The 56,139-nt window shown below is 68.0% G+C and carries 54 protein-coding genes, 2 tRNA genes and 1 other RNA gene (1 of these 57 only partly in view); 36 read left to right on the top strand and 21 right to left on the bottom strand.

From position 1 onward, the window contains the following. The 5 genes from infC to GO986_RS07805 form a co-directional block, all read left to right on the top strand. A protein-coding gene (gene infC / locus GO986_RS07825; RefSeq protein ID WP_224574653.1) for a translation initiation factor IF-3 crosses the window boundary here: on the top strand, positions 1-540 show its 3' portion. The gene continues 69 nt to the left of window position 1, outside the view; 540 of the gene's 609 nt are visible here — the last part of the coding sequence; its start codon lies off the left edge, out of view; its stop codon occupies positions 538-540. 134 nt (positions 541-674) lie between these two features. After that, positions 675-920, top strand: coding sequence for a glutaredoxin domain-containing protein (locus tag GO986_RS07820; RefSeq protein ID WP_157458729.1), 246 nt, complete (start codon positions 675-677; stop codon positions 918-920). A 319-nt stretch (positions 921-1,239) separates the two neighbouring features. Further along, entirely contained in the window at positions 1,240-1,707 is a 468-nt protein-coding gene (locus GO986_RS07815) for a DUF805 domain-containing protein (protein WP_157458728.1), read from the top strand. A 300-nt stretch (positions 1,708-2,007) separates the two neighbouring features. Then, complete coding sequence (locus tag GO986_RS07810) at positions 2,008-2,499, top strand: GNAT family N-acetyltransferase (protein WP_198170519.1); 492 nt, start codon at positions 2,008-2,010, stop codon at positions 2,497-2,499. After that, complete coding sequence (locus GO986_RS07805) at positions 2,496-3,047, top strand: GNAT family N-acetyltransferase (RefSeq protein WP_157458727.1); 552 nt, start codon at positions 2,496-2,498, stop codon at positions 3,045-3,047. The genes GO986_RS07810 and GO986_RS07805 overlap by 4 nt, the downstream gene beginning before the upstream one ends. Here GO986_RS07805 and GO986_RS07800 read toward each other — a convergent pair whose 3' ends face one another. Continuing rightward, positions 3,048-3,899, bottom strand: a complete 852-nt coding sequence (locus tag GO986_RS07800; protein ID WP_198170517.1) for a PH domain-containing protein — start codon at positions 3,897-3,899, stop codon at positions 3,048-3,050. It abuts the gene before it with no gap. Positions 3,900-4,148: 249 nt separating this feature from the next. Here GO986_RS07800 and thrS point away from each other — a divergent pair, with 249 nt between their 5' ends. Beyond that, the gene (gene thrS, locus GO986_RS07795) at positions 4,149-6,098 is read left to right on the top strand and encodes a threonine--tRNA ligase (RefSeq protein WP_157458726.1); all 1,950 of its coding nucleotides are present in this window, start codon (positions 4,149-4,151) and stop codon (positions 6,096-6,098) included. Positions 6,099-6,154: 56 nt separating this feature from the next. Here thrS and GO986_RS07790 read toward each other — a convergent pair whose 3' ends face one another. Both GO986_RS07790 and GO986_RS07785 read right to left on the bottom strand, forming a co-directional pair. Next, complete coding sequence (locus tag GO986_RS07790; protein WP_369409238.1) at positions 6,155-7,174, bottom strand: DsbA family protein; 1,020 nt, start codon at positions 7,172-7,174, stop codon at positions 6,155-6,157. Between the two features lie 168 nt (positions 7,175-7,342). Further along, entirely contained in the window at positions 7,343-8,212 is an 870-nt protein-coding gene (locus GO986_RS07785; protein ID WP_157458725.1) for a glycerophosphodiester phosphodiesterase family protein, read from the bottom strand. A gap of 144 nt (positions 8,213-8,356) precedes the next feature. On the opposite strand from GO986_RS07785, the gene GO986_RS07780 reads away from it, so the two are divergent. The 4 genes from GO986_RS07780 to rnpB all read left to right on the top strand — a co-directional run bounded on the left by GO986_RS07780 (position 8,357) and on the right by rnpB (position 9,960). After that, positions 8,357-8,430: transfer RNA gene (locus GO986_RS07780), tRNA-Cys, on the top strand. Between the two features lie 18 nt (positions 8,431-8,448). Further along, positions 8,449-8,523, top strand: a tRNA-Val gene (locus GO986_RS07775). A 317-nt stretch (positions 8,524-8,840) separates the two neighbouring features. Then, positions 8,841-8,966, top strand: a complete 126-nt coding sequence (locus GO986_RS23205) for a hypothetical protein (protein WP_255449270.1) — start codon at positions 8,841-8,843, stop codon at positions 8,964-8,966. 557 nt (positions 8,967-9,523) lie between these two features. Further along, an RNA gene (gene rnpB / locus GO986_RS07770) (RNase P RNA component class A) lies at positions 9,524-9,960 on the top strand. 67 nt (positions 9,961-10,027) lie between these two features. On the opposite strand, the gene GO986_RS07765 is transcribed toward rnpB, so the two are convergent. Further along, the gene (locus GO986_RS07765; RefSeq protein WP_157458724.1) at positions 10,028-10,384 is read right to left on the bottom strand and encodes a DUF423 domain-containing protein; all 357 of its coding nucleotides are present in this window, start codon (positions 10,382-10,384) and stop codon (positions 10,028-10,030) included. Between the two features lie 239 nt (positions 10,385-10,623). Between GO986_RS07765 and mraZ the strand changes: the two genes are divergently transcribed. The 7 genes from mraZ to GO986_RS07730 all read left to right on the top strand — a co-directional run bounded on the left by mraZ (position 10,624) and on the right by GO986_RS07730 (position 17,222). Beyond that, entirely contained in the window at positions 10,624-11,052 is a 429-nt protein-coding gene (gene mraZ / locus GO986_RS07760; protein ID WP_224574634.1) for a division/cell wall cluster transcriptional repressor MraZ, read from the top strand. A 2-nt stretch (positions 11,053-11,054) separates the two neighbouring features. Then, complete coding sequence (gene rsmH / locus GO986_RS07755; protein ID WP_157458722.1) at positions 11,055-11,987, top strand: 16S rRNA (cytosine(1402)-N(4))-methyltransferase RsmH; 933 nt, start codon at positions 11,055-11,057, stop codon at positions 11,985-11,987. Further along, positions 11,984-12,391: a hypothetical protein gene (locus tag GO986_RS07750; RefSeq protein WP_369409237.1), complete on the top strand. Its 408-nt coding sequence runs from the start codon at positions 11,984-11,986 to the stop codon at positions 12,389-12,391. Before rsmH ends, GO986_RS07750 begins: the two co-directional genes overlap by 4 nt. Continuing rightward, a complete protein-coding gene (locus tag GO986_RS07745) occupies positions 12,382-13,722 on the top strand; it encodes a peptidoglycan D,D-transpeptidase FtsI family protein (RefSeq protein ID WP_157458721.1) in 1,341 nt (446 codons plus the stop codon). Before GO986_RS07750 ends, GO986_RS07745 begins: the two co-directional genes overlap by 10 nt. 436 nt (positions 13,723-14,158) lie before the next feature. Next, on the top strand, positions 14,159-14,722 hold the full coding sequence (locus GO986_RS07740) for a 3D domain-containing protein (protein ID WP_157458720.1): 564 nt from the start codon (positions 14,159-14,161) through the stop codon (positions 14,720-14,722). A 68-nt stretch (positions 14,723-14,790) separates the two neighbouring features. Then, positions 14,791-15,963: an ABC transporter permease gene (locus GO986_RS07735; protein ID WP_157458719.1), complete on the top strand. Its 1,173-nt coding sequence runs from the start codon at positions 14,791-14,793 to the stop codon at positions 15,961-15,963. A 236-nt stretch (positions 15,964-16,199) separates the two neighbouring features. Beyond that, positions 16,200-17,222: a DUF4384 domain-containing protein gene (locus GO986_RS07730; protein ID WP_157458718.1), complete on the top strand. Its 1,023-nt coding sequence runs from the start codon at positions 16,200-16,202 to the stop codon at positions 17,220-17,222. Between the two features lie 43 nt (positions 17,223-17,265). On the opposite strand, the gene GO986_RS07725 is transcribed toward GO986_RS07730, so the two are convergent. Then, positions 17,266-17,853 (bottom strand): NUDIX hydrolase, encoded by a 588-nt coding sequence (locus tag GO986_RS07725; protein WP_369409236.1) that lies wholly within the window; start codon positions 17,851-17,853, stop codon positions 17,266-17,268. Continuing rightward, positions 17,850-18,488 carry a MazG family protein gene (locus GO986_RS07720; protein ID WP_157458717.1) on the bottom strand — a complete coding sequence of 213 codons (639 nt, stop codon included), beginning with the start codon at positions 18,486-18,488 and terminating at the stop codon, positions 17,850-17,852. Before GO986_RS07720 ends, GO986_RS07725 begins: the two co-directional genes overlap by 4 nt. Positions 18,489-18,616: 128 nt before the next feature. Between GO986_RS07720 and GO986_RS07715 the strand changes: the two genes are divergently transcribed. The 7 genes from GO986_RS07715 (at position 18,617) to GO986_RS07685 (ending at position 26,292) form a co-directional block, all read left to right on the top strand. Then, positions 18,617-19,072, top strand: a complete 456-nt coding sequence (locus GO986_RS07715; RefSeq protein ID WP_157458716.1) for a hypothetical protein — start codon at positions 18,617-18,619, stop codon at positions 19,070-19,072. 299 nt (positions 19,073-19,371) lie between these two features. Then, positions 19,372-20,088: an SDR family oxidoreductase gene (locus GO986_RS07710; RefSeq protein ID WP_157458715.1), complete on the top strand. Its 717-nt coding sequence runs from the start codon at positions 19,372-19,374 to the stop codon at positions 20,086-20,088. A 143-nt stretch (positions 20,089-20,231) separates the two neighbouring features. Next, positions 20,232-20,663 (top strand): SsrA-binding protein SmpB, encoded by a 432-nt coding sequence (gene smpB, locus GO986_RS07705; RefSeq protein ID WP_157458714.1) that lies wholly within the window; start codon positions 20,232-20,234, stop codon positions 20,661-20,663. Positions 20,664-20,698: 35 nt separating this feature from the next. Next, positions 20,699-22,051 carry an N-acetylmuramoyl-L-alanine amidase gene (locus GO986_RS07700; protein ID WP_157458813.1) on the top strand — a complete coding sequence of 451 codons (1,353 nt, stop codon included), beginning with the start codon at positions 20,699-20,701 and terminating at the stop codon, positions 22,049-22,051. Next, complete coding sequence (locus GO986_RS07695; protein WP_232337549.1) at positions 22,048-22,599, top strand: GerMN domain-containing protein; 552 nt, start codon at positions 22,048-22,050, stop codon at positions 22,597-22,599. Before GO986_RS07700 ends, GO986_RS07695 begins: the two co-directional genes overlap by 4 nt. A 76-nt stretch (positions 22,600-22,675) precedes the next feature. Next, on the top strand, positions 22,676-25,978 hold the full coding sequence (locus tag GO986_RS07690) for an SMC hinge domain-related protein (protein WP_157458713.1): 3,303 nt from the start codon (positions 22,676-22,678) through the stop codon (positions 25,976-25,978). Beyond that, positions 25,975-26,292, top strand: coding sequence for a hypothetical protein (locus tag GO986_RS07685; RefSeq protein ID WP_157458712.1), 318 nt, complete (start codon positions 25,975-25,977; stop codon positions 26,290-26,292). Before GO986_RS07690 ends, GO986_RS07685 begins: the two co-directional genes overlap by 4 nt. A 150-nt stretch (positions 26,293-26,442) precedes the next feature. Here the strand turns inward: GO986_RS07685 and GO986_RS07680 are convergent, their stop codons facing one another. Both GO986_RS07680 and GO986_RS07675 read right to left on the bottom strand, forming a co-directional pair. Beyond that, a complete protein-coding gene (locus GO986_RS07680; RefSeq protein ID WP_157458711.1) occupies positions 26,443-27,249 on the bottom strand; it encodes a class I SAM-dependent methyltransferase in 807 nt (268 codons plus the stop codon). A 158-nt stretch (positions 27,250-27,407) separates the two neighbouring features. Next, complete coding sequence (locus GO986_RS07675; RefSeq protein ID WP_157458710.1) at positions 27,408-28,169, bottom strand: DeoR/GlpR family DNA-binding transcription regulator; 762 nt, start codon at positions 28,167-28,169, stop codon at positions 27,408-27,410. Positions 28,170-28,305: 136 nt separating this feature from the next. Here GO986_RS07675 and GO986_RS07670 point away from each other — a divergent pair, with 136 nt between their 5' ends. From GO986_RS07670 to GO986_RS07660, 3 genes are all read left to right on the top strand, one after another. After that, entirely contained in the window at positions 28,306-29,283 is a 978-nt protein-coding gene (locus GO986_RS07670; RefSeq protein WP_157458709.1) for a phosphotransferase, read from the top strand. A 6-nt stretch (positions 29,284-29,289) separates the two neighbouring features. Continuing rightward, positions 29,290-30,615 carry an MATE family efflux transporter gene (locus GO986_RS07665; RefSeq protein ID WP_198170515.1) on the top strand — a complete coding sequence of 442 codons (1,326 nt, stop codon included), beginning with the start codon at positions 29,290-29,292 and terminating at the stop codon, positions 30,613-30,615. A 264-nt stretch (positions 30,616-30,879) separates the two neighbouring features. Beyond that, positions 30,880-31,269 (top strand): hypothetical protein, encoded by a 390-nt coding sequence (locus GO986_RS07660; RefSeq protein ID WP_157458708.1) that lies wholly within the window; start codon positions 30,880-30,882, stop codon positions 31,267-31,269. Between the two features lie 93 nt (positions 31,270-31,362). Here the strand turns inward: GO986_RS07660 and GO986_RS07655 are convergent, their stop codons facing one another. The 6 genes from GO986_RS07655 to GO986_RS07630 form a co-directional block, all read right to left on the bottom strand. After that, positions 31,363-32,661 carry a serine hydrolase domain-containing protein gene (locus GO986_RS07655; RefSeq protein WP_157458707.1) on the bottom strand — a complete coding sequence of 433 codons (1,299 nt, stop codon included), beginning with the start codon at positions 32,659-32,661 and terminating at the stop codon, positions 31,363-31,365. 74 nt (positions 32,662-32,735) lie between these two features. Further along, entirely contained in the window at positions 32,736-34,190 is a 1,455-nt protein-coding gene (locus GO986_RS07650) for an alpha-amylase family glycosyl hydrolase (protein WP_157458706.1), read from the bottom strand. A 248-nt stretch (positions 34,191-34,438) separates the two neighbouring features. After that, complete coding sequence (locus GO986_RS07645) at positions 34,439-34,591, bottom strand: hypothetical protein (RefSeq protein WP_157458705.1); 153 nt, start codon at positions 34,589-34,591, stop codon at positions 34,439-34,441. A 52-nt stretch (positions 34,592-34,643) separates the two neighbouring features. After that, positions 34,644-34,796: a hypothetical protein gene (locus GO986_RS07640; RefSeq protein WP_157458704.1), complete on the bottom strand. Its 153-nt coding sequence runs from the start codon at positions 34,794-34,796 to the stop codon at positions 34,644-34,646. Between the two features lie 19 nt (positions 34,797-34,815). Continuing rightward, entirely contained in the window at positions 34,816-35,043 is a 228-nt protein-coding gene (locus GO986_RS07635) for a hypothetical protein (protein ID WP_157458703.1), read from the bottom strand. Positions 35,044-35,609: 566 nt separating this feature from the next. Continuing rightward, the gene (locus GO986_RS07630; protein WP_157458702.1) at positions 35,610-35,750 is read right to left on the bottom strand and encodes a hypothetical protein; all 141 of its coding nucleotides are present in this window, start codon (positions 35,748-35,750) and stop codon (positions 35,610-35,612) included. Between the two features lie 355 nt (positions 35,751-36,105). On the opposite strand from GO986_RS07630, the gene GO986_RS07625 reads away from it, so the two are divergent. From GO986_RS07625 to GO986_RS07585, 9 genes are all read left to right on the top strand, one after another. Beyond that, on the top strand, positions 36,106-37,044 hold the full coding sequence (locus GO986_RS07625; protein WP_157458701.1) for an ABC transporter ATP-binding protein: 939 nt from the start codon (positions 36,106-36,108) through the stop codon (positions 37,042-37,044). Then, complete coding sequence (locus GO986_RS07620; protein ID WP_157458700.1) at positions 37,041-37,853, top strand: ABC transporter permease; 813 nt, start codon at positions 37,041-37,043, stop codon at positions 37,851-37,853. The genes GO986_RS07625 and GO986_RS07620 overlap by 4 nt, the downstream gene beginning before the upstream one ends. 197 nt (positions 37,854-38,050) lie before the next feature. Beyond that, positions 38,051-38,245, top strand: coding sequence for a thiazolylpeptide-type bacteriocin (locus tag GO986_RS07615; RefSeq protein ID WP_157458699.1), 195 nt, complete (start codon positions 38,051-38,053; stop codon positions 38,243-38,245). A gap of 159 nt (positions 38,246-38,404) precedes the next feature. Beyond that, positions 38,405-41,029, top strand: coding sequence for a lantibiotic dehydratase (locus GO986_RS07610; RefSeq protein WP_157458698.1), 2,625 nt, complete (start codon positions 38,405-38,407; stop codon positions 41,027-41,029). Positions 41,030-41,159: 130 nt separating this feature from the next. Further along, a complete protein-coding gene (locus GO986_RS07605) occupies positions 41,160-42,278 on the top strand; it encodes a lantibiotic dehydratase C-terminal domain-containing protein (protein WP_157458697.1) in 1,119 nt (372 codons plus the stop codon). After that, the gene (locus GO986_RS07600) at positions 42,275-43,909 is read left to right on the top strand and encodes a hypothetical protein (protein ID WP_157458696.1); all 1,635 of its coding nucleotides are present in this window, start codon (positions 42,275-42,277) and stop codon (positions 43,907-43,909) included. The genes GO986_RS07605 and GO986_RS07600 overlap by 4 nt, the downstream gene beginning before the upstream one ends. Before the next feature lie 25 nt (positions 43,910-43,934). Further along, a complete protein-coding gene (locus tag GO986_RS07595; protein ID WP_198170513.1) occupies positions 43,935-45,821 on the top strand; it encodes a TOMM precursor leader peptide-binding protein in 1,887 nt (628 codons plus the stop codon). A gap of 97 nt (positions 45,822-45,918) precedes the next feature. Then, positions 45,919-47,073: a hypothetical protein gene (locus GO986_RS07590; RefSeq protein ID WP_157458694.1), complete on the top strand. Its 1,155-nt coding sequence runs from the start codon at positions 45,919-45,921 to the stop codon at positions 47,071-47,073. Further along, the gene (locus GO986_RS07585) at positions 47,070-48,809 is read left to right on the top strand and encodes a thiopeptide-type bacteriocin biosynthesis protein (RefSeq protein ID WP_157458693.1); all 1,740 of its coding nucleotides are present in this window, start codon (positions 47,070-47,072) and stop codon (positions 48,807-48,809) included. The genes GO986_RS07590 and GO986_RS07585 overlap by 4 nt, the downstream gene beginning before the upstream one ends. 22 nt (positions 48,810-48,831) lie before the next feature. Here the strand turns inward: GO986_RS07585 and GO986_RS07580 are convergent, their stop codons facing one another. The 7 genes from GO986_RS07580 to GO986_RS07550 all read right to left on the bottom strand — a co-directional run bounded on the left by GO986_RS07580 (position 48,832) and on the right by GO986_RS07550 (position 55,906). Further along, positions 48,832-49,281, bottom strand: a complete 450-nt coding sequence (locus tag GO986_RS07580) for a hypothetical protein (protein WP_157458692.1) — start codon at positions 49,279-49,281, stop codon at positions 48,832-48,834. Positions 49,282-49,607: 326 nt separating this feature from the next. Further along, the gene (locus GO986_RS07575; protein ID WP_157458691.1) at positions 49,608-50,045 is read right to left on the bottom strand and encodes a response regulator; all 438 of its coding nucleotides are present in this window, start codon (positions 50,043-50,045) and stop codon (positions 49,608-49,610) included. Continuing rightward, positions 50,042-52,333, bottom strand: a complete 2,292-nt coding sequence (locus GO986_RS07570) for an ATP-binding protein (protein WP_369409233.1) — start codon at positions 52,331-52,333, stop codon at positions 50,042-50,044. The genes GO986_RS07575 and GO986_RS07570 overlap by 4 nt, the downstream gene beginning before the upstream one ends. Then, positions 52,330-52,875, bottom strand: a complete 546-nt coding sequence (locus GO986_RS07565) for a biliverdin-producing heme oxygenase (RefSeq protein ID WP_157458690.1) — start codon at positions 52,873-52,875, stop codon at positions 52,330-52,332. The genes GO986_RS07570 and GO986_RS07565 overlap by 4 nt, the downstream gene beginning before the upstream one ends. 294 nt (positions 52,876-53,169) lie before the next feature. Then, positions 53,170-54,420 (bottom strand): S41 family peptidase, encoded by a 1,251-nt coding sequence (locus GO986_RS07560; protein ID WP_369409232.1) that lies wholly within the window; start codon positions 54,418-54,420, stop codon positions 53,170-53,172. Between the two features lie 236 nt (positions 54,421-54,656). Continuing rightward, positions 54,657-55,193 (bottom strand): hypothetical protein, encoded by a 537-nt coding sequence (locus GO986_RS07555; protein WP_157458689.1) that lies wholly within the window; start codon positions 55,191-55,193, stop codon positions 54,657-54,659. Further along, positions 55,190-55,906, bottom strand: a complete 717-nt coding sequence (locus GO986_RS07550; RefSeq protein ID WP_157458688.1) for an SDR family oxidoreductase — start codon at positions 55,904-55,906, stop codon at positions 55,190-55,192. The genes GO986_RS07555 and GO986_RS07550 overlap by 4 nt, the downstream gene beginning before the upstream one ends. Positions 55,907-56,139 lie beyond the last annotated feature (233 nt).

Here is a 56,139-nt window from a genome sequence, read left to right as displayed (position 1 = left end):
GCGGAAGGCGAGCAGGTGGGCATTATTGACACGCGCGACGCCATGCAGATGGCCCGCGAGGCGGGTATGGACCTCGTAATGGTCAGCCCCCAGGCCGTGCCCCCTGTCTGCCGCCTGCTCGACTATGGCCGGTTCCGCTACGAGCAGCAGCAGAACGAGAAAGAAAACCGCAAGCGTGCCCGCGCGCAGGAAGTCAAGGCCATCAAATTCCGCGTGAAGATTGATGACCACGACTTCAACACCAAGACCGGGCACGTGCGCCGCTTTCTGGAAGAAGGCCACAAGGTCAAGGTCACCATCATGTTCCGTGGCCGTGAACGCACCCACCCCGAACTGGGCGAGCGCATTCTGGTGCGCGTGGCCGAGACCCTGGCCGATATCGGCGCCCCGGAAAGCAACCCCAGCATGATGGGCATGGACATGAACATGATCATGACCCCCAAGGCGGCGCCTGCGCCCAGAAAAGAGCGCCCAGCGTCTGAAGAAGCCGGCGCCGCTCCCGAAGCAGAAGCGGCCCCCGCGCCTGCTGCCAGCGCCTGAAGCGGCGTTCCGTTACAGCTCACCCCCGCCGTGGGGTGGGCTGTTCCCATGACGCGGACAGCTGAAGGCATCTTCATGCTTTATTTTATAAACTAGGTGTACCGGCAGAATGTCATCTGTCCAGGAGGTTCCCCATGATCAAGATGTACACAACCAGCTGGTGCCCCGACTGTCACGCCGCCAAGCGCGCCCTGAGCAGCAAGGGCTTGGCTTTCGAGGAAATCAACATTGAGCAGGACGAGAGTGCCGCGCAGTATGTCATGAGCGTTAACGGCGGCAAGCGCAGCGTGCCCACGCTGGTTCACGGCGACGTGGCGGCTAGCCTCAGCGGCTTCCGGCCTCAGAAACTGGACGCCTTCCTGGCGCAGGCTGGACTGTAACAGCAGGAAGGTAGTGCTTGGTGCGCGGAGGGAGTAAAAGCCCTTCGCGCACTTTTTTGGTGTGTGGCTGAGTTAATCCTCTAGCGGGTGCCTGGTGGCCCATCGGTAGAGGCTCCAATGGTTTCTGACGTAAATTTCTCCTGTAAGTAGTGGTCTGAATAGCCTCCAGGCCGCACCTTTGGGCGTTGTGCCGAAGCTGTGGCATTTGTACAGCGTGCTTTGGATTGCTCCTGCGCCAGCTGCTGACTGCACATTCAGTTACATCTGTCCCATTCGCAGCTTAGACTGTCCTCACGTAACGCGCACAGGGGGAAACCACATGAACGAGTATCTGAATGTCATTCGTAACAACTACGCCAACTTTACGGGCCGTGCCCGCCGCCGTGAATACTGGATGTTCACGCTGATTAACGGCATCATCCTGATTCTGCTGCAAATTCCAGTGCAGGGTGCAGCGCTGGCTATGGTGGCCCAGATGCAGGCGCAGACCAATGCTGGGGTGGAAGCCACCCCCAACCTGGGGTTCACCGGCATCACCCTGATTTTTGCCCTGCTGCTGTTCATCTACTCGCTGGCCGTCCTGGTGCCGAGCCTGGCGGTGACGGTGCGCCGCTTGCACGACACGGGCAAAAGTGGCTGGCTGATTCTGCTGAACCTGATTCCCTTCATTGGCGGCCTGATTCTGCTGGTGTTTCTGGTCACGGACAGCGAAGCCGGCGCCAACAAATGGGGTCCGAACCCCAAAGGGCTGGGCCAGAACGCGGCCGCCCCCGCCAACAACTGGTAAGAGCGTCCAGCAGAGAAGCCCGGTCAAACCTGACCGGGTTTTTTCTTTAATACTCCATGCCCAGCAGTTAGGCGAGCAGAGTGGCCACAGCATTGGGAACGTAACGGGGCAGGGTGGTTTGAGTGGCCAGGACGGAGCGACACGCTCGTCCGGCATGCTGAAAATCCACGTTCAAGCCTCGGCGCGCTGCCGGGCCATCTGGGCAGGTCAGGACAGCAAAGGGCATAGGCACGGCCTCTCCATCCCCATGCGCCAATTGGCCGAGGCTGCCCTGCACCGCCACGCCGCAGACTTGGCCCTATGCCTGTCACCGTGCGGCCTCTGGACCCAACCGACTTTGCTCAGCTACGCCCCATGCTGCTGGACATGGGCTTCGTCGAAGATGAAGCGGCGCTAGCGGCACGCTTTCCGGCCTTCTGTGCAACTCCAGCCTGGGTAGTCCTGGGAGCGTTTGAAGACGGCACCCTGCTGGGCTACGCCGCTGCTCAGGACGCCGGAGCAGACCTCCGCTCGGGAAACTCGCACCGCACGGCTAAACTGCACGACCTCTATACGTTGCCCCAGGCGCGGCGTCAGGGAGTGGGCCGCGCACTGATGAAAGCCGTGGAAACCTGGGCATGTGAGAGTGGCCTGCGTTATCTGTACTGGTATGCCAATCTGCACGAAGCCAGCCCTGCCTATGTGGGGATGGGCTACGTACCCGGTGCAGAGGTGCAAGAGGGATATCATTTCTTCGAGCTGAACTTTAGAGCAGCGAACACCCGCCGGCCCCACCCGGAGCGCGGCCAGTGAGTCTGGAGGTGCAGCTCACGCCGCGCGCCGAGGTCACGCCACTGCTGGAAGGCCACCTGCGCGCCCTGCTCCAAGCGGCCTATCCCCAGTGGGCCGATTTCTGGGCGGGCACATCGTTCTGGGGCAGCGAGCCGGAATGGCATCTGTGGCTGGCCGGGCCGGGAGGGCAGCCGGTGGCGCAACTGGGCTTCGGGCGGCGCACGGTGAACCTGGGCGGGCAAGCCGTCTGTATAGCAGGGGTGGGCGGGGTCGCCACCCACCCGGCCTGGCAGGGGCAGGGAGTCGGGCGCCAGCTGCTGCGTGCCTTGGGGCAGACGCTGAAGGCACGGTCAGACGTGGACTACGCCTTCTTGCAGTGCCGGGAAGAGGTGGCGCCGTTTTACGAGAGCGGCAGTTTTGTGCGGGTGACGAACCCCGCGCATTTTCTTGACCCTGACGAGGGGCAGTGGGTGACGAACGCTGGGCCCACTCTGATTTTGCCGGTGTGCCGGGCGCTGGATGACTGGCCACTAGAGGAGACGGTGGAGCTGCGGGGGCTGCCGTGGTAACTACGCAGGCCCCTCAAACCAGGCGGCCAGGGCGGCGGGGTCTTGGGGTGTGAGGTAGAAGGTGCGGCCTCTGTGGGTCAGCAGCAGGGCCTGGGCCGGGCGGCTGGACCCAGCGGCAGCCTGCACGTGGCCGCCCGACGCGCCAGCTGAACTGAAAGTGCCGCTGTAGTACCCCGGAATGGCCGTGCCAAAGAGGCGCAGGCCCAGCGGTGCCGCCGTCAGCGTGGCTGTCGTCCCAGTACGGGGAAAGCGGGTGCTGCTGGCCCAGGTGCGCACCACCAGGGCGTCGCCGTCCTGGGCGTAGCGCACGCGGGGTTTGGACAGGAAAAAAGCCAGCAGGGGCACGAGCGGGAGCAGCACCAGGAGCTCGGGCCAGCTCAGCTGTGCGGGCCGGGCTGGGCGAAAGTCCCCCGACCCGCCGCTGCGCCAGACCCGCAGCAGGGCGTCCGGGTCGGCGGGGGTCAGGACGGTTGGGGGCTGGGTGGCGAAGACCAGGGCGCCTTTGCCCTGCGAGCCGTCGCTGTAGACCGCTGCGCGGCTCTGGTCCACCCAAAAGGTGCCTACCGTGTACCCCGGCAGGTCCGAGCCGATCAGCTTGCCGCGCAGCGTCACCGGCCGGCGCTGGACAGGCGTCCCCGCCGGAATGCTGGTACGCGAGGCCAGGGAGCGGGCGGTGATCTGCCCGCCCTGCACCGTGTACACCGGCAGCCTGAGGGCCTGAGGAGCGAAGAGGAGGACCGGGACCACCAGTAGAGGCAGCAAAAGTAGCGGCAGCAGAAACAGGGCGCGGGCCCAAGGCCACCAGCGCGGTGTCTGTTCGGTGTTCACAGGCAGGGCAGCGGTGGGGGGCATACCCAGGCATACGCTGAGAAGGCGCGCCCGGTTGCCCCCACCCCCCTCACCCCGCTATCCTGCCTCTATGAAGCCCTCGCCCCATCACTCCGGTCTGGTGATGCGCGGCGCGTGGCGGCAGCGAATGCCTGCTCGGCCCGGTCTGGTCACGCGAACTCTGAGCGCCTGAGAACCCTGACGCGGTTTTCAGGCGCTCTCTGCTGGACACGCGGCCAGACCGGGCTCCTTTTTTGCTTAACGAGGTTTGACATGCACGTAATTCTTCCCGATGGAAAACAGCTGGATTTGCAAGCTGGGGCGACCGCCCTGGACGCCGCAAACGCGATTGGCCCGCGCCTGGCCAGTGACGCCCTGGCCGCCACCGCCAACGGCGAACTGGTGGACCTGCACACGCCGCTGCCTGACGGCGCCCAGATCACGCTGATTACGAAAAAGAATCCGGGTGACGCCGCGCCGCTGTTCCGCCACTCGCTGGGCCACGTCATGAGCCAGGCGGTCGGCGAGTTCTATCAGGCCAAGGGCTACGCCCCGGACGCCATCAAGCGTGGGGTTGGGCCCAGCATCGAGAACGGCTGGTACCAGGATTTTGACCTGCCCGAGCCTCTGCGAGAGGAGGACCTGCCGGAAATCGAGCGCCTGATGCGCGAGATCATTGGCCGGAATCTGCCCTTTTCCCGCCGTGAGATCAGCAAGGCCGAGGGGCTGGCGCAGTTTCCCCACGACCCGTACAAGCAGGAGCTGATTGCCGGGCTGCCCGACGACGAGCCCATCACCTTTTATCAGCAGGGCGACTACGTGGACCTTTGCCGGGGGCCGCATTTCCCCAATACGGGCCGCCTGCCGGGCAGCTTCAAGCTGATGAGCACCAGCGGCGCCTACTGGCGCGGCAACGAGAACAACCCCATTTTGCAGCGCGTCTACGGGGTGGCTTTCGCCACGCAAAAGGAACTGGACGACCACCTGCATGCCCTGGAAGAAGCCAAGCGGCGCGACCACCGCAAGCTGGGCAAGGAACTGGAACTGTTTACGATTGACCCGCTGGTGGGCCGGGGCTTGCCGCTGTGGCTGCCCAACGGCACGGTGCTGCGCGAGGAACTGGCCGCCTTCCTGAAAGCGCAGCAGTTCCAGCGCGGCTACCAGGGCGTGATTACGCCGAACATCGGCAATCTGGACCTGTACAAGACGAGTGGGCACTACCAGAACTACAGCGACTCCAACTTCTCGCCCATCACGGTGGACGACGAAGAGTACATGCTCAAGCCCATGAACTGCCCGCATCATATGCGGATTTACGCCAGCAAACCGCGTTCCTACCGCGACCTGCCGGTGCGCCTGGCCGAATTCGGCACGGTGTACCGCTACGAGCAGTCCGGCGAACTGAACGGCCTGACGCGGGTGCGCGGCTTTACGCAGGACGACGCCCATATCTTCTGCCGCCCCGATCAGCTAAAGAGCGAGTTCCTGAATGTGCTGGACCTGACGGTGCTGGTGCTACGGACCTTCGGCATGGAAGACGTGCGCTTCCGCGTGGGCACCCGCGACCCCGAGAGCGCCAAGTATGTGGGCGAGGACAGCTACTGGGAGATGGCCGAGGGCCAGATTATTGAAGCGGTGGAGGAGGTGGGCCTGCCGTACTCCATCGAGCCCGGTGACGCCGCCTTCTACGGTCCCAAACTGGACTTCGTGGTCAAGGATGTGCTGGGCCGCGAGTGGCAGCTGGGCACCATTCAGGTGGATCCCAACCTTCCCGAGCGGTTTGACCTGACCTACGTGGGTGAGGACGGCCAGGACCACCGCCCTATCGTGATCCACCGCGCCCCCTTCGGAAGCCTGGAACGCTTCGTGGGCATCCTGATTGAGCACTATGCCGGGGACTTTCCGCTGTGGCTGGCGCCCCGGCAGGTGATGATTATTCCGATTGCCGACCGTCACAACGACTATGCCGAGCAGCTGCGCGGTGAACTGCACGCCGCCGGCCTGCGCGCCGAAGTGGATGACAGCTCCAACCGCATGCAGGCCAAGGTCCGCCAGGCCGAGCTGAGCAAGATTCCGGTCATGCTGATCGTGGGTGACAAGGAAGCCGAGGCCCGGCAAGTCAGCACCCGCGAGCGCTGGCCCGACGGCCACAAGGAGCGCAAGGGCTTGCCTTTCGACGACCTGAAGGCTGAACTGCTGGAGCGGTACAAGCTGCGGGCATAAAGCAAAAAGAAAAGGGGCCGCCGGGCTGTGCTGGCGGCCCCTTTTCGCTTCCGTTTTTAGCGCAGGGTCTTCAGGCGCGCGTCGATCACGCTCTGGGCCGAAGGCGTCGCGGTTGTGATGGCGCGCACCAGCGCCAGTTCAGCCGCGTCGCTGTAATCCAGCAACTTAACGCCGTTCAGAAAGACGGTCGGCGTGCCCCTCACCCCCAGGGCCACCCCCGCTTTGATCTGCGCTTCGACGCTGGCCTTGAACGTGTGCTGGCCCAGGCAGGTTTTGAAGGCGGCTGTGTTCAGGTCCGCTGTCCCCGCGTAGGCGCTGAATTTGCCCGGTGCGTCGGCTGTGTCCAGGCGAGTCCAGGTGCTGAACTGAGCAAACAGGGTGTCGGCGTAGGGCCAGAACTTGCCCTGCGCGCCCGCACATTCGCTGGCCTCGGCCGCGCCGTAAGCGTTTTTGTGAAAGTCCAGCGGGAACTGATAGTGCGCCGTGCGGTACAGAGTAGGCTGCCGTTCCCAGGTCTGGAGGGCCGTGTCCCACAGCTGTTTGCAGTAGGGGCATTGAAAGTCGCTGAAGATACTCAGGGTGTTGGGCGCTGTGGCCGCGCCGCTGACATTCTTGGTGGCCGGGAAGGCGCTGGCCGGCCACACCTGCACCGCCTGATAGGCGCGGTAGCGCGTCTGAGCGCCCTCGCCAGTGACCTTGATGACCAGGAAGTCCGTGGCGTTGTCGTCGCTGAAATCCTGGTAGCCCTCGCGCGCACTCTCCAGAAATTGTGGGGCTGCCAGATTGTTGGTCAGTCCCGCAAGGTCGGCCTCTTTCATGCCCCAGCCTGCGGCAATGCCGCGCGCCAGGTCAGGCACATTGTCGGTTTCGGTCAGCAGTCCCACCACAGCGCCGCCGGCCAGGTCCAGCGTCAGGGTGGTGGCGCCCCGGCGCAGGGTCGCAGGGCCATCTGGCGTAAAGCCCCTAAGAATCGCCTGCCCAGTCGTCTGCTGCGGCGTGGAGAACAGTTGCGCCTGGGCGGCGCTGCCCAGGGTCAGGGCGGCAAAGGTCAGAAGCCGGGCAAGAGGAAGATTCACCCGCACAGTGTAGAGGTCGGGCGGTCTGGCCGACGGCTGGTCTGAATGCCAAGAGCTCTGGAGGCAACCGTCGTTCACTGCGACCAGTGGGGGATACGGGGCCGCGCGAATAGGCCTTCCAGCAGTCTCGCCTGGCCCAGTTGGCCGATGATTCAGACAGCTGACCTCTTAGCGGGCCTCGGCCAGCACCTCTTTCAGCAGGTCAGGCCGGTCAGTGATGATGCCGTCCACGCCCAGTGCCACTAGCCGCCGCATCTCGGCCGGGTCGTTGATGGTCCAGACCTGCACGGCCACGCCACGCGCGTGCATGGCGCGTACGAAGGCCGGGGTCACCACTTCAATCCCCCCAGAGCGCACCGGCACCTGGGCCACGCGCCCGGCGGCCGGGGCCAGGCCCGCCAGCCCCACCTTGCTCAGCAGCACCAGGGGCCGCAGTTCGCGTTCGGTCATGCTCGTCAGGACTTCGGGGCAGGCGGCGCGAAACTCATTCAGGGCCGCGTCGCTGAAACTGGCCACGACCACCCGGCTGGCCGCGCCCGCTTCCCGCAGGGTCTTGCAGAAGGGCGCGGCCACGCTGGGCTGCGCCTGCTTGATCTCGATAATCAGTGGCGTGTTTGGAAAGGTGGCGAGCACCTCAGACAACTGCGCCACCTGCACGCCCTGCGCCCGGAAAGGATAGGTCGTGCCTCCGTCCAGCGACAGGGTGTAGCCGGCGTCGGCCGTCAGGACCTCGGCTAATGTCAGGTCGGCGATACGGCCCTGGGTGTTCGTCAGGCGGTCCAGTGTGCCGTCGTGCGACAGCACCAGCCCCCCGTCGCGCGTGGCGTGCATATCCATTTCCAGCATGTCCACACCCAGCGCCGCGGCGTTCCGGTAGGCCAGCATGGTGTTGCTGGGCCAGAGCCCTTCGCCCCCCTGATGGGCAATGTTCAGCGTCTGTCCCGTGATCAGTGCATTGGCCGGTGCTCCTTGCCGCTGACAGGCCACCAGACCCGCCGCCAGCCCCAGCCCCCATACCCAGCTCCAGCGTTGTCGCATGGGTGTCAGGGTACTGTGCCGGTGTCTGCGCCGCCTGATCTCTGTGCGGCCCGGTTTACAGTCTGCCGGGGCCGTGCTAACATTCCTTCCGCTGGAAGAGGAAAGACCTGCCAGCCGCCCGCAAGGGACAGCTGAAGCCCCAGTGGCGCTGTAGCCAAGTGGTAAGGCAGAGGTCTGCAAAACCTCCACCACCGGTTCGAGTCCGGTCAGCGCCTCCAAATACCCCCCATCAGGACAGAACCGTAGCTCAGGGGTAGAGCACTACCTTGACACGGTAGGGGTCAGGGGTTCAAATCCCCTCGGTTCTACCAGCAGATGCCCTCTCAGAGGGCATTTTTCCTTTTCTGATTTCGCCACTTTTCGCCGGGTAGCAACGCTGGCAGCGGCCCGCTTTTTATGGGAGCCCGGTGGGCCACTGTTCCGGTTCAACCTTGAGGTTATGGTGCTCAGGCTCAACGCAGCCTGCGCCCGCCGCTTTTGAAACACATCCCCGTAGCTGTCCAGGCTGATGCTGGTCCGGCTGCGTTCTATTCTGGTGGCCAACACCTTCGGGCCCAGGCCCTGAGAGATCGTCAAGGAAGCGGAGGTGTGGCGAATGTCGAGAAGGCGGTGCTACAGTGGCGCCCCTGTGCCGAGAAAGCGCCGCCGTAACCGTTCTTTTCCACGCCCAAATCCCTGGGTGACGCGTCTGAGTACCCTGCTGCTGTGGGTGGACCTGGGCCTGCTGCTCATCTTTCTGAAGCAGGCAGGCTAAGCGCGTAAGCTGCGCGGATGCTGTATCTCAACGCTCTGCTTTCGGCGGCCTTTGTGGCTTTCTTTTCCTGGGAAGAAACACAGTGGCTGCCCGTCAATGAACCCTGGCACATCCTCGCGGCTGGCCTGGGTGGTCTTGGGGCGCTTTTGCTGCTCCTGAATACCCTACGCCCGCTCTTTATCAGGTCAGGGCGATAAAGGCCTAGCTGAGAGTGGTGCTGGCTCTTGGGTGCAGCGCCTAGGGTGGCTACGCGGAGAGAGGAGAGGCCGCACTGCTAGCGATCTTACTGGGTTGGCGTTGGGTTCCAGGTGCGTCCCACCCAGGGAAATAGGCTCTGCTGAGTTCCACCTGGGTGAAGCTGGACAGATTCAATGAGATTGACACGGGAGGGGACAGCGGTTCGGCTTTCCTCGGCTCGACCAGAAGACCATCACGCAGGCGGAGTTTTTCTTTCTCTCCTCTCGGTACTGGACTGTCAGTGACAGCAGCGCTTGCCCGTGGTCCACAAGATTGCCAGCCCAGAAAGTCCTTGCCCCCGTCTGCTATGCTCCTCTCTTGCGGGGGAATGCTTCGGCCGCGCCTGTGAACGCAGGTGAGGAAAGTCCGGGCACCGCAGGGCCAAAGATGCCAGCTAACGGCTGGTCGGCGAGTCAAGTGCCCAGTGCCTGCGTCCGGGGCCTGGGTGGCGGCGAAGCCGAAGGACAGTGCCACAGAAACGAGACCGCCACGCACTGGCGTGCAGAACGTAAAGCCCCGGCGTGGGCGGGCGCGTGGTCAGGGTGAAACGGTGCGGTAAGAGCGCACCAGGCCCTCAGGAGACTGGGGGCGTCTGGTTAACCCCATCTGGTGCAAGACCCGACAGTGCGGTAGGGCTGGCCCGCCCGATGACCGCCAGGATGGTTGCTTGAGGCGCGCAGCGATGCGCGTCCCAGAGAGATGGCCGAACAGTCGCGCAAGCGATGGACAGAACCCGGCTTACAGTTCCCCCGTACAGGGCAGGCCGCCTCAATCTGAGGCGGCCTGCTTCTGAATGGGCAAAGGGGCTGAGATAGACTGACCCTTTACCGTCCCTTCCCGGCGTCTATCGCTGCCACCACAAACCCCACGATCAGCAGGAGGCCGCCTACCGGCGCCACCGCGCCCAGTACGCTGATGCCGCTCAGCGCCAGGGTATACAGGCTCCCACTGAAAATGACGCTCCCGGCCAGCAGCACTATAGGAGCGCGGCGTTGTCCTGACTGGGTGCCCAGGGCCAGGAGCGCCAGGGCAGCGTACATCTGGTAGCGGGCCGCCGTTTCAAAGGTGGCCAGATGTTCGGGGGTCAGGCGGCCATCCAGGCCGTGCGCCGCAAAAGCCCCCAGCGCCACCGCCAGCGCTGCCAACACAGCGCCCACTTGCAGAGTCTGAACAGAACGCATCTCCCTCAGGCTAGGCCGGTGCGGGGTGCCACGTGTCCCGCCAGAAGGCCCGGCGTGGGGAGAGGGGGGATGCGGTGGGGGAAAAGTGGAGGCCAGGTGGGAATCGGTGGTAATTCGTGGAAACGGCTGTTACACTCCCCCCATCAACCAAAAGGCGTTGAGCGCGTGTTCATGGTTGAGGTGGGCTGCCCAGTGCCTCCACCGCTCAGGTGGGACGGGGTGGGAAAGAGGAGACGTGTGTGCCGTTTGGCGAATACCCATACACCATTGATGACAAGGGCCGCGTGGTCATGCCCCCCGCGTTCCGTGAATTCGTGGAGGACGGGATGATTCTGACGCGCGGTATGGAAGGCTGCCTGTACGTGTTTCCCCTGGCCAGCTGGAAGCGCGTTGAAGAGCAGCTGGAGGGCCTGCCCCTCACCGACGCCGAGTCGCGCGCCTTTGTGCGCTTCTTCTATTCCGGGGCCAATAAGGCCCGGCTGGACAACCAGAGCCGCGTCTCGGTGCCGCAGACCCTCAGGGGCTTTGCCGCCCTGGAGAGCGAGGTCATCGTGGCGGGCGCGCCAGGCCGCCTGGAACTGTGGAGTCCGCCGCGCTGGGACGCGGCCATTGGCGCCGTCCAGAACAACCCACCCAAACCTGACCTTCTGGCAAATTTTGTGGCCTAACCATGACTGACAAGCTGTCTCCTGATCCTGATTCCACCCAGAGCCCGGCTCTGTCTGAACTCGCCTCCCCGCCGCCTCTCTCTCATGTGCCCGTGCTCGCTGCCGAGGTTCTGGAAGCGCTCCAACCAGCCCCTGGGAAGATCTTTGTAGATGGCACCCTGGGCGGCGCTGGTCATACGGGCCTGCTGCTGGCCGCAGGCGCCTCTGTATATGGCATCGACCAGGACCCCTATGCGCTGGAACGTGCCCGCGCCGCCCAGCCAGAGCGCCTGCGCGTCTTGCAGGGCAACTACCGCGACATGACGGCGCTGCTGGCCGCGCAGGGCGTGACCCAGGTAGACGGCATCTTGCTGGACATCGGCGTCAGCAGTTTTCAGCTGGATGACGCTGGGCGCGGCTTTTCCTACCACACCGAGGCGCCGCTGGACATGCGCATGAGTCAGGCTGGCGAGAGCGCCGCCGATGTAGTGAATACCTACGAGGAAGAAGACCTCGCCGCCATCATCTACGAGTACGGCGAAGACCGCCTCTCGCGCCGGATTGCGCGCGGCATCGTCTGGGCGCGCGAGCAGGCGCCTATCGAGACCACCGTGCAGCTGGCCGACATCGTGAAGCGGGCCTACCCCGGCTTTTCCAAGGGCATCCACCCGGCGCGGCGCACCTTCCAGGCCCTGCGCATTCACGTCAACGACGAACTGGGCGCGCTGCGGGACGGTCTGGAGGCTGCCCAGACCCTGCTGGCCCCCAATGGGCGTCTGGCCGTGATCAGCTTTCATTCGCTGGAAGACCGAATCGTCAAACGCTTCTTGCTGGGCAGCACCAGCCTGCACCCCCTCACCAAACGGCCGGTGGTGGCTGCCGAGAGCGAGCAGGCCACGAATCCCCGCGCCCGCAGCGCTAAACTGCGCGCCGCCGAGAAGGTGGAGGCCGCGTGACGCGCCTGAAGGGCAGCAGCTGGTCGCTGGCGTGGTATATCCCCCGCTGGTCGGCGCTGGACACCAGCTTGCCCACCTGGCGGGCGCGGGCCGTGCGCTACGTCCTGATTTATCTGGCGCTGGTGACCGCCCTGGTCAGCGTGCGCGCCCTGACGCGCGACGTGCGCCCAGCCCTGAAAGCGGCGCAGGCCAGAGAAGCGGCGCTGACGACCCAGAGTGCAGACCTGTCAGTGCAGCTTCAGACCCTGGAAAGTCGGCGGCGCCTGCTGGACTGGGCTGCCCAGAACGGCATGCGCCGCCTGACCGACGTGCCCAGAGAAACCGCGACCTTTCAGCCTGTTCCGGCGGCGCCCGTTGCGGCGCCCCCCGCCCGCACCGTGGAGGTGAAGACGCTTTGGAAGTAAAGATTCGTAACCGCTCCTATTTCATGCGCTTCATGGCGCTGCTGATGTTCCTGACCCTGGTGTGGGCGTATGCCCAGCTGGAGTGGGGCGTGCCGCAGGCCGCAAGGCAAACCGCCGTGCAGGCGCGCGGCCCGGTGCTGTCGGCCGACGGGCGGGTGCTGGCCACCAGTGTCAAAGGCAAGCGCGTCTACCCGCAGGGCAGCCTGGCCGGCCAGCTGATCGGCATGATGGGCGCCACCGAGGGCTTGGAAGGTCTGGAACACGCTTACGACGGTCTACTGACGGCGGGGCAGCCCCTGAAACTGACCATTGACACCGGGGTGCAGGCCTCGGCTGAGGCGGCGCTGGCCCGCGCCGTGCCCGAGCATCAGGGGGAATACGGCGCGGTGGTGGTCCTGGAAACGCGCACCGGGCGCGTGCTGGCCGCCGCCAGCTATCCGCCCTTTGACCCCAATACCTGGCGCAGCCACAGTGAGGGCGCGCGGCGCAACCGGGCCTTTCTGGACCGGTTCGAGCCAGGGTCCACGGTCAAGGCCCTGGTGGTCGCCGCCGCCATGAACGAGAGGCTGACCACGCCCAGCACGGTCTACGATACCCCCATGAGCCGCTTTGTAGGCGGGCGCTGGGGCAGCCGCATTGGCGACAGCGTGGCGCACCCCAAGAGCCTCTCGACCGTGGGTGTGCTGCAGTACAGCAGCAACGTGGGCATGACCCATATCGTCGAGCACTTTCCCAAAGAGCAGATGCGCGGTTACCTCCAGCAGTACGGTTTTGGGCAGGAGGTCGCGCTGCCAACCGTGCCGGCCGCCAGTGGACAGCTGCAACCCCTGAGCCGCTGGAGCGACCTTGTGCGCGCCACCAACGCCTTTGGTCAGGGCATGAGCAGCACCACCTTGCAACTGGCCGCCGCCTTCAACGTGCTGGCCAATGACGGCCGCTATATCTCGCCGCGTCTGGTCGAGGGCGAGGCTGGCATGGAAAAGCGCGATGTCCTGCGCCCCGAGGTGGCCCGCGAGACCCGGCACATGCTCAAGAGCGTCATCGAGCGCATCGAGACCAACACGATTAAAGGCTACGACCTGGCCGGCAAGACTGGTACAGCGCAGGTGGTCATTGACGGCCGCTACTCCAGCACGGTGTATGACAGCGTGTTTGCGGGTTTCTTTCCCGTCGAGTCTCCGCGGATCACGATTGCCGTGATGGTACGGGGCGCCAAACGTGAGTATCACGGCTCACAACTGGCCGCCCCCCTGTTCCGCGCCATTTCGGCAGACACACTCTCGCGCTGGGGCGCGGTGCCGGTACCCGATCAGAAAGACGATCAACCGTAGTCAATTCTGAATGAGTAAAAAATGAGACGGCCTGAGAAGTTGAGCCCCCGGTCAGCAGAAGCTTGGCGACTCTCTCAGGCCGTCTCACGTCTGAAGTGTCAGCCTGCACCCTATTACTGCCTATGGGTTGGCTGGGCGAGCGTGAAATAAGCCACTTGGCCGACCCAGAACTCAGTTTCCGATGAGAAACTAAATGAGACGATTAGAACATGTCTCATTTTAGAGACCGTCTCTCTGCCGAGATTTCTCCGTCAATTTGAACTGATCTACAGATAATTTTAAAATTAAAATGAGAGGTAAATTGCCTAATTCTTAGAAAACTGCCATCTCGTCCCATTACGCTCATGCACGAAGAGACCTGAGCTTCATCTGCTCCCAACCCAACTTCTGACGACAACCGGGCGCGTGCCTTGACGCTGCGCTCGTTGGAGTGTGCATGTCTTACACCATTTTTCAATCCATCTGCGCCGCCGCCCTGCTGGCGGGCAGTGCCTGCGCCACCCCCGCGCTGCCCGACAGTAGCGTGGCCGCCGCCGCCGTCCGTGACGCCCTGACGGTTCGCCCTGCTGTGCCGGCCGCCCCCAGTGCCGCGCAGCAGGCGGCCCAGAACCGCGCCGCAGCTATTGCCAGCACCCAGGCGGTGCGCGAGCCCGTGGCCCTGACGCCTATCCGGGGCAAGACGGCCATTGCGCGCTCCACGGCCTACAACAGCGTGCCGGGACAGACCGACGCCACCCCATTCATCACAGCCACCGGAACCCGCACCCGCCCCGGCGTGGTGGCCCTGTCCCGCGACCTGCTGCGCGTCTTTCCCTACGGCACCCGCGTCACGATTGAAGACCTGAGTGGGCGCTACAACTCCATGCTCAGGGGGCGCGTCTTTATGGTGGAAGACACGATGGCAGCCCGCAAAACCAACAGCGTGGACATCTGGATGCCCACCCGTACCGAGGCCCTGAACTGGGGCGCGCGCCAGATTCGTATTACGGCCGTTCGCTGACCCCCAGAGACCGCCCCCACCCGAGCCAGGCTGCCGGGTGGGGGCGGTCTGTTATCCTCGGCCCCGACATGCCTGCCCCCGACCGCGCCCTGCCCTGGCGACTGGCGCGCGCCCACCTGCGCCGCCGCCGCATGCAGAACACCCTGACGATTCTGGGCATCGCGGTCGGCGTCATGGCCCTGATTGCGGCCCTGAGCCTGACCAATGGCTTTACCCGCGCCCTGGTAGACGCCACGCTGCGCGCCAGCCCCCACCTGAGCGTGACCGCCTACACCTCGCAGGCCCGTGACCGCGAATTGGAACGCGCCATGCAGGCCGACTCCCGCGTGCAGGCGTTTACCCCCTTCCTGGCGGATAAGGGGCTGCTCACCCGGCCCGCCTCGGCGGGGCGGGGGGCGGGGGTGGATTTCACTACGCTGTTTGGGGTCACTGGCGACGCCCGGCGCGTGTTGCAACTGTCCCCTGAGGAAGGCGCGGCCCTGGGCAGCCTGAAAGACGGCGAGGTGCTGCTGGGCGCCGCCCTGGCCCGCAGTGTGGGGGCCTTTACGGGCGACACCGTGCGCCTGCTCAACAGCACCCAGCGCCGCACTAGTTTGCGGGTGCGCGGCGTCTTTTCCACGGGCAACTACCTGATTGACTCGGCATACGCCTTTACCAATCTGGGAACGCTCCAGGCCCTGCAGCAGACCAGCAGCGTCACGGGCTATCAGCTGCGGCTGCGTGACCCGGACCAGGCCCCAGCGGTGGGGAGCGACCTGACGCGCACGCGGGCCTACTCGCCGCTGCCGTGGCAAAGCTTGTACGGCACGCTGCTGGACCAGCTCGCGCTGCAAAAAAAGGTCATCGCTTTCGTGGTGCTGCTGATCGTGGTGGTGGCGGCCTTCGGCATTGCCAATGTGCTGACCCTGGCCGTCTTCGAGAAAACCCAGGAAATTGCCATTCTGCGCGCCATTGGGGCCACCCGTTCCCTGATTACCCGCGTCTTTCTGATAGAAGGGCTGGCGCTGGGACTGGGCGGACTTCTGCTGGGCAACCTGCTGGGCCTGGGCATCAGCGCGTATTTCACGGTGCGGCCGTTCTCGTTGCCCGGCGACCTGTATTTCATCACGACCCTGCCGGTTGAGGTGCGCTGGACGGACGTGCTGGGCGTCAACGCCATTGGGTTGGTGACGACCCTGCTGGCCGCCCTGATTCCGGCCCGCCGGGCGGCTGGGGTCGAGCCGGCGCGGGTGATTCGCTAAGGGACGCTGGGGCCTGCTCCGGGCCTGGCCAGCCTCATCCATGCTGGCGCCAGACCAATGTCAAAGCAAAGCTCTTTCGTACTGTCTTCTTTTGTGCGCCCAGCTCGCCTGTTTTCGGCGTCCATCAGGCAGGCGTCACCTCTCTGACGGTGACCTGAAGCACCATTAACAAAGCACCCTATCTGGCTCACGGTGCGTCATGTTGTCCCCCGTAGGCTGCTTCTCGGAGGTACGACATGAAGAAGTTCCTGTTTATTCCTGCGGCCCTGCTGCTGAGCACGGCCGCTGCGGCACCCAAGATTAGCGCCCAGAGCATCATCGTGAACCCCACCCAGCCGGACCTGCAGGTCAGCGTGCGCGTGGACAAGGACGCCAGCGGCGCCCAGAACCCTGCCTACCGCGTGGGCGACAAGATCTCTATCAGCGCCAGCGCCAACCGGGACGCTTACGTCTACCTGTTTAACGTGAACCCCGACGGCAGCGTGGACCAGATCCTGCCCAACCGCCTGTCCGAGAGCAACTTCGTGAAGGCCGGCACCACCAAGACCTTCCCTTCGGCCGATGACAACTTCAATTACACCGTGGCTGGCCCCATTGGCCAGAACAAGGTGCTGGCCCTGGCCAGCCTGACGGAACTGAATCTCGACCAGATCAGCTCCTTTAAGACCACGCAGGATCAGTTTGCCACCGTGAACGCCAAGAACCAGGCAGGGCTGGCGCAGGCCCTGAGCATCGTGGTCAACCCCCTGCCCCAGAACAGCTGGGTCAGCGACACCGCCTTCTACACTGTGGCGGCCCGTAACCCCGTGGCCACTGGCAGCCTGTTTGTGGGCACCAACGTGAACAACGCCACCGTGATCCTCAATGGACAGCGACTGGGCGGCGCCAACGTCACCTACAGCAACCTGCGCGCCGGCACCTACCCCGTGCGTGTCCAGGCCCCTGGTTACCGTGACTACACGACCACCCTGGCCATCCGCGCCGGCAGCACGACCAACCTGAACGTGGAGTTCGCCCAGGCCGTGACGCCTGCCCCGGCCCCCGCGCCCACCCAGTACACCATCACCATCCGCAGCAGCGTGGCGGGCCGCGTGTTCGTGGACGGCGATGAAGTCGGCACCATCCGCAACGGCGTCCTGAACGTGCGCGTGTCGCGTGGCAGCCACGAGATCATCATGGTGGCGCCGGGCTACCGCACCTTCAGCAGCACGTACAACGTGACGCAGAACGGCCAGATCACGATTACGCCTACCCGCTAATCCCAGCTTTCACCCGCACCCCTGCCACCTGGTAGGGGTGTTTTTAGAGTTGTGGGCCGTGGGTGAGCAGGTCGTGCAGCACGCGCGCCGTCATGCCCCAGATGTCGTGCCCCTGCCAGGGATAGCGGTAGAGGGGGACCAGGGTGCCGTCCGGGAGGCGGCGACTTTCACGGAGAACCGGCAGCGCGCGCAGGTCGGCCAGGGAGGGCAGCAGGATCTGCGCCACCTCGCCCGAGAGGGTCAGCGTGGGCTCGGCTGGAAGACGCGCCAGCACCGGAGTGACGTGGAAGCCCACAGGCGTGAACACATCGTCCAGGGTGCCCAGCACCTGCACCTGCGCCGCGTCCAGGCCCACCTCTTCCTCGGCCTCTCGCTGGGCGCCCGCCACCACATCCTCGCCCGCTTCCAGGCTGCCTCCGGGAAAACTGATCTGCCCCTTGTGGGTGGGCAGTTCGGCCGAGCGGACCGTGAGCAGCACGCGCGGGTTGGGTTCTAGCGTCAGGCCTACCAGCACCGCCGCTCGGCGGTAATCCGGCAGATGCAGGGTGCGGCGCTCGCGGCCCCCCACCCAGGCGGCCCAGGGGTCGGCCAGGGCGGTGTCCAGAGGGTCGGGCGCAGGGAAGCCGGTCACGCGCTACCGTCCAGCGCACGCAGGGTGGCGGCGGTGTGGTCGCGCAGGGCCAGTTCGGGGTCCACGCCCGCCGCACGGGCCCACGTGACCACGGCGGCCAGGGCGGCGGCCACGCCTTCGGGGGTGGCCGCCGCCTGGGTCAGGTCGGTGATGGCCGTCGCCTGCGCGTCAGCGGCCCCGGTGCCCGCCAGCTGCTGCGCCTGCGCCTCACGGGCCAGGGCGCCCAGCCCGGCGGGCACCCGCTGCGAGGGCCGGCGGGGCTGGCCCTGTGTTGCTCCGCCCTCAGCCGCCTTGATGGCCTGCCAGTTGCGCACGACCTCGGCACTGTCGGTGACTGCTACGTCCCCAAAGACGTGGGGGTGACGCCGCACCAGCTTGTCCACGATGGCGCGCTCGACGTCGGGATAGGCGAAGGTGCCTTCTTCCTCGGCAATCACGCTGTGAAAGGCCACCTGCAGGAGCACGTCACCCAGTTCGTCGGCCAGTTCTGTGCGGTCTGCGCTGGCCACAGCGTCGGCGGCCTCAGCCGCTTCTTCCAGCAGGTAGGGCCGCAGGGACTCGTGGGTCTGCTCCTGATCCCAGGGGCAGCCGCCGGGGCCACGCAGGCGCCGCATGACGCTCAGTAGGTCTTGCATGGCCCCACTGTAGTGGGCCGCTGGTCCCCGGCGCCGACGCAGAAAACACCTTTCGGGGCAGCCGGCCGCTCGGTGACCCTCACGGGGACTTCACGCGGCGTCAGGTGGCGTGTGTTGCACTGGTCCCCATGAAGACGCTTTTGCCCCTCACCGCCGCTCTGGGCCTGACGGCTGCCTCTGCCCAGGCGGCGCCGTCTAACTGGACAGGTGCCCGCCTGGCCGCCGCCACCTACGTGATTCTCGACCCGGTCATTGAAGGCAACCAGAACCTTGTGAGTGCCGAGCAGCGCGCCAGCATCCTGGCGGCCATGAAACGCGACAGCGGCGGCGCCATCAAGCGCCGTTATCCCAGGGCGACCATCACCGACAACGCGGCGGCGCCAGGAGCCATTCAGGTGCGCCCCGTGTTTGTGGCCCCGCGCTCGCTGGTGCCCTGGAACAAGCTGGGCGCGCGGCTGGAGTTCCGGGTGCCGGAAGGGCAGAACGTGGTCTTGAACGAATCGTTTGGTATCTCGGTGCTGCTGCGTTACCGCGCGGAATTCGTGAACTACATGTATGACCAGCTGGCCCAGCGCCTGCCGTAAGGGGCGGGAGGTGGGGTGTGGGGAAGTCCAGCAGCGGCGCTTTTCACGGCTTCTCCGACAGCGGCTGCCAGTTCTATTGAGGGGCCAACCACGCCCCTCCACTTTCGCCGCTGTCTCTTACAGAGACTTACTGTGTTTGCCTCAGCGTGGCTGAGGATCATACCCCTCAACCACGCTGAGTTCCGCTGTGAGTACGGAACCGCAACGCCTCTCGGCTTTTTCAGATTTCAGACTGAGCTTTCTTCAGACTGGCGGCGCCCCTACACTGCGGCGCCGCCGGGTCGTGTTAGCGTCCGCGCATGACCAACACGGCGAACACACAGAAAAGCGCCTTTATTATGGGGGCCAGCAAGGGCATTGGCGAAGCGGTGGCGCGCGCGCTGGTGGCCGAGGGGTACCACGTGACCCTCACTAGCCGTCACCAGGCCGAGATCGAAGCGGTGGCGGCCGCCTTAGGCGAAGGCGCACGGGGCGTGGCCTGTGATGTGAAAGACCCGCAGGCGGTACAGGCGGCGGTAGACGCCCACGTTCAGGCTTTTGGCGGCCTGGATGTCCTGTTCGTCAATGCGGGGGTGGGTCATTTTGCCAGCGTGGCCGACCTGACCATCGAGCAGTGGCAAGACGTGATCGACACCAACCTCAGCGGCGCTTTTTACACGGTCAAGGCCGCCATTCCGGCCCTCTCCGCGCGCGGCGGGTACATCTTCACCCTCTCCAGCCTGGCGGGCAAGAACCCGTTTGCGGGCGGGGCCGCCTACAACGCCAGCAAGTTTGGTCTCAATGGCCTCTCCGAAGTGCTGATGCTGGACCTGCGCGACCGGGGCATCAAGGTGACGCAGATCATGCCGGGCAGCGTGGCCACGCACTTTAATGGCCACACGCCCGACGACCAGAAAGACGCCTGGAAAATTCAGCCTGAAGACCTGGCCCAGCTGACGGTGGACCTGCTGAAGATGCCGGCCCGCACGCTGCCCAGCCGGGTGGAGGTGCGGCCCAGCCAGCCGAAGAAGGGGTAATACGGCCTCTGACCCTCCTCAAGCAGCATGCTTGACGAAACCCGAGCGGAGCGAGAAAGAGAGAAGACGGCCTGCATGCGCGCCAAGCAGGCCGTTTTCTCCGCCGCCCGCTGCCTACTCACCACTCACCGCCCCTTGCTAGAATGCCTCCTGTGTACACGAACCGCCGCGCTCATTACGAGTACGAACTGCTGGAGCGCTTTGAAGCGGGGATCAGTCTGACCGGCAGCGAGGTCAAGAGCATCCGGGCGGGCGGCGTGGACTTCCGGGACGCTTTTGCGCGCCTGCATGGTGGGAATGTGGACCTGGAGGGGCTGTATATCCCCACCTATAAGGAAGCCACCTACAACAACCACGAACCCCGGCGCACCCGGCGCCTGCTGCTGCACCGTGAGGAAATTGGCAAGCTCAAGCGTGGCCTGGAGCAAAAAGGGCTGACGCTGGTGCCCACAAAGCTGTACCAGAAGGGCAAGTATTTCAAGGTCGAACTGGCGCTGGCGCGCGGGAAGAAGCTGCACGACAAGCGCCGCGCCGAGGCCGAGAAGACCGTGCGCCGGGAGCTGCGCGAGCTGTGAGGGCGCCCAGACCAGCGCCGCTGGGTCGGCGCGCCATGTGGAGTGCCCTAAGTGCGGGCCTGCTGCTGATTGGCCTGGCGGGCGCCCAGATTGCCTTTAGCCGCCTGAGCCTGGCTGGGCAGACGGTGGACAGTATTCAGCTGTACGGCGCCGAGTACGCCAGTCAGACGGCCTTGAGCGGCCTGCTGACCGTCACGCGCGAGAACCGCCTCGTGCGCGTGACTGGCCTGGGCCACACCCTGCTGCTGCCTATTGACGAGGACCAGCAGCGCGCCACCACCGACTTCAACACCGTGCAGCTGGACGCCCGCCGGGTGCAGGCCCGCGCGGCCACCCTGGTCAACGGCAACCTCTACCTGCCGGTAGAAACCCTGGCCGCTGGCCTGGGCGCACAGTACGAGCCCGGCAAATTCACGCTGGCGCCGCCCCAGTTGCTGGGCGTTAGCAGCCGCGCGGGCCGCGACACCGACCGCCTGGTGCTGGACCTCAGCCGTGACGTGACGGTGCAGGACGAGCAGCGCGGCGACCGCGTGGTGCTGACCCTGCGCGGCCTGAGTGGCGAGGCAAGGCGCTACACCACGCGCGGCGCCTTCGTGAAGTCGGCCGAGGTGGCCAAGGCCGGCAGCGACCTGACCGTGACCCTGCCGCTGCCCGCCACCAGCGGCTACCGGGTCTACAAGGTAGTGCGCCCCGGCAACGTGCGCGTGGTTGTGGACGCCGGCCCTGGGGTGGCGCGGAGCAGCCCTGAGGTCCTGACCCGCGTCACTGCGCCCCTGATCGTGCTGGACCCCGCGCGGGTCTCGGGCCTGGGCCGCGACGTGACCCTGGAAGTGTCTCGCCGCGCCGCTGAACTGCTGACCAAGGCCGGCTGGCAGGTGCGCGTGACCCGAGACGCCGCCAGCGCTCTGCCGCGCGAGGACGCCCTGCGTCTGGCCCGCCAGAGCGACGTGTACCTGGCCCTGGACCTGGGGCGCCTGCCCGGCGCCAAGCGAAGCGGGGTGACGGTGTACGAACAGACGGGCCGCGCCGGCTCGCAGCTCGTGAACACCCTGCGCGCGGGCACGGCGCCGCCCTACGCGCCGCTGGTGGTGGCCGGGGCCGGCAGCACCCGCCGCCTGAGCGAACTGCTGCGCGGCGAACTCCGGGGCGGCGGCGTAACGGCCCGCCAGGAAAGCACCACCCGCGTCCTGAGTCTGGGTGAGGCCCCGCAGGCGGCGCTGCTGCTGGAACTCGGCTGGTCGAACAACGCCGAGGACGTGGCCAAGCTGGGCGTGGACCAGCGCCTGCAGATCATGGCCGGGGCCGTGGCCCGCTCGGTGGCCACCTACCTGACGGCGCGGGCGAACAACAACGCGAATATCAGTGCTGAGGCGGGGGCGCAGCCATGATGGCCCTGCGCAAACTGTTCTCGCTGTTTAACGTGGTGGCCGCCGCGCTGCTGGTGGGGGCGGTCCTGGCATTGCAAGCAGTGCAGCGCACCCCACCAACGCCCACGCCCCCCCGGCCCGAACTGACCGAGCGCCAGGCCCTGAAGGTCAAGGTGTACTTCACCGACACCCAGGTGCAGCGCCTGCGGCCCGAAACGCGCACCATTCAGGTGGCGCAGCAGGGACCGCGCGCCCTGGCGCAGGCGGCGGTGGACGTGTGGGCGCGTGGCCCCTACGACAAGTCGTTCCTGGGCGTGGTGCCGGCAGGCAGCGTGCCGCCCAAGATCTACCTGCGGGGTCAGCACTTCTATGTGGATCTGCCCGAAGCCTACGGCGCCCTGCGCTACGGAACCAGCGGCGAGCGCATGCTGCTGTGCACCCTGACCCGGACCCTGCTGGAAGACCGGGGCCAGGACGTGACTTTCCTCCTGAACGGGCAACGGGTCGAAACCCTGGGCCACCTGGACCTGCGCGAGCCGTTTACGCGCCAGGACTGCACCGACCTGTGAGGAGAAGCGGGGTTTAACGGGTTCAGGTGCTTGCAAAGTAGTCTGCAGGCGCCTAACCCCTCTCCTCCTGGTCCCTATGCTCCGCAGCATCACCCTGCACGGCTTCAAGAGCTTTGCTGACCGCACCCGCCTGGAGTTTGGGCCGGGGGTCAGCGCGGTGATTGGCCCCAACGGCAGCGGTAAGAGCAACGTCGTGGAGGCCATTCGCTGGGCCACCCACCAGGCGCGCGCCCGTGACTTGCGCGCTGGCCGGGCCTCGGAGCTGATTTTTCACGGCAGCGGGGGCAAAGCGCCGCTGGGTCTGGCCGAGGTGCAGCTGGAACTGCACACCTCGGAAGGCCGCGTCAATCTGGCCCGGCGCATCTACCGCGACGGCACCGCCGAGCAGGACCTGGGAGGCCGCGCCGCCCGCGTGCGCGACGTGCAGGGGGCGCTGCGCGGCACGGGCTTAGGGCCGGGGGGCCTGGCCGTCATTGGCCAGGGCGAGGTCAGTGGGGTGGTGCAGGCCGAGGGTAAGACGCTGCTGGGCTACGTGCAGGAGGCCGCCGGACTGTCGCGCGCCGTGTCCGCCCGGCAGGAGACCGAGGCCCGGCTGCGCGAGGCCGACACCCATCTGGACAGTCTGCGGCTGGTCTTGCAGGAGCGTGAAGCGGCCCTGGCCCGGCTGGCCCGCGCGGCCCAGGAAGCCCGCGAGTGGCGCGCCCTGAGCCTGCGCGTCTTGACCTTAGATGACGCCGTCAAGCGCGAGCGCCAAGCGGCCCTGGCCCGCGAAATTGCCGGGGCGCGCGCCGAGGCCGAGGCCCTCGATGGCCGTAGCGCCGCCCTGGGCCGCGAGGTGCAGGTGGCAGCGGCCGCTGTGGACACTGCCCGTGAGGCGGCCCAGGCGGCCCGCGCCCGCCGCGACGCCTACGCGGGCGCCCTAGACACCCTGCGTGCCGCCCGCGACGCCGCCGCCCAGGCCGCGCGCTACCGCGATCATCTGGTGGCGGAGCGCGCGGCCCTGGACGCTGAACGGGCGGCCCTGCCCACCCGCGCCCCCGACCAGCCGGCCCCTGATCTGGCCGCCTTGGACGCGGCGCTGGTGGCTGCTCGCGCTGCCGCAGAGACGGCTGAAACCCGCACCCGCCGCCTGGACGCCGAGCTGACCCGGGCCCGCACCCTGGTCGCCCGCGCGGCTGAGGCTCAGGCCCGCGCGGCCGGCGGCCAGGAGACCCTGCGCGCCGAACTGGACCGGGCGCAGGGCAATCTGGACACCACGACAGAGGGGCTGCACGCGGCCGGCGAGCGCTTGGAAGCGGCCCGCCACGCCCGCGAACAGGCCGAGGGCGCTTACCGCATCCTGTCCGCTGAGCGCGAGGCGGCCCTGGCGCAGGAGCGCCACCTGCGCGCCGAACTGGCCCGCGTGAATGCCAGCGTGGCGCCCTTACGCCGCGAACGCGAGCGGCTAGAGCAGACCCTCAATTCCTACGCCCGCTACGGTGAGGGCGCCAGAAACGCCCTGCGGCTGGACCACCCCGGCATCGTGGGGTCGGTCGCCGACCTGCTGACCGTGCCCGCCGAGTACGAGGTGGCGGTGGGGGCCGCGCTGGGCCGCCGCCTGGAACAGGTGGTCGTGGGCCGGGCCGAGGACGCCCGCGAGATCATTGATGAGCTGAAGCGCACGGGTGGGCGCGCGACCTTTCTGCCGCTGGATCTCATCCGCGCCCGGCCCCGGCGGGACGGCGGCCTGCTGCGTGAAGACGGCGTGGTGGGCAACCTGGCTGACCTGTGCCCCAGTGACCCACCGCTGGTTGGTGAAGCGATTCTGGCCGACACGCTGGTTGTGCGTGACTTGCGCGCCGCCAACCGGATTGCGCGCAGTCACGCCAGCCGCCCCCGGTTGGTCACGTTAGACGGCGAATTGGTAGAGCCGGGCGGCGCGATTACTGGGGGCCGGGCGCGTGATACGGGGAGCGGCGTGCTGGCCGACCAGCGCCGATTTCAGGAACTGGACGCGGAACTGGAGGAGGCCGACCGTCAGGGCACGCGCCTGGGAACCGACCTGGCTAAGGTGGAGGCGGCCCTGGGGGGCGGGGCGACGCAGCACGACACCCTACTGACGGCCCGCGAACGCGCGGCCCAGGAGGAAACGCAGGCCGAGCGCCGCGTGACCGAACTGGGCGCGCAGGCCCGCAGCCTGGAAACCCACCGCGACCGTCTGGCCGCCCGGCTGGGGCCGGAGGTGCCTGAGCCCGCTGCTTCCGCCGCGCCGCTGCCGGACTTAGGCACCCTGGACCATGAGCTGAGCCAGGCCCGCGCCGCTGCCGAAACAGGCCGCGCCGCCGAACGCGCTGCCACCGAGGCCCTGGCCCTGGCCCGCGAAGCCGACGCCGCGTGGCGCGCCTACCGCACCGGCCGCGCCCGTGCCGGTGAGCTGCGCGCCCGCCTGGAGGCAGGTGCGGGCGCGCTTGAGAACCAGGAAAGCCATGTGCAGGACGCCCAGGCCGAGGTCGCACGCCGTGAGGCCGCGCTGGGCACCCTAGACGAGAACGAATACGCCCGCGCTGAGTACACCCGTGAGCAGGCGGCGCAGACTTACGCGAATCTCATTGCCAGCCAGAACAAGGCGCGCGCCCGGCTGGAGGACTTGCGCCTGCTGGTGGCCCGGCGTGAAGGGCTGCAAGAGCCCCTCCCCGACGGCTGCCTGCCCCCCGGCACCCCGCGCGAGTGGACAGCTGAACTGGGCCGCGTGCGCGCCGCCCTGGAGGCCCTGGGGCCGGTCAACGCCCGTGCCGAGTCCGACCACGCCGCCGAAGCGGGGCTGTTAGACGCCCAGCGTGCCGAAGTGACCGACGCCGAGACAGCCGCCGCCGAGCTGCGCGCTCACCTGACTGACCTTGAGGTGGCCGAGGGTCAGGCCACCGCCGCCGCCCTGACGCGCGTGAACGCGGCCTTCCGTGATTACAGCGCCGAGTTACTGGGCGGGCAGGGCGAACTGGAACACGAGACAGACGAAGCTGGCCGGATTCGGGGCGTGCGGCTGGCGGTGCAGCCCAAGGGGAAGCGCACGCGCTCGATGACCCTGCTCTCGGCCGGGGAGCGCACGATGGCAGGGCTGGGGTTCCTGTTTGCCCTCAATCATGCGGGTGGAGAAGGCGGCGCGGGCGGTCTCCCCCTGGCCGTGCTGGACGAGGTGGACGCCCCGCTGGACGAGGCCAACATTCGCCGCTTTACCGCTTTCCTCAAGCTGTTCAGTGAACGCGGCGCGCAGTTTCTGCTGGTCACGCACCAGAAAGCCACGATGGAAATTGCCCACGCGCTGTGGGGCGTAACCACCGACCAAACGGGCGCCAGCCGCGTCCTGAGCATCAAACAGCCTGAGGATGCGAAGGCGGGGTGAAGCTGGGCGCCGACGAACCTCTCAGCCTGGCGCGAATCTCTGAAGACCTCAGCCTGTGGATCGATAAGGCGATGCAGGACTGGGGCATCGTGAACGCGGACAGCGCCCGGCTTCGAGCATTTGCCCCGTACGCTGCTCAGCACGCAGACACTCCAAAAACCTGGGCCGCTGAGTACGGACTGGGTGAACTGCTGCTGGAATCGGCCAATGATGCCCTGTTGCAAAGGCTCAGCTGCGGGCCGTGGTTGACCTCTTGCTGGCTCAAGCGGGGCAGCCCGCTCTATCGGAACTGTTGCTCTACTGGACGGACCTAATCCACGACGAGGAGGGCGCAGACCGCTGGCCCATCTCAAAGCGGCTGCGGGAGGCGCTGGAGCAGCGTGACACCGCTTCGGACTCTCGACCGTCAAGGGCTCGCGCTGTTTTCTCCCGCCGGGGACTTGGTAACGCAAGCCCTATTCCTGTCACCGGCCTTCTGTCCAGCCCACACCCAGAATGTGCGCGCTGATGCCCATCAACGCTGGGTCGCGCTCGACCAGTCGTAGAGCCGTCATCAGGCCGCTTCGCCGCACTGGGTCGCTGATCTCCAGCGCTGGGTTGGCCAGCAGGTTAGCTGGGCCTTCCAGGGCATACAGGGCCACGTCTTGTAGACCAGCTGCTCGCAATTCGGCTTCCAGCTCGGCAGGATGGTGAAAGTAGGCGGTGGTAAAGGATCCGGGGCGGTCCTCAGGATTCAGGTAGCTCCCAGTCGTGTACGCCCGCTCACGGATGGCGCGGCTGTAGTCTTCCTCGTCCAGCCCGTGTTTGAAGTCGCCGCAGATGGCCCCCGCACGCGGAATGGCCGTGGCAGCCACCAGCCCACCGGGCCGCACGGTGCGCGCGGCTTCGGCCAGAGTTGCGGCGCGGTCATGGGGGTCAGGCAAGTGATAGAGCGGCCCCATGACCAGGGCGGTGTCGGCCAAGCCGTCCGGATAGGGCAGGGCGCGGGCGTCGCCTAGCGTGACCGAAGCCAGGGCCGCCAGCGACGGATCGGCACGCACCCGCTCGATATGCACGGGCATGGCGTCCAGCAGGTGAACCCGGTGCCCCCGCCGCAAGCATTCGCGGGCGTAGACGCCGGTGCCGCCGCCGATGTCCAACACGGTGGCAGGGGCACCGGGCAGCAGGCGCTCCAGCACGTCTATTGTCCGGGCAAACTCAATCAGGCCCAGGCCACGCGTCAGGCGGTCGTGTTCGCGGTCGCGGTGGTAGTAGGCGGTGATCTCGTCCATGACCTAGCCTGCCAGCGCCGGCGACTGCAGCCAATACGCCAGGCGGCCCAGCGGCCTGTGCGGCCTTTGGCCCATCGCCCCTGACAGGGTTTGGGGTCAGACTAGAGGGCGTGCCTCTGAAGGCGGGCCAGGGCAGAGGAGGGTGGCCCGCCCTTCGCTCATTCGCTGGGTGCCGGGGTCATCGGTTCAGTCCTGACGTCGACCCCCAGGGCAGTCAGCGCTGGCCACGGCTGATCGGTGACGAGGACGGTCAGAGCTTCGACCCCCAGCACCCAGTGCGCCACCACTTGCCCGCGCTTGGAATGGTCTGCCAGCACGGCTACTTGTGTGGCGCTCTGGGCCATCGCCCGCTTGAGTGCCGCGTCGTCGGCGTCGGTCACGGTTACGCCGGCCCGCACCTCTAGTCCACAGGCCCCCAGAAACGCCCAGTCGGCGCGGGAGTGGCGCACCATCTCCTGCGCCGCGGCCCCGCGCAGCGCCCGAGCCGAAGCGTTCCAGACCCCGCCCGTGACGATAAGCGAGACCCCAGGGTCTGCCCCGAACACCGCTGCGATCTCCAGCGAATTGGTGATGACCGTCAGGGGCCGCACGCGCAGATGCCGCGCCAGCGCCACTGTGGTCGAACTGGCGTCCAGGATGACGGTGGCGCCTGGCTGGACCAGCGTGGCGGCGGCGGCTCCGATGGCCTCTTTGGCGGCGGGCAGACTCTGCACCCGGCCGTTCCAGTCCAGGTGGGCCGTGTCCAGCGCCACCGCGCCGCCATGCGTTTTGTGCAGGTGCCCACGCCCCGCTAGGCTGTTCAGATCCCGCCGAATCGTGTGCTCTGAGACGCCGTACTGCGCGGCCAGCGTCAGCACTGCGACTCGTCCGTCCAGCCGGAGCTGAGTCAGAATCCGGCGCTGCCGCTCCTCTGCAAACATGGCTGGAGCTTAGCACCGCGCTCCTGCTCGTTTGTGCTCGATTCTGTTGGACTGTGCCATAGTCGAGCTGTTCACTGGTTGGCTGAAATTCCCCGCACTGCTGTTCTGCAGCCACTCCTTATCCCCCGGAGGCCCCATGAAAAGCCTGACGAAAAACACCCAGACCCACGCCCAGATTGAACGCCTGGTAGCCCACGCTTTTCCTGAAACTGGCATTGCGGACGACGAGCAGGCGGTTCTGGAACTCAAAGAAGGCTGGTTCAACGCGGCCTACCAGATTCGTCTGCGCGGCGGCCGTCAGGTGGTGCTCAAAATTGCGCCGCCTCCCGGCGCCGACGTTATGCAGTACGAGCGTCACATCATGTTCACGGAGGTCGCGGCGATGCGCCGGGTGCGGGCGGTCCCTGGCATTCCTGTGCCCGAAATCTATGCCTTTGACGACAGCCTGACCCTGTGCGACGCGCCCTACTTCTTCATGGCCCATGTGGAGGGCCAAACCCTCGACCAGTTGGAAGACACGCTCAGTGCCGCCGAGCTGGCGGCACTGCACCGCAAAACTGGCGCGGTTATCCGGGCAGTGAATCAGATTGAGGGCCCTTATTTCGGCTACGACGGGAACCCCGCCTTGCGGGCCGACACCTGGCGGGAGGCCTTTACCCGCATCTTTGAGGCTGTGCTGGAAGACGCTGAGCGCAAGGGATTCGCCTACGACTTCACGCCCGATGAACTTCGGGCGGCCCTGAACCGGCACGCCAGCGCGTTAGAGGAAGTCACTGCGCCGCGCCTGGTGCACTGGGACGCCTGGAACCCCAACTTCTTTGCGCGGGACGGAGAGATTGTCGGACTGATCGACTTTGAGCGGGCCCTGTGGGCCGAGCCCCTGATGGAAGCGCAGTTCCGGCCGCTGTTCGGTGAGGGCGTGACCCCACCGATGGAAGGCTACGGCCAGACCACCTTTACCCCTGCAGAGGAGCAGCGGATGCACCTCTACACCCTGCACCTGGCGCTGGTGATGCACACCGAATGCGCGTACCGGCAGTACGACACCGACGAGATCTTCAATTTTTCGCGGGACCTGATTCGCCGCGAAATGGCCTGGCTGACGGCGGACTGAGCGCCGGTGAAGGGCGCCCATGCCGAGCAACTGGGCACGCGGCCGGTCGGCCCGCTGCTGGCCGAGTACGCGGCTCAGTCAACGTTTGCCCTGCTGGTGTACAGCGCGTACCTGCTGACTGACACATACATTCTCTCGGTCGGAGTGGGGCCGCTGGCGGCGGCCGGGGCCGGCATCATCGCTCCGGTACTGTTGCTGCTGGGCGCCGTCTCTACGACGGTCGGGTCCGGCGGCGCCGCTCTGGTGTCCCGCGCGCTGGGGCAGCGCGACCCGGTGCTGGCGGCCCGCGTGATCGCCAGCGCCTTTCTCATGTTCTGGGTGGTGGCGGGCAGCGTCACACTGCTGGGCGCTCCATTCATCGAACCACTGGTCAAGGTGCTGGGGGCCTCGGCGCGTGTTGCTCCGTATGCTGAGGACTTTGGCCGCATCATCTTGCTGGGGGCGATCACCAGTACGGGCTTCTCGGCGTTTATCCGGGCCGAGGGTCAGGTCCACTTCGCCACGGCAATCTGGGTGGTGCCGGTGCTGGTCAATCTGGCCCTGTGCTGGCTGTTTGTGATGGTGGCGCACTGGGGGGTGAGTGGAGCGGCGCTGGCGACTGTGGCGGGGCAGGCGGTGTCGGCCGGCATGGGCCTGTGGTACTTCTTCCTGCGCCCCCGGCCAGTCCGCATTGCGCCGTGGCTGTGGCGACCCCACGCGCCGCTGCTGTGGGAGGTTGCCCGGACTGGCCTGCCGTCGTTTGCCAAGAACGCGAGTGCGAGCCTGCTCATCATCGTGACCAATCATCTGCTGCGGGGGGTAGGCGGAGACACGGCTCTGAGCGTCTTCGCGGTGGTCAGCCGATTGCTGAGCGGCCTGCTGACGCCGCAGACGGGGCTGGCCCAGGGGGTGCAGCCGCTGGTGGGGTTCAACGTGGGGCGGCAGGCGTGGGACCGGGTGACCCTGGCAGTGCGCTGGGCGCTGGGGAGCACCGTGGCATATGGCCTGCTGGTCTGGGCCGCCTGCTGGTGCTGGCCTTCAGGGTGGATCAACCTGTTGTCGCAGGACGAACGGGTGCGGCGGGAAGGCGCCGAGGCGCTGCGCTTGCTGGCCCTGGCAGCGCCCTTTCTGGGTGTCACTGTCCTGGCCGTGACCGTGCTGCAATCGCTGGGCCGGATTCGGGAGGCTCTGCTGCTGTCGGTGGGCGGCCCGCTGCTCCTGAAGGTGCCGGTGCTGCTGGTGGCGGCGCAGGTGTCATTGTCGGCGCTGTGGCTGGCTGACGCGGTGTCGGAAGGCCTGATGGCTGGAGTAGCAGTGTGGTGCCTTCACCGCACCCGCCGGGCCTGGCGTTGACCGGGTGCAGCAGCTCGGGAGCTGAGAGGGCAGAAAGACGGCTGAAGCGGCGTGATGGTGGCCACTCGACAAACCCATGAGAGCCGTTTATCTGGAAGGGGCCTGGCACGGTTACGCGAGTCGCGGGGTTCTGGTCGGCCGCTTGACCCGGCAGTTCACGGCGTTGGACGCCCACTGCGGCCGCCGCTCTAAGCCGCCTGCCTGGTTTCTTCATCCGCCGTTCGCCGGATATCTATTGCCCCGCCGCCGTGCCATGCTTGGGTCATGAACACCGCGCTTCCCCACACGCCACAGGAGGCCCTGAAAGCCTTCCTGACGCACTGGCAGGGCGAGCATTACCGCGAGATGGCCGCTTCCTTGCCGGCCCGGGCCTTTCCCACGGGTCGGCGCAGCATCCGGCAGGTCAAACTGGCCTACCCGGGCCGTCTGGGGGACTTCAGCATTCTGGCGGCGCACGACACCGATCCCGCTGCCACCAACGTGGACGTGCAGGTGCTGTGGCGTCAGCGCGGCGGCCTGGAACTGGGCCGCATGCGCTACCGCATGGTGTACGTGGATGAGCAGGACCGGCCGCTGGCCCGCCACCACCCCGGTGGCCAGTGGAAACCGTTTGCGACGTATACGCTGCCGGTGCCCAGACCGCTCAAGGCGTGAGGTCAGCGCAGCTGCCATGGGCGTTCAAAGACAAGCAAGTTCAGCCGGAGCCTACCGCTTCGGCTGAACGGTCAGTGCCCCGGCCTGGCCCCTCTACAAGTCAGGCCACGCGATGCGGCGCCTCTTGCTCCGTCGTCGCTTTCGGCTAACCAGAAGACCTCCGCCGAGCGCAAGAACACCGAGCAGGACCAGCGGCCAGCCCGTCCAGCCAGCCTGATGGCCGGGCCAGTGATAGGCCGCCGCAATACTTTCCAGTAGCTCGTTGTAGAGCGGAACGCCATTTTCCCCGTTGGTCATGATGACGGCGCCCTGCCCGGTCTGCGGATACATCACCGCGATGGCCCGGAACCCCTGATTGATGCCGCTGTGCCCAAACGAGAGGGTTGGCCCACGACCATGCAGGGTGAGCCCCAGGCCATAAGCGTGCTGCCAACCTTTCAGGCCAGGGCTGTGGTTGGTCAGCATCTGCCCCATGAGGCCGGGTGTCAGGAGCGCGCCCGGTATCTTCTGTGCGGCGCCCGACAGGGCCAGCAGCCAGCGGGCCAGGTCGCTGGGCGTAGACCACAGCCCGGCGGCGGCCAGTTCGGGGTAGGTGTGCCAGCGGCCGGACAGGGGCGTGCCGTCGGCCTGGTGGGCTGCGGCAGCCTGCGACTCCAGCGCCGCCGGCAGGGGCTGCGTAAACCCGCTGCGGGTCATCCCCAGCGGGGCCAGCACCTGACGCTGCAGCAGGTCGGGAAACGCTGTGCCTGCCGCGTCCTGCATCAAGAGCTGCAGCACCTCGTAGCCGCCGCCGGAATAGGCGTAAGCCTGGCCGGGCCGGCGCTCTACTCGCACTGGCTGTGAAGTGGCGGGCGCCTGGCCGTCCAGCACCTGAGTCAGGGTTGGCAGCGTCTGCCCTGCCGGATAGCCCAGGTAACCGGGCATGCCAATGCCCGCCGTGTGCGCCAGCAGGTGCCGCAGCGTGACAGGGTGCTGGCGAGTTAGGGCGTTTTCAGGCAGCTGCCAGGAGCGCAGGGTCTGGTTAACTGGTACGTCCAGGCCAAGCTGACCGCTTTGCACCAGCCGCAGAGCCGCCGTGGCCGTCACGGCCTTACTGATAGACGCCGCTTGAAAGAGCGTGCTGGGCGTCACCGGGGCAGGCTGACCAGCCTGAAGCACGCCGTAGCCTCTGGCCCAGACCACCTGCCCGTGATCAATCACCGCGACGCTCACGCCGGGGACGTGGTGAAACGCCATCCGGTCGGTCAGGCTCATGCCTGCCGGGCGTCCCAGTGGCTGCCAGAAAGGGCGCACAGGCCGCAGCCCCTGCTCGATCTGCTGGATTGTGGCGGGCTGGGCGGCCTGCCCCGTGCTCAGCCCAAGGAGGAACGCCAGCAAGAAGAAGGGCCGCACGGGGCTCAGTCTAGGGGCGGGAACGGCAGAACGCGGCCTCAGTTCTCGGCAGGCGACCCGGCTGGGTCTGCTTCTTACTCCACCCGGAAGGCCGCCGCGTCCTGAGCTGGCAGGGTCAGGTGCAGGTAGCCGCCCGACACACTGGCTTTGGCATCCTGACCGACGAACAGGGAAGAGGTGGCGGCCCGGTTGGCCCAGCCCACGCCCAGGCTGCCCAGCTTGAGGCTATAAGACTTGCGCGCCTTGCCGTTGTGCCACGCGGCCAGCACGGTCTGCCCGTTCAGTTCACGGGTGAACAGCAGCAGGTCGCTCCCCAGGGCATCCGGGCTGGGCAGCAGCTTGAGGGCACCGGCACTCAGGGCAGGGCTGGCCTTACGGGCAGCGATGGCGGCGCGGGTCACCTCAAACACCGCGCGCTCGGCGGGGGTCCAAGCATCTTCAAAACGCATGTCCCGGCGGTTGTCGGGGTCGGCGCCGCCGCGCATGGCGATCTCGGTGCCTTGCCACAGCACGGGCACGCCGCGCAGGGTCATCAGGGCGCGCAGACCGTATTTGGTGCGTTCCTGGCCTAGATCTTCAAACAGGCTGCCCTGAGCAAAACGGGGGACATCGTGGTTGTCCAGAAACAGGGCCACCTCGCCGGGGCGCACCAGTTCACCCTGCCGGGCCAGCACGCTGCGCACGCCGTCCAGGCTTTGCCCGGCCATAATGCTGCCCTTCATGGCTGCTTGCAGGCTGAACAAAAAGAGGCTGTCAAAGCCCTCCTTTTGCCAGTCGGCCACCGTGCCCGTGTCGGCGTCGTACCACTCGCCCAGGGTCCAGGTGCCCGCCTGGCGGTCGCGGGTCAGCAGGTCGCGCAGGAAGGGGCCTTCGACATGCTTAATGGCGTCGTAGCGGAAGGCCTGCACGCCCTGTTCGCGCCAGAAATCGGCGTTGCCCAGCAGCAGTTCGCGCACCTGGGGGTTGCTCTGGCGTAGGTCGGGCAGCCCCGCTAAGGCACAGTCCACATCCTTGTTGGCCGAAGTGCTGCACTGCGCCTCGCCGTTAAACCAGGCGGGACGGGCCCGCACAGCCGCCGCCTCGTAGCCGTAATGGTTGATGACCTGGTCCAGCACCACACGCAGATCGGCGTTCTGGGCGGCTTTGGTGAACGCGCCGAAATCGGCTAGGGTGCCAAAGTGTGGGTCCACGTTGCGGAAATCGGCGGGCCAGTACCCGTGATAGGGCGCCGTGCCAAACGAATTGGCCGTCTGCTGGAGGTACACCGGCGTCAGCCATACGGCGGTGGCTCCCAGTTTCTGGATATACGGCAGTTTGGCGGTCAGGCCGGCCAGGTCGCCGCCGTGCCAGGCGCGTAGGTCGGCGCGGTTGACGCCCTGATTGTTGCTGGCGTTGCCATCGAAAAAGCGGTCTGGCATCACCTGATAGATGATCTGCCCCTCAAAGCGGGCCGGGGGCGTGGCCGTCTGCGCGCTGCTCTGTCCGGCAACCGCCGTGAGCAGCGCGCCCAACAGGGCGAGGTGGCGCATAGATGCAATGGTAACCCTCCGGCCGCGCGGCGAGAGATCAGGTGAGCCAACGGCGAAGGTGGCTGAGGGGTTGGCTGAGTATGGATTCCGCGGCCCGAACCCGATGGTTTCCTGTGGGCTTCGCTCAGCTTTCGAATGCTTCAACCGGAATCTATAGGAGGTCGGCTGCCTCTTCGCGGCACGCCGCCCACACGAAAACGGCGAACCCCTTGAAGGTCCGCCGCAAATGCTAGAGATGGGAGCAGCGATTACCAGCTGCCCGAGGCGCCGCCGCCGCCCGACGAGCCGCCACCAAAGCCGCCGAAGCCGCCGGCCGTCTGCGGGGTGTGGGCGGTCGCCTGTGCGGCGGGAACGAGTACGAGGGTCAGGGTCAACAGAGTGGTCAGAATGCGGCTGAACATGGTGAAAACCTCCAAAGTGGGAGAGGGGACTTGAGGTGAAGGCCGGCCGGGCTTACCAGCTGCCAGTGGCGCCGCCGCCCCCGAAGGAACCGCCTCCGCCACGCACAGTGCCCTGAGTTTGGGGCGTCGGGGCCGCGGCCTGGGCCACTGCAGCGGTCATGAGGGCGAGGGTCAGCAGGGCGGTCAAGGTGCGTTGAACTGTCATAGGACAACCTCTGAAGGGATCAGGAGCGGGGGGGTACAGGGGGCACGGTGCTCAGCTGCACGGGGCCAACACCGGGGTCTGCCAGTTGCACCGGCCCGACGCCGGGGTCGGCCAGCTGCACGGGGCCAACGCCTGGGTCGCTGTGCACGGTGACGGTCTGGGCACCGGCCAGAGGGGCCAGCAGCGCGGCGCCCAGCAGGGCGAGCAGGACGGGACGGAGGGTGCGGGGCGTGCGGCTGCTGGTCATGGGGCTCACCTTAAAAAGGCGCTGGGGACGCCCCAGAGACACTCATGAGCACGGGCGGAGACACAGCGGAGACAGCAGAGGACAGCGCCGCCCCGGCCCGTCAGGACGGGCAGAAGGCTCAGGGGGAGAAGGCCTGCATCCGACCCGAACAGCGGCAGAAATGCGGCATGTCTATCCGCCTGTGCGGGCTGCCCAGCGTGGCGCAGCCAGCAGAACCTTGCGGCACGGGATCAACCCGCTGGTCTGCCCTCGGCCTGGCCAGCACGCCACGGGGTGCAGACTGGACAGAGCCTGCGCTCATACGGATTCCGTCTGTTTCATTGACAACTCGGGAAAGAACCGAGTGGCAAACTCCACGCCCGGAACCCGCTTTCCTTCTCGCTTCGCTTGGATTTCACCGCTCATGCCAACGGTTCCACCTCCGTCGGTCTCATACGGATTCCGTCTATTCCGCCGACAAATCGGAAAAGAGCCAATTTGTCGGCTCCACGCCCGGAACCCGTTTCGCTCCTACTCGCTCCGCTCGGATTGAACCGCTTTTGCAAGCGATTCAATAGGAACCTGTATCAGTAGCTGCCGCCTGCGCCACCACCTCCAAAAGAGCCGCCGCCAAAGCCGCCGAACGAACCGGCGGTCTGCGGGGTGTGGGCCGCCGCCTGGGCGACCGGCGCGAGAAAGAGGGCCAGCAGTAGGGCAACGTGACGCATACGACCTCCTGAATGCGGGGAGATAACGAGGACAGGGCCGCGCGTGGCGCGCGGAGAAGACGGCGCGCCGCAGGACCAAGGGTGCCTCACGGCGCGCAGAGACAGAGACGCGCCACGCGGCGGGCGTGCGGGTGATGAAGCCCTGGAGCCAGAGGCAAGCTTGCGCCCCCGCACCCCCGCACGGTGCCGCGTGGGCGGGGACGGCGCGGAGACAGCCCGCCCCGGTGGCCGGAGCTGTCCCCGGTCCCGGCCGCGCACTGGCCGTACTGTCCCCGGCCCGTCCCCGGCCGCCGCGCACACTCTCCTCACCGCTCGGGAGCAGCAGAGAACAAGCCCCCGCCGGAAGGAGAGTGATATGGGACTTCATCGGCAACCAACCAGAGCGTGGACCCCGGCGTACGCCGGCCCCGCCATCGAGCTTCAGGAGGTGCACAGAAGGTACGGTTCCATTCAGGCGCTGCAGCCCACCAGCCTGAGCATCCACCGGGGCGAGGTCGTGGCCCTGCTGGGGCCCAACGGCGCCGGCAAAAGCACCCTGGTCAACATGGTGCTGGGCCTGCTGGCCCCCACCGGCGGCGCCGTCAAGGTCTTTGGTCAGTCGCCGCTGGAAGCCGCCCACCGCATTCACACCGGCGCCATGATGCAGCAGGTCCACCTGGCCGCCAATCTGCGGGTCTCTGAACTGGTCGAGCTGTTTTCTAGCTACTACCCGGCGCCCCTGAAGGTGGCCGACACCCTGGAGCGCGCTGGGCTGACCGCCCTGGCCGGGCGCACCTACCGCCAGCTGTCCGGCGGCCAGCGTCAGCGGGTGCGCTTTGCCCTGGCCCTGTGCGGCGACCCCGCCCTGATGGTGATGGACGAGCCCACCGTGGCGCTGGACACCGAAACCCGCCGCGCCTTCTGGATGGAAGTCCGCCGCCTGGTGGACGACGGCCGCACGGTGCTGCTGACCACCCACTACCTCGAAGAAGCCGACGCCCTGGCCGACCGGATTCTGGTCATCGACAAGGGCCGCCTGGTGGCCCAGGCCACGCCGCAGGAACTCAAGGCCCGCGTCAACGTGCAGCACGTCTCGCTGCGCACAGTCCTGAGCGACCCGCAGTTGATGGCGGTGGCTGGAGTGCGCGCCGTGCGCCGCCAGGCTGACACGGTGCACCTGACGGTCGACGGCACAGCCGTGATTGCGCCGCTGCTGTACGCCCTGGACCCGGCCCTGCAGGAATTTACGGTGCGGCCCGCCAGCCTCGAAGACGTGTTTCAGGGCCTGCACGCCCCCCAAGGAGTGAGCGCATGAGCCTCGTGCAAGACGTGTCCCGTCCCGCCCGGTCGGCGCCGCCCCGCGTCAACAAGGTCCGGCTGTACGGCTTAGAAGTGCGCGCCGAGACCCTGACCCTGCTGCGCAGCCCGATGTTCCTGATTCCCACCATCATCTTTCCGCTGCTGTTTTACGTGGTGTTCGGCTTCACGTACATGAACCAGTCGGCCGGCAATGTCCGGGTGCCCATGTACATGCTCGCCACCTACGGGGCCTTCGGGGTCATCGGCGCGTCGCTCTTCTCCTTCGGGGTGGGCATCGCCAACGACCGGGCCAGCGGTTGGCTGAAGATCAAGCGCGTTTCCCCGATGCCGCCCGCCGCCTTCCTGCTCTCGAAATTTGCGACGTCTTTGATGTTCAACGTGACCATCATCTCGCTGATGTTCCTGCTGGGCGCCACCATCGGCAAGGTCGAGATGCCGGCCGAAACGTGGCTGCGGTTGGGAGCGACCCTGATTCTGGGCGGCCTGCCCTTCACGGCCCTGGGACTGGCTCTGGGGTTCCTCTCGGGCCCCGGCGCGGCGCCGGCCCTGGCGAACGTCATCTACATCCCCATGTCCTTCGCCTCTGGCCTCTGGGTGCCGCACTCCATGCTCCCCGAGTTCTTTCAGAAGCTGGCCCAGTACCTGCCCCCCTACCACTTCTCGCAGCTGGCGCTGGGACAGATTGGCGCCGCCACCGACCCCAACATGCTCACTCACATTCTCTGGCTGGTCGGCTCCACGGTGCTCTTTCTCACCCTGGCCCTGATTGGCTACCGACGCGACGAAGGCAACGCTGGCCTGTAAGGCCCCCCGGTCCTCGCCGGCTCAGCGCTCCTAAGCCACCCTGGCCCCCTAGCCCCCCCTGGAGGTGATCGCCTTCTAACGCCCGGCCGCTCCACCTGACCTGCCCCCGGCGCCCTCACCTGGCCCGCCCTGTCCGCCCACCAGCCCCTCCGCCCACCCTCACCGGCGCCGCAGCGCCACACCCAAGGAGACTTGCCATGACCAACATCAACATGACCGACATCGACTTTAGCGACCTGAACATCGAAGCCCTGGAAGTCACCGAAGTGCGCGACAGCACCGCCCTGGCCGAAACCGGCGCTTCGTCCGGCTCCAGCAGCTGCAGCGCCACCTCCACCTGCGGAAGCAGCTCCTGCTGCTGCGGCTCGGTTGAAGCGCAGCTTTCAGAGTAAGGCGGCCACACACCGCACGACCGGGGAGGGCATGGGCCAGCGTTTGGCCCCCCTCCCCCCCTTTTTCTTCCCACTTCCTCTTTTGCGCTTCTCCCAACATCAGACCCCACAAAGTCCGCCCCAAACCCTGCACGCGCACCCACAGGAGGTTTCCCGGCCATGACCCAGCGCTCTGTTTCTGCCCCGATTCGCCCCGCCCCCACCCCCCTGGCCGACCAGCTGGCCCCCCAGCTGCTGCTGCGCTTTAACCACCTGAGCCCTGCCCACCTGCCTCCCTTTCCGCTGCTGGAGCAGCTGCGCCGCGATCAGGCGGTGCGGGCGGATGTCGAAGCCCAGCGCGCAGCCGCCGCTGCCACCCTCTATAACCAGGTGTCGGCCGCCCAGGACGATACCGAGCGCCGCGAGTGGCTGGCCCTGCGCCGCAGCGTCCTGGCGGGCAAAACGCCCCGCACGGTACCGGCAGGAGCGCCCGCCGAGGTCCACGCCTATCTGGCGGCCCAGGCTGCGCAGGAGAGCCACACCGCTGAACTGAGGAGCGCCCTGGCCGCCCACCTGGGCACCGAGCGGGCCGCCCTGCAGGCCGCCTGCCGGGACGAGCGCTTTCTGAAGGGCCTGGCCGTGTCCAGCGCGCCGCTGCTGGCCACTGCGCGGCAGTACGCCGCCACGCCGCTGCCCGAGCAGAAGGGCACGCTGCGCAAGTGCGAATACCGCCTGCTGCAATATGTGTCGCGCGCCGCCTGGAAAACGAGTCCCTACAGCCACTACACCTCGGTGGCCGGCGGGCGCTGGACACAGAGCGCAGCGGGCGCGCTGGCCCGCCCCGAAGTGCGGGCGAGCACCACCGTCAACCACGTGCTGATTCTGCGCCTGCTGGACGGCGCCCTGAAGACCCCCGACCTGCGCGCAGCGCTGCCCTGGCGCCTGGGCGACCACCTGCGGGTGCAGGGCGGCGAGGTGCGCTTTGAGCAGGCCATTGACGACCCGGCGCGCCAGCCGCGCGCCCGCAACCTGGCCTCACGCCGGGTGACCCTGCGCCTGAGTGCCGGCCTGGCCCGCCTGATCGCGGCGGTGCGGGACAGTGGGGGAGAGGCGGACTACGCGGCGCTGGTGGAGGTTCTAAGCGGCCTGTCGCCCGACCCCCAGGCGGCGCCGCGCTTTGTGGGGCAGCTGATGGACAGCGGCTTTCTGCGCCCGGTCACGGGCCTGAGCGAGCAGCCCACCGACCTGCTGGGTCAGGTGGCGGCGCTGCTGCGCCAGGCCGAAACAGCCGAGAGCGAGCGGGCGGCGGCGGCCCTGGACGACCTGGCGATGGCCCTGACTGCCTTTCCCTGGGTGCCGAGCGCCGCGCGCCCCGCCGCGCTGGAGGCCGCCCGCGCCCACCTGCAAGCCGCTTATGACGCTTACGGCCTGACCCTCCCGGCGGGCCCCGTGCTGTACGAGGACACGGTGGCTCCGCAGGCCCTGGCGCTGGACGTGACGCCCTACGCCCCGGCCATTGACCGCCTGCACCTCTTGCTGTCGGTGCTGCGGGTCTTTGACACCCACTTGCTGTTCGAGCCGCTGCTGCGGGAACGCCTGGTGGGCCAGCACGGGCCGGGCGCGCGGGTGGACGACCTGCCCACCTTTGTCCGCGAGAACGCCGATCTGTTTGACGAGTGGCTGCAGGCGTCCCTGCGCGGTCCGGGTGCGGGCCTAAAAGCCCTGCCCGAACTTCAGGGCGTGCTGGCCGTGCAGCGCGAGGTGCGCGCCGCCTACTTGCAGGCCGCCCGCGCCGGCACCGAGGAACTGGACCTGACCGGCGCGCAGCTGCAAGCCTGGCTGGAGCGCCTGCCTGAGCGCCTGACGGCCCGGCCGTGGTCCTACGACGTGTTCGCCCAGGCGGCGGCTGCGGACGGCAGCCTGATCGTCAATCAGGTGTACGCGGGCTACGGGCAGTATTTCAGCCGCTTTCTGACCGAGTTGCCCGCGCAGGTCATGGCCGACGTGAAAGCCACCGTTGAGGCGCTGGCCCCGCGCGGCTTGTCACAGGTGGGCCTGCGCAGCGCCCACGGCTTTACCGCCAATCTGCACCCTGCCCTGACCGCTGCCGAGTTGCAGGTGGACGCCCCCGTGGACGGCCCAGCCCTGCACATTGACGACCTGTACCTCCACCACGACGAGGCGGCGGACGAGGTGCGTCTGCGCCGGCGCGACACCAACGAGCCGGTGCAGGTGGTGTACGCGGGCTTTCTGATTGCCCAGCTGCTGCCCAGCCTCAAGAACTTTCTGGTCACGCTGACGAACAACGGCCTGATCGTGCCGCACCTGCCCGACATTGCCGAAAGTGCCCTGGGCCCCGCAGACGGCCAGGTCCGGCGCACGCCGCGCCTGCGCTCGGGCGGGGTGATGCTGCACCGCGCCCGCTGGAGCGTGCCGCACGGCGCCCTGCCGGTGCCCGGTCCCCACGACAGCGACGCTGACTACGCCCTGGCCCTGTGGCGCTGGGCCGCCGAGCATGGCCTGCCCGAACAGGTGTTCGTGCGCCGCCGCCGCGCCCGCCAGGCCAGCGCCAACCTGGGCGCCTGGCAGGCCGAACTGGCCGGCGGCACCCAGAAGCCGCAGCACCTGGAGTTCAGCAGCCCGCTGCACGCCCGGCTGCTGGCCAAGATGCTGCGCGACGCGCCGCAGGACTTCGTGTTTGAAGAGTGCCGCCCCCTGCCAGAAGAAGCGTTGCTGACCCCCGACCCTCACACCCCCCTGACCAGCGAACTGGTCTTTGAACTGCACCAGAAGGGACGGCTGTGATTCCCAGGCACCGCAGAAACAGCGCTGAGGCGCCTGTCCATCGTCGCCGTCCCTTCTTCTCTGTCACTCGCTTCGCTCGGGTTCGTCTTCGACTCACCCCAGTTTTTTGCCCCCGCGCCGGAGGTTCCCTATGAACGCAGCCCTGTACCTCACCCACTATCAAAACGACAAACGCCCCCTGCTGCGCGACCTGGTGCTGCCGCTGGTGCTGGAAATTCAGGCGCGCCCCGGCATCGAACGGGCCTACGCCGAGCGCCACTGGAAGTTTGGCCCTCACGTCCGGCTGATTGTGCAGGGGGAAGACGGCGCGATGCAGGCGGCGCTGGACGCGGCGAAAGTGCAGGCCGAGGCCTACCTGGCCGCCCATCCGTCGGCCGCCGTGCTGGACGAGGCGGCCTACCTGGCCCGCAGCGAGAAACTGGGCACGCTGGAACTGGAACCTGGCCCCTACGGCCCCCTACGCCCCGACAACAGTGTGGTGGTGGGGGCGGCTCCTGACCGGCAGGGCGTGCTGGGTTCGCCCGAGGCCGAGGATTTCCGCGCCCAGTACTTTGCAGCCCTGACGCCCGCCGTGCTGCGCACCCTTCAGGCCGACACCGGCAATACCGCCGAGCGCCTCATCCGCCTGGCGCGCATCTTTGTGCTGTACGCCAGTACCTACCCGTTTGGTGTGTACAGCGGCCATATCTCGTACCGCTCGCACCTGGAGGAATTCCTGTTTCGTCAGGGCGGCGGCGAGAAACTGCGCGCGGCCTTTGCCCAGAAATACGCGCCTATCCGCCAGGAGGTGCTGCGCGCGGTGGACGGCGTCAGCAGCGGCGGGCGCGACGAGGTGCTGAGCCTCTGGGAAACGCAGTTCCGGCGGATGTGGCCCATCGGGCGGCAACTGGCCGACGCGGGCCTGCTGGCTGCCGACCCCACCGCGACCATGCAGCGCGCGGCGGCGGGCATCAATCCCGAGGCGCAGGCGCGCTGGGCGTTCGGGCCGGACTACCAGTTCAGCGAATTTCACCAGGAACTGCGCAAGTTCAACATCTCCGAGACCTGGTACCACGTCGAGATGTTCTCCACGTACCGCACGCTGATGAACTTCATGTACAGCGTGTTGCCGCTGATGGACATTTCGCCCACCGAGCGCTACTTCGTCAATTACATGGTCAGCGAGGCCATGCAGGAACTGCACGGCCAGGACTGGCAGGGCTTTTTCGAGCAGTGGTGGGTCCAGCTGCGCGAGGAAGGTGTCGCGTGAGCGCCGCTGCGCAGCTGAGGCCCAGCGCGGCCGGGACCGTGGCTGCGCTGGCCCGCACCGCCGAGACCGACGTGCCGCTGCGCCTGCGGCCCGGCGTGGGGCATGTGCCCATCCGAGGCGGCATCCGCTTTCAGCACTGGGACACCACCTTCCGCATTCAGGGCCACCCCGCACTGCACGCGCTGTTCACGGGATTGTTGCCGCAGCTACAGGCCGGAGTGACGGCGCAGGCGCTTCAGGCCGCCCTGCCCGCCGGGGCCTGGCCCGCCGCGCGGCTGCTGCTCAATGAACTGCGGGCGCGCGACCTGCTGCTGCCTGTGGAGGAAGACCCGAGTGCCGAGGAGCTGGGCCACCACGCCGGTATCCTGACCTTTCTGGCCTCGCTGAGTGACCGCCCCACAGCAGCGTTCCGCGCTGTGCGCGCCGCCCGCGTGACCCTGCGCGGCCCGGCGGCCCTGACGGCGGCGGTGGCCGCGCACCTGCGGGATCTGGCGTTTGCGGATGTAGAGGTTGAGGCGCACGAGGCCGTCCAAGAGGGCTTCGTGACGCTGCACCTGGGCGCGGACTCTGGGGCACCGACCCTGCTGGCTGCGCTGGGCGCCGAGCAGGGCATGATTGCGCCGCTGCACACCCCTGCAGATGTATTGGCCGAGCGCCTGACCCTGAGCGGCGCGCCCGCCGAACCGCTGAAGCAGTTGCTGGCGGGATTGTTGGCGCTGGAAGCCTTCCGGCAGGTAGCCGGGTTGAAGGGCGGCGTGAGTGCTGAGCGAGCGCTGGTGGTGGACGCTGCAACCCTCCACAGCGCCCCAATGCCCGCGTTCCTCCAGCCCGCCACCCTGGAAGGATGGTGGACCCTGGCCCGCGCCGAGTTGCCCCTGGCCGGTCCCGATGACCTGCGCGCCCTGCTGACTGGCCCCTTTGCCCTAACGGGCGCCCCCTCAGCGGCGGGCGAGCAGCTGCCCCTGTTCACCTACGGCGCGGCCGATGGCCCCACCCAGGCGGGTTGGGGCAGCGACGGCGAAGAAGCCCTGCACCGCGCCCAGGAGCGGCGCCTCCTGGCCCTGCTGCCGGCTGCGCCGGAAGGCTTGGCCGAAGCAGGAGCTGCTTTCCCCGTCCTGGGCTACAGCGAGACCGATCTGCTGGGCCGGGGCGGGAGGGCCGTGCTGACCGCTGACCTGGCGCGGCGGCCAGAGAGTTTTACCGCCCAGCCGGTGCCGCCCGCCGAAGTGCCCCTGGCGCACCTGTGGCTGCTTAAGACCCTGGGGATGGTGTACGGCGTGGCCGCCGAGGTGGTGCGCCTGGGCCACCCAGCCCTACGCGGCCTGCACGGCGCCGCCGTCTACGACCCGGCGCGGGGGCTGCTGGCCGCCGCTTTTGCCCCCGACCCTGACGGAGCAGTGGGCGGCGCGCTGCTGGACGCCGTGGCGGCCCTGCAACTGGGTCTGCCGGTGCCCGGTACGCCCGCGCCCCCAGCCGGTGAGGTTCGGCCGGTGCCCAGCGACCAGCCCGAGCAGGACACCTGGGCTGCCCTGACGGACCTGGGCCGCGCCCCTCGCCTTCAACCGTATCTGGGCCTGCCCGGCACCGTGCAGCGCGGCGTGCTGCTGGGGTGGGTGGTGGCCCGTGGCTAACCTGAACACCACACAAGGAGCCGCCGTGACCACTCCCCTGTATCTGTTGGGCGAAGGCCAGCTGCACGACCTGATTCGTGCCCGTCACGCCCTGCGCACCGACCTGAGCGAGCCGCCTCTGCCCGGCAGCGTGTTGCTGGTCGCCCACGACGACTGGCGCCCCCAGGAACTGGCTGACCTGCAGGACTACGCCCGCGCCCACAGCCTGCGCCTGTTGCCACTGCGCCTGGAAGGGGCCCTGGCGCTGCTGGGGCCGCTGGTCACGCCGCACGCCGCCGGCTGCGCCCTGTGCGCCGAGCGCCGCCGCCGCGAGGTGGCGCAGGTGCCGGAAGCCGATTTTGCCCGCCCCGCCCCGGCCCCCGTGCCCGCCGCCGCGCTGGCTCCGCTGATGGCCGTCCTGACCGAGCTGCTGGCCCGCCCCCTGAGCGATTGGCCCGCCCCCAGCCAGATTTACGCCTGGCGCTGGACCGACCTGACCGGCGGCTGGCACACCCACGTCCCGGTACACGACTGCCCCCACTGCTCGCCCTACCCCGACGACACCGCCGAAGCGGCGACTCTGCACCTGCAGCCGCGCCTGCAGAGCAATCCCGACGCCTTCCGCGAAAAGGCGCTGGACCTGGCCTCGGGGGCGCTGCGCACCGCCCTGCTGGACTGGCGCTACGGCCTGATTCACCACGTCTACCGCGCCCACAACGCCGGAATGCCGCTGGTGGGCGCCGAGTTCCGCGCGCCGGACCACCGCATGAACGAGTCCGGCTGGGGCCGCGCCGACGCCTTTACAGACGCCGAGCCGGTGGCTTTTCTAGAAGCCCTGGAGCGCTACGGCAGCCAGCGCCCGCGCGGCAAGCGCACCCGCATCCGGGCGAGTAGCCGTGACCTGGGCGCGCACGCCGTCAACCTGGAGACGCTGGGCCAGCCTGCCCACGCCGCGCACCCCGCCTACGAGTACACGCCCCTGAACCCCGACACGCCGACCAGTTGGGTCTGGGCGCATTCCTTCAAGGCCGCCGCCGCGCGCCTCATCCCCGAACACATTGCTTACTACCAGCATGACCGCGTGCCGCGCGAGGAACGCTTTCTGTACGAGAGTTCCAACGGCTGCGCCCTGGGCGCTTCAGTCGAGGAGGCCACGCTGTACGGCCTGCTGGAAGTGATCGAGCGCGACGCGTTCCTGCTGGCCTGGCACACGCAGCGCCCTGCCCGCCGCATTGACCTGGGCGGCGTGCGCGACCCCCTGACCCTGCACCTGCTGCGCCGTGCCGAGTCGCTGGGCTTTACCCCCTACGCCTTTGACATCACCACGGAATTTGGCGTGCCCGCCATCTGGACGCTGCTGGTGAACGAGTCGGGCGGCTATCCCCGCGCGCTGTCGGCGGCCGGGGCGCACTTTAACCCTGAAAAGGCCTTGAGCGCCGGCCTGATTGAAGTGGTTGTGAACGCCTTCGTGCATGACCGCAAGCCCGCCCACACCGAAGAGGCCCTGCAGGCCATGCTGCGCGACCCCACCCTGGTGCGCACCCTGGACGACCATGTGGCCGTCAATGCCCACCCCGACGCCTTTGACCGCCTGAGTTTCCTGTTCCGGGACGAAGCGCCGCCCGCGTCCCTGGATGAACTGTTCCCCGACTGGCGCGCCTGGCGCGACCCCGACCTGACGAACGTGCTGCGCCGCCTGACTGACCGGGTGCTGGCCGAAGGTCTGGACGTGCTGGTGGTGGACCAGACGGGCGCCGCCGTGCGCGACCTGGGGTTTGCCCAGGTGAAGGTGATCGTGCCGGGCAGCCTGCCCATGACCTTCGGGCACGTCAACCAGCGCTTTGGGGGCCTGAACCGCCTGACCAGCGTACCCGAGCGCCTGGGTTTTCCCAACCCCGCCCCGGCCCTGCACCTGCCCCACCCCTTTCCGTGAACAGCACTGTGGGCGCCCGGCGTTCCCAACCGCTGGTGGGCCGGTCCTAAGAAGCAACCTCTCATTTCCACTCATCGCTTTCAGGAGGTGAATCCCCATGAACCCGCCTTACCCGCCCCTGCACGCCCTGCAGCAGTCGTACTTAAAAGAGGTGTCGACCCCGGCGCGCCCCGGCCAGCCGCCCGCGCTGGACGCCTGGCCGCTGGGCACGGCCCTGCCGCTGGACTGGGTGGTGCTGGACCATCCGGCGGGCGCGAACCTGTGGGCGCGGCTGGCCCTGCTGCTGCGCCTGGCCGCCACACCCCTGCGCGTCGAACCGCACGCTCCGTACAACCCGCACCGCGCCTATCCGTCCCCGCGCGCGCTGTACGCCGTGCACCTGGTCTTAGAGACCCCACAGGGCCGCTGGCTGCTGGACGCCCACCGCGCGGCGCTGCGGCCACTGGCTGGGGCGACTTCCGCGCCTTCAGCAGACAACCCCGTGTACCTGCATCTGCTGGGCCACCTGCCCACCATCCCAGACAGTTACGGCACACTGCGGCCCACGCTGGCGGCCCTGGAAGCCGGGCACCTGCTGGGCGCGCTGCGGCATCTGGGCGCAGGGCTGGGGCTCAGCCTGCGGGAGCACTCTGCCCTGGCCGCCCCCAACCTCGGCGCCGACTGGCAGCCGCTGGTCACGCTTCAGGTGGACCGGACCACGCCCGACCCGCAGCAGGCCGCCGCCGCCTGGCGTGACGTACAAGCCCGTTCCTCGGCCCCCGGCGCCTTTGGCCTGACCACCGATGGCCGCCCGGCGCCAGCCACGCCGTTTCAGGCGGCCCTGAAAGACCCCGGCACCGTGCTGCTGGCGCAGCGTCTGGACGGCCTGGCCCCTGGCGTTTACCGCGCCGGGTCGTCCGCGCCGCTGCCCATTCCGCCCGCCGAGCTGGCCACGGCCTTGCACGGCGCCTATAGCTACCCCGATGACCTCAACGTTTATGGCCTGAACGCCGCTGTGCTGCTGACCGCGCGCTACGGCCCAGACGTGGACTTTCTGCACACGCAGCTGACCCTGGGTGAACGTGCTCAGCGCCTGTGTCTGGCCCTGGCCCACGCGGGGCTGTTTGCGAGGCCGGTGCGGGCCTACCGCGAGGCGCCGCTGGACCGCCTGCTGAACCTGCCGCCCGACCAGACCGTCGCCTACGCCCTGCTGTGCGGGCGCGCGCCGGTTCACGATCTCTCCTTGCCCCTGCTCCGGAGGACTGCCGCATGACCACCTTCAGCGCGCCGCTTGTGCCCGCTCCGCCGCCCGTTTCCGCCGCCTGGGTGTCGCTGCACGCCCACACCTTCGCCCCGGTGGCCGACCTGGAACGCGCCCTGCACCACGACCTCTTTCCGCTGCTGGGCGCGCTGCAAACGCGCGGCGAGCTGGCGGGCTGGTTTTTCATTCGCTACTGGGAGGGCGGCCCCCACATCCGTCTGCGCCTGCGGGACCCCTCCCCCCAGGCGGCCGCGCAGGTGGAGGCCACGCTGACCTGCACCTGCGCTGCCTTGCCCGCGCCCGCCACCCCCGACCCCGAGGGCTACTACGCCGCCTTCGTGCCGCCCGCGCACCGCACGGGGGCCGCCGAGGCCTACGGCTGGTATCCGCACGGCCAGGTGCGCGCCGTGCCCTATGAACCCGAAACCCTGCGCTACGGCGGGCGGGCGGGCCTGGGCATCAGCGAGGCGTTTTTCGAGACCTCCAGCGCCTTTGCCGCTCAGATTCTGCCGCTGACCCCCACACGCGCCTCGCGGCTGGGGCTGGGCCTGCACCTGCTGCTGACCACTGTGCGCGCCCTGGACCTGGATACCCCCGGCGGCGTCAGCTGGCTGCGCGAGTTTGTCAATGCCTGGCCGCTGTTTTCCTCGACGCCCACCGAGCAGGTCGCCCGCGCCCGCGAGCGCGCTGAGGCCACCTACTTTGCCGCGCCGCCGTCCCTAACAGGCGCCCGCCAGACCTATGCCCAGCGCCCGGAACGCCAACTGCTGCGGGCCTGGGAGGCCGAGGTGCGCGCCGCCCAGCAGGCTTACCGCGCGGTGGAGAAGGCCCTGAGTTACCCCAGCCTGGACATCTGGCGCTCGCAGCTGCACATGTTCCACAACCGCCTGGGCTTCAGCATTGAAGACGAATGTTACCTGGCGACCCTGGCCGCCCTGATTCTGTCGGACCGGGGGGGCGAGCATCTGCACGCTGACTGGTCATCCGACCACCGCGCCCACGAGGACAGCAAGCTCTACCCACACGGTCTGGCCGAACTGCGCGCCACCACCCCGCCCGAGCCGCGCCCGGTGCCCCACTGGCCCGGCCAGCGCCGCGTGCCGCTGCCCGAGCGGCCAGAAGGCGACCTGACCATGCCACTGGGCGAGGTGCTGCGCCGCCGCACCAGCCACTACGCCCGCTACGGCCAGCCCCTCCCACTGCCCACCCTGGCGACCCTGCTGCGCGGCGCGGCCGGCATTGTAGACACGCGCGTCATCACCCATCCGGGCGGGCAGTTTCAGGTGCAGCGGCGGCCTTATCCGTCGGGTGGGGGGCGCTATCCGTGGCGCCTGCACCTGCTGGCCTACCGCGTGGAACCGCTGGACCCCGGCCACTACGTCTTCGATGAACACACCGGCGAGCTGGTGCGCTACGGCACCGTGCCGCCCGTGGAACTGCTGGAACGCAGCTCGCCCTTCCTGAACCCCGCCACCCCCGACGTCCTGCCCGCCCGCCAGGTGGCCGCGTGGTTGCTGCCGGTGCTCGACTACACCTACCTCAAGGCGCACTACCACCATCGCGCCTACCGCCACGCCCTGCTGGAATGCGGGCACCTGGCCCAGAATCTGTGCCTGATTGCGGCGGCCGAAGGCCTGCCTCACCTGACCATCGGCGGGTTTTACGACGACGCCGTGAACGCGCTGCTGCATCTGGACGGCGTGGGCGAGTTCACGACCTACATGGTGCCGGTGGGCGGCCCGGCCTAGGGCGTGTCGGCGAAGGGGGACTTCACGTCCACACCACTGTGCCTTCGCGAATATCTACCCACTGCAGGCACTGTTCTGGATTCACATCGATCGCTCTTTCCGCGCCTTCACGCGCCCATGGGGGCACCCAGCACAGCAGCGCCGGCCCCCAGCTGACATCGGAGCCAGAAGGGGGAGGCACCGGCGCGATCCACGTGTCCCAGGGGGGCATGTTGTTCTGGTCAAAATATCCACTCGTGGCCACATAGGCTGCCCCGTCTGACAACGAGTACGCCGGCTCGACCACCAGAAACGCTTGGGGCCGTCGCACTTCCCGTTCCACGGTCAGGTCCGAATGATGACCGGAGTCCGTGGCCGCAGACAGCAAGTGTCGCCGCTCAGCTTGAAATGCTGTCAGGTCAGCGCTATCGAACGTTTCGTAGGTGCTGAGAACCGTGGTGAACGGAGCCAATGCCCGGCTTCGGAGTGCCATGGCAGGCAGTGAAGCGGCAAGATCTGACGCCCACCACGATGCCCAGCTTGGATGGTCAGAGGCCAGGGGCTCAATCGAAGCCAGAAGGGCGGCTTCATCGAACGCTGGAACACAACGTCTGATGTACGTCAGACACTCGTCCAGGGCACTTAGAACAGACATAGGACGTTGTACCACCTTGGCCTACACGACCTAGAGGTCAAGGAGGGCGCGGCGCTGAGGCAGTCCTCTCAGCGCCGCGCCTCCTTGAACACCTTGCCAGTCAGGACCGCGACGCCGCGTTGTCCGCAGTCCACCAGAGCGCCGAAGGGGAGCTGCCCCCAGTCCTACGGCGCGAAACTGCGCGGCAGGCTGGCGGCGCCAAACCAGTGGGCTTCCAGCAGGTGAACGGTCTGCAAGAAGGCGTCCAGGTTGGCGGGTTTGCTGAGGTAGGCGTTGGCCTGGAGGGCGTAGGCCCGCTTCACGTCGGCCTCGGCGTTGGATGTGGTGAACACCAGAATCACCAGCCCCATCAGGTCGGGGTCGGCGCGCACAGCCGCCAGGAACTCGAAGCCGTTCATGCGCGGCATGTTGAGGTCCAGCAGGATCAGGTCGGGCAGGCGGGCGCCCGCCTTAGTCTGGTGCAGGTACTCCAGGGCTTCCAGGCCGTCGCGGGCCACGGTCATCTCCACCGGAACAGCGGCCAGGTCCAGCGCCGCTTCCAATAAAAAGACGTCGGCGGGGTTGTCCTCAACCAGCAGCAGGTGAACGGGTGCGCGGGTCATGCCGGGCTGCCTTCGGCCACGCTGGCCCCTCGGGGGTCCGGCAGCAGCAGCGTCAGGGCCGCGCCCTGGCCCGGCGCCGACACCAGCGTCAGCGTGCCGCCGTGGCGCTCGGCAATCTTGCGGCACAGCGCCAGCCCGATGCCGTTGCCGGGGCTGTCTTCCCGCCGGCCCAGCCGCCCGAACAGGCTAAAAACTTGCTCGTGGTAGTCGGGAGCGATGCCAGGCCCCTGGTCGCGCACGGTGAGCGCCCAGGCGCCGGGGCGCCGCTCGGCGGCCACAGTCACCTGCGGCGCCGGGCCGCCAAACGTCAGGGCGTTGGCCAGCAGGTGCCGCAGCAGGTCGCGCAGTTCACCCGGATCGGCCTGCACCGTGGGCAGAGGCCCGTCCAGGTGCAGCGCGCCGCCCGCCGCCTGAAGCGGCCCGTCCAGTTCGCGTGCGACCTCCGGCACCAGCCGCGCGAGGTCTACCGGGCGGGGCACCGGCGGCGGAGCGGAGAGCAGCGCGGTGTAGCTGTGCAGGTCGTGGGTGAGGCTGCGCAGGCGCGCGGTTTCGTCCAGCATGAAGCGGAACATCTGCCCGGCGCCGGGGTCCACCTGATGCTGGTAACGCAGCTGAAACAGCTCGGCGAACTGGGTAATCAGGCGCACCGGTTCCTGCATATGGTGGGCGATCACGAAGGCGTAGCGGCGCCACTCGGCGTTGGCGCGTTCCAGGGCCGCGTTCAGGTCGCGCACCACGGTCAGGCGCTCGCCCAGGGCGCCGGTCAGCAGCCGCTGCACCTCCTGCGCCTCTTCCCGCTCGCCGGGGTGCCAGGGTTCGGCGCGGCCCCGCACCGTCTGAATGTAGGTGTCAAACGACTGGCGCGGGCCCAGGTCGCCCTTGGCGTGTTCGGGGGTGGCCCCGCCCCAGGCCACGCGCGCGGTGATGGCTGGGCGCAGCCACGCCACCCCCTCGGCCCAGCCGCGCCCCACGCTGATGGCCAGCAGCCCGCTGGCCTGCTCGGCAAACGCGGCCGCCTCTGGCCAGGTCTCGCTCAGGGCGTCGGTGGCGACCAGGGGGTCGGCTTGCCTGCGCAGCCACGCCAGCAGCGCCTCGATCTGGTCGGGGGCTGGGGTCACGCCCAGCGCCCGCCACTGGCCCTCGAAAAAGACGACGGCGCCGCCCGCGCGCATCAGGCCAGTCAGGTCCAGCGCCGGGGCACTCAGGGTGGCCAGCGGCGAGACCGAGTGAGCCGCCGCCTCGGCCAGCCGCAGGCGCCGCGCCTGGAGGCCCTGGCGAAAGGCGTCGGTATCGGCGCGCTCCTTTTGCTGCACTTGCAAGTTCAGCACCCGGCCCAGATATTCCAGGGCGGTGCGGATTTCGGGCGGCACCACATGGGCGCCCAAATGATGACAGGCAATCAGGCCCCACAGCCGCCCCGCCACCACGATGGACACCGAGAGGCTGGAGCGCACGCCCATGTTGCGCAGATACTGGAGGTGCATGGGCGAGGTGGCCCGCAGCACCGCGCCGCCCAGCGGGGTGGGCTGCCCGGTGCGGGGGTTCAGCACGGGGTCCAGCGGCACGGGCGCGGCGTCCACATCGGCGGTCAGGCGCAGCAGGTGGCGCACATACAGGGCGCGCGCCTGCGCCGGAATATCGGACTCGGGAAAGCGGTGGCCCAAAAAGGCGTGCAGGTCGTCCCGGCGGGCCTCAGCGATGACCTCGCCGCTGGCGTCCTCGGCAAAGCGGTAGATCATCACGCGGTCAAAACCGGTCAGGTAGCGCACGGCGTCGGCGGCGGTCTGGGTCAGGGCCGCCAGGCTGGGGGCACCCTCCAGGGCAAACAGCGCGTTGCGCAGGGCCTGGGGGCCACTGGGGTCGGCGCTCCCGGTGGCTTCCAGCTCCAGAATCAGCAGCCCGGCGGCGCGGTGGGCGGTCAGGGCCAGCCGGCCTGCGGGCCGCTCCAGCACCGCGCGGTACTGAAGGTGGTCCGGCAGACCTGCCGGCAGCGCGCTGCGGAGTGGGGCCAGTTCGGCGGCGCTGAGCAGCGTGCCCAGGTCCTGCCCCCGCAACGCCTCTGGCGGGTGGCCCAGCAGCGCTTCGGCATTGGCACTGACCTGCACCAACACGCCCGTCTCGGCGTCGGCGGTCAGCAGCGCGCCGTGCGGCTGAATGCTGCCTGGAATCTGAATCGGTTCGCGCTCGCAGTTGTCGGCCGTGATGGTGGGGCCGCCCAGATAGGTGGGGGGCAGGAGGTCACCGGAACCTGTGCCGCCGGCTGTGGGCACGTCAGTCGGCGCCGTCACGCCGCCACCGCCCGCAGCGCCGCCCCAAAGGCGTCGAAGGTCTGCCGGGCGCCGGCCAGCACGCGCGCCTCGTCCTCGGGGGCCACCTCGCTGTTCATGGCCGCGCCAAAGGCCCGCCACATGGGGCCAGTCTGCGGCCCGTAGCCCGAGAAATAGGCGCCGCCGCTGTCTGGCGTGATGCCGCGTGCCCGCAGATGCCGCCCAATAATCTGGCCGCCCAGCGTGGCCCCCTCCAGGACATACAGCGCGCCCAGCCCTTCAGGCACGCCGGGCAGGGTCAGGGACGCGCCCGGCGCCGCCGTCAGGCCCAGCGCGGCCAGGTCGCGCGCCAGCTGCGGGGCCTTGACACGCCGGGGCAGCTCAAAGGCCAGTGGCAGCGGCAGGGCCAGCAGGGCGCTTTCCAGAGGCTGCACGACGCTGTGCAGGCTGCGCAGCACCTGGGCGTACCCCTGGCGGGTCAGGTCTGCTTGCATGACCGGCATCAGGGCTTCCACCGCCTGATGGTGCGGGGCAGTGGCGACTTTCAGGCGTGACATCAGCATGGGTCCAGGCGACCCTAGCACGGCGCCCGCCTGAGGACGGGGTGTCTGGATGGTCTGTGGTGGGGGAGGGGTGCCCCCTTATTGGCCCCGAAACAGCCGCCGGTGTGCGCCGCCTGCCTTCTGTGAGGGGACGGCGACGGTCTGCTGGCTTGAGGGGAACAGGCAAGAGTCGCCCTCTGGGTCGAGCCTGCTCTGACGCTGCTGGCCCAGAGGCTCCACTGAGATTTGCCTGGGCGGTCTCCGTGGGCTGTGCCGAGCCCTGGTCGGTCAAAAGCGCCTGACACCCTCTCTGCTTCACCGCAGGGCTGTGCCGCGCAGGGCCTCCAGGGCCGCTTCCAGCGTGGTGTCGCGGCCTTCGCGGGTCAGCAGGGTCAGGTCGGTGGGGGCCAGCACGTCGGGCTGCACCCGCTCAGGCAGCGGCTGGCCATCGGGGCCATAGGCGCGCAGCACCGTCACCGACACCAGGCCGCCGTCGGGCAGGTCCTGAAAAATCACGCCGCTGTTGCCCACGCCCTTGGTGCTCTCGCCCACCGCCAGCACCCCGGTGCGCTGGGCGTACACGGTAAAGACCTCGGCACACGAGGCCGTGTTGGGGCCGACCAGCACCGCTGCTGGGCCCGCCCAGACCCCAGGCCGGGGCGGGCGCTGGCCTGGGCGGGTTTCTTGACCGCCCGCACCCGCATACACGGCGTTGCCGCCCTTCGAGTGGCTGCGGTATTCCACCGGCCCAAAAATGCTGGCGGCGGCCACACACTCGGTCAGGCTGCCGCCGCCGTTGTAACGCAGATCCACGATCAGGGCGCGGGCGCCGCCGCGCTGCGCCTCTTGCACCTGCCGGAGAAACAGTTCAGAGGCGTCACGTGGCAGAAAGCTGGGGTAGGTAATCAGGGCGGTGCGGCCTTCTGGGCCAGTCCAGCTCAGGGTGGGTTCATCGCGCGCCTGAAGGCGCTGGGTACCCAGAGACAGGGTGAAGTCGGTGGTGCCCGCCCGCTGCACTGTCACAGGGAAGTCACGCCCCTCCCGTTCCAGGCGCACAAATTCGGTGGGCCCAACCGGGGCGTTCTCGCCGTTCCGTTTACCGGCGGGCTCGCCGCCCACGGTGGTCAGCAGGTCAAAGACGCGCAGGCCCGCCGCCTCGGCCGGGCTGCCAGGCATCACCGAGACCACCAGCAGGCCGCCCTCTACGCGGGAGGTCCGGGCGCCGGTGCGGCTGACCGCCTGCCCCCGCTGAATCTCGCGCAGGCGCTCGGCGGCTTCGGGGTCACGCACGTTGGTGTGGGCGTCGCCGTAGGCCGTGAACAGGTCGGTCAGCACGGCGCGGCCGGTTTCGAACGAACAGGCGTCACCCTGCGGCGCGCAGCGCTCGTCCAGCTGGGCGGCGTACTGACTGCTCAGGGCGTCCAGGTCGGCGGTGGCCCAGCCGTAATAGTCGCGGCGCACCGTGTCGGTGGCGGCGCGAAACAGGTCGGTGGCCGGGCTGGCCTGCGCGGCACTCAGGCTCAGCAGGGCCAGACCCACCAGGCGGGCGGTCAGCGTCAGGGGCACCTCCAGACGCTAGGACAGTCGCCTGGGCCAGAAGGAAAGGGGCGGCACCTTCGTGGCCCGCCGCCCCCTTCATGTGCCGGGGGTGCCCCTGGCCAGGGCGGGAACAGAGGTAGGCTGCCTGGCTGAACAGTGGGATTCCGTTGGCGCCCATCACCACCCGCCTCCATAGAGAGCGCTGTCTATGACAGTCTTTCGCTTTCATCCTAGGGCGCTGTGAGGCTGCTCTTGTGGTCTGCCTACAGCCGGGCGCTGGCGGTCATCCCGGTCAGGTCAAGAGAGTCGGTCCACACGCTCTGGCCAGCGCTGAAGGCCATGCCAAAGTAGCCGTGCCCGGCTTTCGCGGCGGTGTCCAGCGCGGCGCCCCCCAGGCTAAAAGGCTGGCCCTGCCCGGCGCGCAGCTCCAGGGTGCCGATAAACTGGCTGGCTTCACCGGCCGCGTCGCACACGACCATACGTGGGGCGGTGGGAGTGGCGGGCGACACGGTGCAGGTGGCCGGCAGCGCCGTCAGCGTAGAGCGCACATAGAGGCCCGCCGAGCGCAGGGTGCCCAGCCCCGCCGTGCGGTAGGTGGCCTGCCCGCGAATGGTCACCTGTTGCAGGGCGGCCGGCACCCGGTTGCCCGCCAGGGCGTCGGTCTCCAGATAGACGACCTTGCCGCTCAGGGGCGCGCTGCCGGGCAGGCGCAGCGACGTGTTATCCACATCAACCCTCGGCGTCGGGATCAGGCCGCAGCCCGACAACAGCACCGCGCCGGCCAGGAGCAGGCGCCTCATGGGTAGGCGACCTCCTGCACGGTGGGGTGCAGCAGCACCTCGTCAATACGGACGTGGGCGGGGGCCGTCAGGGCGTACACCACGGCGTCGGCCACGTCCTCCGGGCGCAGCCAGGCGGCCTTGTGCGCTTCGCCCTGCTGGGTGTCGCCAAAGTAGGTGTCCACCATGCCGGGGCGAATCTCGGTAACGCGCAGGCCATACGCCTGTCCCTCGTAGGCCAGGGCGTGCGTCACGGCGCGCTGGGCAAACTTGCTGGCGGTGTACAGCGCGCCGCCCGCGAAGGTGCGCCCCGACACGTCGCTGGTCACGTTCACGACTTGGCTGCCCTGTCCAGCGCCGTACCGTGCCTGAAAGTGGGCCACCAGGGCGCCCGTGGTCAGGATGGTGCCCAGCACGTTCGTGTCCATCACGCGGCGGTAATCCTCCGGGGTGATGTCCTGCACCGGCTTGAAGGTGCCCACGCCCGCGTTGTTGACCAGGGCGTCCACGCCCGCCTCGCGGCAGGCCGATGCGAAGGCTGCCACGCTGGCCGGGTCGCTGACATCCAGGGCCTGAAAGGTCACGCCCGTTTCCTGTAAGCCGCTCACGTCGCGGGCGCCGCCCAGCACCGCCGCCCCCTGCGCGGCCAGTGCCCGCACGAGTGCCAGCCCAATGCCCTTGCTGGCGCCGGTGACCGCCACCACGCGCCCCTGTAAAGAGTGTTGCTGCGTCATCCCGGCAGGGTAACACTGCGGCGGGAAAAGGGCCCCTTGCCTTCTGGACGGCGCGCGGAGCGGCCCGGAGGACCTGCTGCCGACTCTGGCACAAGCCGTGTCAGTGCAGCGGCCCTGGCGAGAGAGGCACAGCTGAAGTCGCGGGCTACCTTAACTGACATCTTGCAGTTTGGGGAAAGGACGTCTGGAACGCACTTTTGGCCCCAAGATGGGGTGTGAACCCAAAAGAACCG

The organism is Deinococcus arboris (genome assembly GCF_009755355.1).
Lineage (GTDB): Bacteria > Deinococcota > Deinococci > Deinococcales > Deinococcaceae > Deinococcus > Deinococcus betulae.
This window is presented reverse-complemented; position numbering and strand designations above follow the sequence as displayed.

What these genes read in the sequence shown, in the direction of transcription:
- GO986_RS07820 (WP_157458729.1), top strand. Translation starts at nt 675, where the DNA reads ATGATCAAGATGTACACAACCAGCTGGTGCCCCGACTGTCACGCCGCC.
- GO986_RS07815 (WP_157458728.1), top strand. Translation starts at nt 1,240, where the DNA reads ATGAACGAGTATCTGAATGTCATTCGTAACAACTACGCCAACTTTACG.
- GO986_RS07810 (WP_198170519.1), top strand. Translation starts at nt 2,008, where the DNA reads ATGCCTGTCACCGTGCGGCCTCTGGACCCAACCGACTTTGCTCAGCTA.
- GO986_RS07800 (WP_198170517.1), bottom strand. Translation starts at nt 3,899, where the DNA reads ATGCCCCCCACCGCTGCCCTGCCTGTGAACACCGAACAGACACCGCGC.
- thrS (WP_157458726.1), top strand. Translation starts at nt 4,149, where the DNA reads ATGCACGTAATTCTTCCCGATGGAAAACAGCTGGATTTGCAAGCTGGG.
- GO986_RS07785 (WP_157458725.1), bottom strand. Translation starts at nt 8,212, where the DNA reads ATGCGACAACGCTGGAGCTGGGTATGGGGGCTGGGGCTGGCGGCGGGT.
- GO986_RS07765 (WP_157458724.1), bottom strand. Translation starts at nt 10,384, where the DNA reads ATGCGTTCTGTTCAGACTCTGCAAGTGGGCGCTGTGTTGGCAGCGCTG.
- rsmH (WP_157458722.1), top strand. Translation starts at nt 11,055, where the DNA reads ATGACTGACAAGCTGTCTCCTGATCCTGATTCCACCCAGAGCCCGGCT.
- GO986_RS07740 (WP_157458720.1), top strand. Translation starts at nt 14,159, where the DNA reads ATGTCTTACACCATTTTTCAATCCATCTGCGCCGCCGCCCTGCTGGCG.
- GO986_RS07735 (WP_157458719.1), top strand. Translation starts at nt 14,791, where the DNA reads ATGCCTGCCCCCGACCGCGCCCTGCCCTGGCGACTGGCGCGCGCCCAC.
- GO986_RS07730 (WP_157458718.1), top strand. Translation starts at nt 16,200, where the DNA reads ATGAAGAAGTTCCTGTTTATTCCTGCGGCCCTGCTGCTGAGCACGGCC.
- GO986_RS07720 (WP_157458717.1), bottom strand. Translation starts at nt 18,488, where the DNA reads ATGCAAGACCTACTGAGCGTCATGCGGCGCCTGCGTGGCCCCGGCGGC.
- GO986_RS07715 (WP_157458716.1), top strand. Translation starts at nt 18,617, where the DNA reads ATGAAGACGCTTTTGCCCCTCACCGCCGCTCTGGGCCTGACGGCTGCC.
- GO986_RS07710 (WP_157458715.1), top strand. Translation starts at nt 19,372, where the DNA reads ATGACCAACACGGCGAACACACAGAAAAGCGCCTTTATTATGGGGGCC.
- smpB (WP_157458714.1), top strand. Translation starts at nt 20,232, where the DNA reads ATGCCTCCTGTGTACACGAACCGCCGCGCTCATTACGAGTACGAACTG.
- GO986_RS07700 (WP_157458813.1), top strand. Translation starts at nt 20,699, where the DNA reads ATGTGGAGTGCCCTAAGTGCGGGCCTGCTGCTGATTGGCCTGGCGGGC.
- GO986_RS07695 (WP_232337549.1), top strand. Translation starts at nt 22,048, where the DNA reads ATGATGGCCCTGCGCAAACTGTTCTCGCTGTTTAACGTGGTGGCCGCC.
- GO986_RS07690 (WP_157458713.1), top strand. Translation starts at nt 22,676, where the DNA reads ATGCTCCGCAGCATCACCCTGCACGGCTTCAAGAGCTTTGCTGACCGC.
- GO986_RS07680 (WP_157458711.1), bottom strand. Translation starts at nt 27,249, where the DNA reads ATGGACGAGATCACCGCCTACTACCACCGCGACCGCGAACACGACCGC.
- GO986_RS07675 (WP_157458710.1), bottom strand. Translation starts at nt 28,169, where the DNA reads ATGTTTGCAGAGGAGCGGCAGCGCCGGATTCTGACTCAGCTCCGGCTG.
- GO986_RS07670 (WP_157458709.1), top strand. Translation starts at nt 28,306, where the DNA reads ATGAAAAGCCTGACGAAAAACACCCAGACCCACGCCCAGATTGAACGC.
- GO986_RS07660 (WP_157458708.1), top strand. Translation starts at nt 30,880, where the DNA reads ATGAACACCGCGCTTCCCCACACGCCACAGGAGGCCCTGAAAGCCTTC.
- GO986_RS07650 (WP_157458706.1), bottom strand. Translation starts at nt 34,190, where the DNA reads ATGCGCCACCTCGCCCTGTTGGGCGCGCTGCTCACGGCGGTTGCCGGA.
- GO986_RS07645 (WP_157458705.1), bottom strand. Translation starts at nt 34,591, where the DNA reads ATGTTCAGCCGCATTCTGACCACTCTGTTGACCCTGACCCTCGTACTC.
- GO986_RS07640 (WP_157458704.1), bottom strand. Translation starts at nt 34,796, where the DNA reads ATGACAGTTCAACGCACCTTGACCGCCCTGCTGACCCTCGCCCTCATG.
- GO986_RS07635 (WP_157458703.1), bottom strand. Translation starts at nt 35,043, where the DNA reads ATGACCAGCAGCCGCACGCCCCGCACCCTCCGTCCCGTCCTGCTCGCC.
- GO986_RS07630 (WP_157458702.1), bottom strand. Translation starts at nt 35,750, where the DNA reads ATGCGTCACGTTGCCCTACTGCTGGCCCTCTTTCTCGCGCCGGTCGCC.
- GO986_RS07625 (WP_157458701.1), top strand. Translation starts at nt 36,106, where the DNA reads ATGGGACTTCATCGGCAACCAACCAGAGCGTGGACCCCGGCGTACGCC.
- GO986_RS07620 (WP_157458700.1), top strand. Translation starts at nt 37,041, where the DNA reads ATGAGCCTCGTGCAAGACGTGTCCCGTCCCGCCCGGTCGGCGCCGCCC.
- GO986_RS07615 (WP_157458699.1), top strand. Translation starts at nt 38,051, where the DNA reads ATGACCAACATCAACATGACCGACATCGACTTTAGCGACCTGAACATC.
- GO986_RS07610 (WP_157458698.1), top strand. Translation starts at nt 38,405, where the DNA reads ATGACCCAGCGCTCTGTTTCTGCCCCGATTCGCCCCGCCCCCACCCCC.
- GO986_RS07605 (WP_157458697.1), top strand. Translation starts at nt 41,160, where the DNA reads ATGAACGCAGCCCTGTACCTCACCCACTATCAAAACGACAAACGCCCC.
- GO986_RS07590 (WP_157458694.1), top strand. Translation starts at nt 45,919, where the DNA reads ATGAACCCGCCTTACCCGCCCCTGCACGCCCTGCAGCAGTCGTACTTA.
- GO986_RS07585 (WP_157458693.1), top strand. Translation starts at nt 47,070, where the DNA reads ATGACCACCTTCAGCGCGCCGCTTGTGCCCGCTCCGCCGCCCGTTTCC.
- GO986_RS07580 (WP_157458692.1), bottom strand. Translation starts at nt 49,281, where the DNA reads ATGGCACTCCGAAGCCGGGCATTGGCTCCGTTCACCACGGTTCTCAGC.
- GO986_RS07575 (WP_157458691.1), bottom strand. Translation starts at nt 50,045, where the DNA reads ATGACCCGCGCACCCGTTCACCTGCTGCTGGTTGAGGACAACCCCGCC.
- GO986_RS07565 (WP_157458690.1), bottom strand. Translation starts at nt 52,875, where the DNA reads ATGCTGATGTCACGCCTGAAAGTCGCCACTGCCCCGCACCATCAGGCG.
- GO986_RS07555 (WP_157458689.1), bottom strand. Translation starts at nt 55,193, where the DNA reads ATGAGGCGCCTGCTCCTGGCCGGCGCGGTGCTGTTGTCGGGCTGCGGC.
- GO986_RS07550 (WP_157458688.1), bottom strand. Translation starts at nt 55,906, where the DNA reads ATGACGCAGCAACACTCTTTACAGGGGCGCGTGGTGGCGGTCACCGGC.